General features: G+C 53.2%; 37 protein-coding genes, 1 pseudogene and 1 other annotated feature (1 of these 39 only partly in view). Of the genes and pseudogenes, 14 read left to right on the forward strand and 24 right to left on the reverse strand.

Features of this window, described 5'->3' with window-relative positions:
• Window positions 1-308 carry the 3' portion of a toprim domain-containing protein gene (locus V4U84_RS19815; RefSeq protein ID WP_334077804.1) on the forward strand. 40 nt of this gene lie to the left of the window's left edge, so the window shows 308 of its 348 coding nt (coding positions 41-348); its start codon lies beyond the left edge, outside the window; its stop codon occupies window positions 306-308.
• 19 nt (window positions 309-327) lie between these two features.
• Here the strand turns inward: V4U84_RS19815 and V4U84_RS19820 are convergent, their stop codons facing one another.
• The 3 genes from V4U84_RS19820 to trpS all read right to left on the reverse strand — a co-directional run bounded on the left by V4U84_RS19820 (window position 328) and on the right by trpS (window position 3086).
• A complete protein-coding gene (locus tag V4U84_RS19820; RefSeq protein WP_334075353.1) occupies window positions 328-927 on the reverse strand; it encodes an SCO family protein in 600 nt (199 codons plus the stop codon).
• A gap of 13 nt (window positions 928-940) precedes the next feature.
• On the reverse strand, window positions 941-1888 hold the full coding sequence (gene cyoE, locus V4U84_RS19825; RefSeq protein ID WP_334077805.1) for a heme o synthase: 948 nt from the start codon (window positions 1886-1888) through the stop codon (window positions 941-943).
• A gap of 211 nt (window positions 1889-2099) precedes the next feature.
• Window positions 2100-3086 (reverse strand): tryptophan--tRNA ligase, encoded by a 987-nt coding sequence (gene trpS / locus V4U84_RS19830; RefSeq protein ID WP_334077806.1) that lies wholly within the window; start codon window positions 3084-3086, stop codon window positions 2100-2102.
• An 86-nt stretch (window positions 3087-3172) separates the two neighbouring features.
• Window positions 3173-3407 (reverse strand) — a binding site (T-box leader).
• Window positions 3408-3546: 139 nt separating this feature from the next.
• Between trpS and V4U84_RS19835 the strand changes: the two genes are divergently transcribed.
• Both V4U84_RS19835 and V4U84_RS19840 read left to right on the forward strand, forming a co-directional pair.
• Window positions 3547-4524, forward strand: coding sequence for an aldose 1-epimerase (locus V4U84_RS19835; protein WP_334077807.1), 978 nt, complete (start codon window positions 3547-3549; stop codon window positions 4522-4524).
• 159 nt (window positions 4525-4683) lie between these two features.
• Window positions 4684-4911, forward strand: coding sequence for an alpha/beta-type small acid-soluble spore protein (locus V4U84_RS19840; protein ID WP_334075349.1), 228 nt, complete (start codon window positions 4684-4686; stop codon window positions 4909-4911).
• Window positions 4912-4981: 70 nt separating this feature from the next.
• Here V4U84_RS19840 and V4U84_RS19845 read toward each other — a convergent pair whose 3' ends face one another.
• From V4U84_RS19845 to V4U84_RS19860, 4 genes are all read right to left on the reverse strand, one after another.
• Window positions 4982-5407 (reverse strand): O-methyltransferase, encoded by a 426-nt coding sequence (locus tag V4U84_RS19845; RefSeq protein WP_334077808.1) that lies wholly within the window; start codon window positions 5405-5407, stop codon window positions 4982-4984.
• A gap of 116 nt (window positions 5408-5523) precedes the next feature.
• On the reverse strand, window positions 5524-6606 hold the full coding sequence (locus V4U84_RS19850; RefSeq protein ID WP_334077809.1) for an NAD(P)/FAD-dependent oxidoreductase: 1083 nt from the start codon (window positions 6604-6606) through the stop codon (window positions 5524-5526).
• Window positions 6607-6738: 132 nt separating this feature from the next.
• Window positions 6739-7737: a copper amine oxidase N-terminal domain-containing protein gene (locus V4U84_RS19855; RefSeq protein WP_334077810.1), complete on the reverse strand. Its 999-nt coding sequence runs from the start codon at window positions 7735-7737 to the stop codon at window positions 6739-6741.
• Between the two features lie 376 nt (window positions 7738-8113).
• On the reverse strand, window positions 8114-9916 hold the full coding sequence (locus V4U84_RS19860) for a M3 family oligoendopeptidase (RefSeq protein WP_334077811.1): 1803 nt from the start codon (window positions 9914-9916) through the stop codon (window positions 8114-8116).
• A 129-nt stretch (window positions 9917-10045) separates the two neighbouring features.
• Between V4U84_RS19860 and V4U84_RS19865 the strand changes: the two genes are divergently transcribed.
• Both V4U84_RS19865 and V4U84_RS19870 read left to right on the forward strand, forming a co-directional pair.
• Window positions 10046-10219, forward strand: coding sequence for a YycC family protein (locus V4U84_RS19865; protein ID WP_334075344.1), 174 nt, complete (start codon window positions 10046-10048; stop codon window positions 10217-10219).
• Window positions 10216-10452, forward strand: coding sequence for a hypothetical protein (locus V4U84_RS19870; protein ID WP_334075343.1), 237 nt, complete (start codon window positions 10216-10218; stop codon window positions 10450-10452). The genes V4U84_RS19865 and V4U84_RS19870 overlap by 4 nt, the downstream gene beginning before the upstream one ends.
• A gap of 31 nt (window positions 10453-10483) precedes the next feature.
• On the opposite strand, the gene V4U84_RS19875 is transcribed toward V4U84_RS19870, so the two are convergent.
• Both V4U84_RS19875 and V4U84_RS19880 read right to left on the reverse strand, forming a co-directional pair.
• Window positions 10484-11182 carry a DUF2225 domain-containing protein gene (locus V4U84_RS19875; protein ID WP_334077824.1) on the reverse strand — a complete coding sequence of 233 codons (699 nt, stop codon included), beginning with the start codon at window positions 11180-11182 and terminating at the stop codon, window positions 10484-10486.
• A 45-nt stretch (window positions 11183-11227) separates the two neighbouring features.
• Window positions 11228-11611 (reverse strand): globin domain-containing protein, encoded by a 384-nt coding sequence (locus V4U84_RS19880; protein ID WP_334075342.1) that lies wholly within the window; start codon window positions 11609-11611, stop codon window positions 11228-11230.
• A gap of 374 nt (window positions 11612-11985) precedes the next feature.
• On the opposite strand from V4U84_RS19880, the gene ylbJ reads away from it, so the two are divergent.
• The 3 genes from ylbJ (at window position 11986) to V4U84_RS19895 (ending at window position 15593) form a co-directional block, all read left to right on the forward strand.
• Window positions 11986-13227: a sporulation integral membrane protein YlbJ gene (ylbJ, locus tag V4U84_RS19885; RefSeq protein ID WP_334075341.1), complete on the forward strand. Its 1242-nt coding sequence runs from the start codon at window positions 11986-11988 to the stop codon at window positions 13225-13227.
• A gap of 67 nt (window positions 13228-13294) precedes the next feature.
• Window positions 13295-14098 (forward strand): NAD kinase, encoded by an 804-nt coding sequence (locus V4U84_RS19890; RefSeq protein ID WP_334075340.1) that lies wholly within the window; start codon window positions 13295-13297, stop codon window positions 14096-14098.
• Between the two features lie 25 nt (window positions 14099-14123).
• On the forward strand, window positions 14124-15593 hold the full coding sequence (locus tag V4U84_RS19895) for a S41 family peptidase (protein WP_334075339.1): 1470 nt from the start codon (window positions 14124-14126) through the stop codon (window positions 15591-15593).
• A 68-nt stretch (window positions 15594-15661) separates the two neighbouring features.
• On the opposite strand, the gene V4U84_RS19900 is transcribed toward V4U84_RS19895, so the two are convergent.
• A complete protein-coding gene (locus V4U84_RS19900) occupies window positions 15662-16000 on the reverse strand; it encodes a YutD family protein (protein ID WP_334075338.1) in 339 nt (112 codons plus the stop codon).
• A 21-nt stretch (window positions 16001-16021) separates the two neighbouring features.
• Window positions 16022-16921 carry a lipoyl synthase gene (gene lipA / locus V4U84_RS19905; protein WP_334075337.1) on the reverse strand — a complete coding sequence of 300 codons (900 nt, stop codon included), beginning with the start codon at window positions 16919-16921 and terminating at the stop codon, window positions 16022-16024.
• 162 nt (window positions 16922-17083) lie between these two features.
• Here lipA and V4U84_RS19910 point away from each other — a divergent pair, with 162 nt between their 5' ends.
• On the forward strand, window positions 17084-18133 hold the full coding sequence (locus V4U84_RS19910) for a M23 family metallopeptidase (protein WP_334075336.1): 1050 nt from the start codon (window positions 17084-17086) through the stop codon (window positions 18131-18133).
• A 74-nt stretch (window positions 18134-18207) separates the two neighbouring features.
• On the opposite strand, the gene yunB is transcribed toward V4U84_RS19910, so the two are convergent.
• Both yunB and V4U84_RS19920 read right to left on the reverse strand, forming a co-directional pair.
• The gene (yunB, locus tag V4U84_RS19915; protein ID WP_334075335.1) at window positions 18208-19176 is read right to left on the reverse strand and encodes a sporulation protein YunB; all 969 of its coding nucleotides are present in this window, start codon (window positions 19174-19176) and stop codon (window positions 18208-18210) included.
• Window positions 19177-19597: 421 nt separating this feature from the next.
• A complete protein-coding gene (locus tag V4U84_RS19920; protein ID WP_334075334.1) occupies window positions 19598-21754 on the reverse strand; it encodes an alpha-galactosidase in 2157 nt (718 codons plus the stop codon).
• 195 nt (window positions 21755-21949) lie between these two features.
• Between V4U84_RS19920 and V4U84_RS19925 the strand changes: the two genes are divergently transcribed.
• Window positions 21950-22783, forward strand: coding sequence for an AraC family transcriptional regulator (locus tag V4U84_RS19925; protein ID WP_334077812.1), 834 nt, complete (start codon window positions 21950-21952; stop codon window positions 22781-22783).
• Window positions 22784-22804: 21 nt separating this feature from the next.
• On the opposite strand, the gene V4U84_RS19930 is transcribed toward V4U84_RS19925, so the two are convergent.
• Genes V4U84_RS19930 through V4U84_RS19945 form a run of 4 tightly spaced genes read right to left on the reverse strand, consistent with a single transcriptional unit; the run spans window position 22805 to window position 27888 of the window.
• Window positions 22805-24862 carry a beta-galactosidase gene (locus V4U84_RS19930; RefSeq protein WP_334077813.1) on the reverse strand — a complete coding sequence of 686 codons (2058 nt, stop codon included), beginning with the start codon at window positions 24860-24862 and terminating at the stop codon, window positions 22805-22807.
• Between the two features lie 15 nt (window positions 24863-24877).
• Window positions 24878-25684 carry a carbohydrate ABC transporter permease gene (locus V4U84_RS19935; protein WP_334075331.1) on the reverse strand — a complete coding sequence of 269 codons (807 nt, stop codon included), beginning with the start codon at window positions 25682-25684 and terminating at the stop codon, window positions 24878-24880.
• Window positions 25681-26556, reverse strand: coding sequence for a carbohydrate ABC transporter permease (locus tag V4U84_RS19940; RefSeq protein ID WP_334077814.1), 876 nt, complete (start codon window positions 26554-26556; stop codon window positions 25681-25683). Before V4U84_RS19940 ends, V4U84_RS19935 begins: the two co-directional genes overlap by 4 nt.
• A gap of 24 nt (window positions 26557-26580) precedes the next feature.
• On the reverse strand, window positions 26581-27888 hold the full coding sequence (locus tag V4U84_RS19945; protein ID WP_334077815.1) for an ABC transporter substrate-binding protein: 1308 nt from the start codon (window positions 27886-27888) through the stop codon (window positions 26581-26583).
• A gap of 270 nt (window positions 27889-28158) precedes the next feature.
• Between V4U84_RS19945 and V4U84_RS19950 the strand changes: the two genes are divergently transcribed.
• Together V4U84_RS19950 and V4U84_RS19955 are read left to right on the forward strand one after the other, a co-directional pair.
• Window positions 28159-29724, forward strand: coding sequence for a response regulator transcription factor (locus V4U84_RS19950; RefSeq protein ID WP_334077816.1), 1566 nt, complete (start codon window positions 28159-28161; stop codon window positions 29722-29724).
• A gap of 14 nt (window positions 29725-29738) precedes the next feature.
• A complete protein-coding gene (locus V4U84_RS19955; protein ID WP_334077817.1) occupies window positions 29739-31526 on the forward strand; it encodes a sensor histidine kinase in 1788 nt (595 codons plus the stop codon).
• 58 nt (window positions 31527-31584) lie between these two features.
• Here the strand turns inward: V4U84_RS19955 and nadE are convergent, their stop codons facing one another.
• The 5 genes from nadE to V4U84_RS19980 are packed head-to-tail and all read right to left on the reverse strand — an operon-like array spanning window position 31585 to window position 35894.
• Window positions 31585-32403, reverse strand: coding sequence for an ammonia-dependent NAD(+) synthetase (gene nadE / locus V4U84_RS19960; RefSeq protein WP_334077818.1), 819 nt, complete (start codon window positions 32401-32403; stop codon window positions 31585-31587).
• Window positions 32404-32418: 15 nt separating this feature from the next.
• Complete coding sequence (gene nadD, locus V4U84_RS19965; protein ID WP_334077819.1) at window positions 32419-33033, reverse strand: nicotinate (nicotinamide) nucleotide adenylyltransferase; 615 nt, start codon at window positions 33031-33033, stop codon at window positions 32419-32421.
• 10 nt (window positions 33034-33043) lie between these two features.
• Window positions 33044-34504 (reverse strand): nicotinate phosphoribosyltransferase, encoded by a 1461-nt coding sequence (locus tag V4U84_RS19970; RefSeq protein ID WP_334077820.1) that lies wholly within the window; start codon window positions 34502-34504, stop codon window positions 33044-33046.
• A 46-nt stretch (window positions 34505-34550) separates the two neighbouring features.
• Complete coding sequence (locus V4U84_RS19975) at window positions 34551-35108, reverse strand: cysteine hydrolase family protein (protein WP_334077821.1); 558 nt, start codon at window positions 35106-35108, stop codon at window positions 34551-34553.
• Between the two features lie 3 nt (window positions 35109-35111).
• On the reverse strand, window positions 35112-35894 hold the full coding sequence (locus V4U84_RS19980) for an NUDIX hydrolase (protein WP_334077822.1): 783 nt from the start codon (window positions 35892-35894) through the stop codon (window positions 35112-35114).
• A 330-nt stretch (window positions 35895-36224) separates the two neighbouring features.
• Here V4U84_RS19980 and V4U84_RS19985 point away from each other — a divergent pair, with 330 nt between their 5' ends.
• Complete coding sequence (locus tag V4U84_RS19985; protein ID WP_334077823.1) at window positions 36225-39077, forward strand: S8 family serine peptidase; 2853 nt, start codon at window positions 36225-36227, stop codon at window positions 39075-39077.
• An 82-nt stretch (window positions 39078-39159) separates the two neighbouring features.
• Window positions 39160-39801 carry an S-layer homology domain-containing protein gene (locus V4U84_RS19990; protein WP_334075320.1) on the forward strand — a complete coding sequence of 214 codons (642 nt, stop codon included), beginning with the start codon at window positions 39160-39162 and terminating at the stop codon, window positions 39799-39801.
• Between the two features lie 346 nt (window positions 39802-40147).
• On the opposite strand, the gene V4U84_RS19995 is transcribed toward V4U84_RS19990, so the two are convergent.
• Together V4U84_RS19995 and V4U84_RS20000 are read right to left on the reverse strand one after the other, a co-directional pair.
• Window positions 40148-41050 carry an IS3 family transposase gene (locus V4U84_RS19995; RefSeq protein ID WP_334074351.1) on the reverse strand — a complete coding sequence of 301 codons (903 nt, stop codon included), beginning with the start codon at window positions 41048-41050 and terminating at the stop codon, window positions 40148-40150.
• Window positions 41051-41088: 38 nt separating this feature from the next.
• Window positions 41089-41294, reverse strand: a pseudogene (locus tag V4U84_RS20000) (transposase); the annotation flags it as partial.

Genomic DNA, 41294 nt, shown 5'->3' on the forward strand with positions numbered 1-41294 from the left:
GCAAGCTGCGGCGGCTTTTGAGCGAAGATGTGCGGATTTATTGCACATTCGGCACCCTGAACACCCTTAAGCTGGAGGCGCTGCGCAAAAAGATAAAGGATGACGAAGTTTATCTGTTCATGGATAACGACTCTTCCGGCAAAAAGATCCGCGGCGTTCTGAGGGATATCTTCCCGGACGCGGAGCAAATTTACACCCGCCGCGGTTATGCCGGAGTTGAGGGGACTCCCGACGAATATGTCATCGCCCAATTGGAAAAGGCCGGCCTGGAAGAATACATCCTGTATCCCCCGGCCAGCCCTTACTAGAAGCCGACATCCCGATCCTTTACTCTTTGGCCAGATCCGCCACGCCTTGAGCAATTTCGGCCGCGGTGGCTTCAGGACGGTAGATTTCCCGCAGGTTGCCGTCCCGGTCGACCAATCCGATCAGGTCCATATGGACAAAATTGCCGTCCTGGTCTTTATTGATTAGAATCTTAAATGAATTCATGGCGAGATCGATCGTCTTCTGCTGGTCTCCCCGCAGGAAGTACCAACCGGAGTAATCCGCTTTGAATTTGTCCCCGAAAGCTTTGATATTCTCCAGCGAATCTCTCTCAGGGTCAAAGGTGATGGAGACGATGGAGGCGTCCTTGCCGAACAGCCCCTTCTCCTTCAACTCATCCTGCACCTGACTGAGCCGGAAAGTGGTTATAGGGCACACGTCGGGGCAATTGGCGAAGAAAAAGTAGAACAGTCTTACCTTGCCATTGGTGTCTTCCAGCGTGACGGTCTTCCCGTCGACATTTTCCATGCTGAAGTTTTCCACCGGCCGGATGACCGGAAGCTTTGGCTTGGCGAATGCTTCCCAAAGGAGATATCCCGCCAGAACGATGCAAATCGCCAATAGAATCCAGGTCCATTTGTACTTCTTCAACAGGGTCATATCCGATCCTCCATTATAGCCGCACCGTATCCAAAATCATCACAATCAAGGCGATGGTCAGGTAATTTACCGAGAAAAGAAACACTTTCTTGGCCCAAATTTCATTGGCGCCTTCCTCTTTGGAGGAAATGCCCTTCAGCGCCATCAGCAGCCAAGCGGCGGACAAAGCTACCCCGATCACCAAAAACCATAATCCGGTGTAATCGAATACATACATCAAGATCGGGATCGGAATCAGCAATACCAAGTAAGGAATCATCTGCAGCTTCGTTCTCGGAATCCCTTTGACGACGGGAAGAAGCGGGAATCCCGCAGCCCGGTACTCCTCGACCCGGCGAATGCCCAATGCCCAAAAATGCGGCGGCTGCCACAAAAAAAGCAAGGCGAAGATCAGCAACGCGCCCAAATTCACGGTTCCGGTAGCGGCCACATAGCCGATCAATGGCGGCATCGCCCCGGAGATCGCGCCGATCGATGTGCTCCAGGTGGATGTACGTTTAAGCCATAAGGTATAAATAATAACGTAGACAAACATCCCCACGAGCCCGAAGGCCCCGGCCAAAAGACCGGAACAGGAGAATAATACCGCGGCTCCGATGACCCCTAAAATCACGGCGTACCAGAGAACGGTTCTCGGCGACAATTTTCCGATTGGGAGAGCGCGGTTTTTCGTCCGTGCCATTTTGGTATCCAAATCCCGGTCGAAATAGTTGTTAAACACGCAGGATGACGCCATGATCAAAACGGTTCCGACCAACGTCAAAACCAACTTTAAATAGTCCAATTGCCACTGCGATGCAAGCCAAAACCCGGCAAACACCGCGATCAGGTTGGAGCGCAGAATTCCCGGCTTGGTCAGCGCAACAAAATCTTTCCATGTTGCCGCTTCTCCGGGTGGCGTATTGCTCACAGACAGCGCCGCAGAATCCGCAGGTGCATGGTAACTGATTTGTTTATCCACTTGAAATTATGCCTCCTATAATTGAGATAGAGGTAAATATATATAAAAATTCATTAAAAATTCCGCAATTTCTTCCCTACGCTATAAACTTTATCATATCAAAATGCGAAAGTGTTTGACAATCGTTTGATCTTTGGGTGAATTTATGACAATTCGGTGACGCACAAAAAAATCCGGACAGATATCTGCCCGGATGATTTCCGTTACTTCATTATTCCGCCAAAAAACCCATTAGCTCCTGCACATCTCGCAGCGTCTTCTCCGCCATCTCCGCGGCCCGTTCGGCGCCTTGACGCAAAATGCTCCGTATCTCGCCGGATTCGCGAATGTCCCGATAGCGCTGCTGGATCGGTTCGAGCGTGCCGACGACCACCTCGGCCAAATCCTTTTTGAACGGTCCGTACATTTGCCCCTCGTAACGCAGCTCGACTTCCGGGATGCTCAAGCCGGAACATTGGCTGTAAATCGAAATGAGATTGCTGACCTCCGGCTTTTCCGCCGGATTGAATTTCACTTCCCGGCCGGAATCCGTCGTCGCCCGGCTGATCTTCTTGCGAATCACGTCCGGCTCATCCAGCATTCCAATATAGCTGCCCGCGTTCGGATTGCTCTTGCTCATTTTTTTCGACGCGTCGTCCAGCGACATGATCCGGGCCCCCACCTTGGGAATGTATGGTTCCGGAATCGTAAAGTAGTCGCCGTACCGGTGATTGAATCGGCCGGCCAAATCCCGGGTCAACTCCAGATGCTGCTTCTGATCCTCGCCTACGGGAATCAGATCCGCATTATATATGAGGATATCCGCGGCCATCAAAGACGGGTAGACGAACAAGCCAGCCCCTACGGAATCCTTCCCTTCCGATTTATCTTTAAACTGGGTCATTCGCTCCAGTTCCCCCATATAGGTGAGCGTCGTCAGCAACCATCCCAACTGGGCGTGTTGGCGCACGTGGGATTGCATGTACACGTTCGCTTTATTCGGATCAATCCCCGCCGCCAAATATAAAGCGGCTACCGATTCGGATTGCTCCCGCAAATCGGCCGGGTCTTGCGGAACAGTGATGGCATGGAGATCCACCACCATAAAGTTGCAGTCATATTCATCCTGCAAGGTGACAAAATTTTTCAACGCTCCGATATAATTGCCCAATGTCAATTTGCCGCTGGGCTGAATGCCGGAAAGCACTCTTTTCTTCATAATCAACCAACCTCCGTTATACATTGAAATAAAAACCTTCTCATCGTCGGCTTGCGTGGGTACGGACGCAAAAAAGCCCCACATCCGCAAGGGACGTGAGACCGTGGTGCCACCCTAATTCGCCGAAAATGTCACAAAACATTTCGCGGCCTTTCGATTCCGTAACGTGGAACAAACGGCCGGCATACTGGGAAAGTCCATTCAACGTTCTGCACGGCACTCAAGGGGCCATTCGGTACGGCATTTCCTCCGGTTCGCATCAACCACCGGCTTTCTGAAGGAAGCAAAACCTTACCTACTTGTCCCTGTCATCGCATTTACAATATTCACGCTTTGATATAAGATCATCATAATGCCCGGCAAAGTGCCATGTCAAATCCATTTTTCGTCCCAAAGAAAAAGTGTTATGATTAGTCTAGGCTTAGGGATACGATTATTATGTGGGAAAAGGAGCAACGATATGAAAAAAGTGACCAAAGGGCAATGGAACGGTTACGATACGTATATCTTACATAGCCGTGAACTTGAAGTCACACTGCTACCCCGACTCGGCAATAATGTCATTCGCATCTGGGACCACATCCAGCAGCGCGATGTGCTGCGTGGTCCGGAAGAAAGCGATCTTGATTTCTATTTGCAAAAACCATATCACTTCGGAATTCCGCTGCTGATTCCGCCCGGCCGTATCCGCCGTGGGCGGTTTACGTATGCCGGCGAGGAATTCCAATTTGACCGTAACACCGCAAACGACAACCATATCCACGGATTGCACCGTACGCAGGCTTGGCGTGTGAGCGATATCGACGAGGACGATGAAGGCTGCGCAATTACTACCGAATTCATCACCAGCGATGATGCGAACTGGATGAGACAGTTCCCCGTCCCGCTCAAGCTGGAAATGACGCTCCGGCTTCAGGGCTCCTCTTTAAAACAAACGTTTAAAGTAAGCCATCTGGGCGATCGGCCCGCCCCTTTCGGTTTGGGGCTGCACACCTGGTTTCTGCTGGACGGCGAGCCGGAACGGTGGAAGCTCACGCTCCCGGTATCGGGACTTTATACTTCGGATCAGGAATTAATTCCAACCGGAGAGACCGTTCAACTCGGCGAGCTCGAAGCGCTGAATGAAGGGTTGAATCTGAAAGGGACTAATTTCGACACTATGCTGCGCATTGGCGGCAAGCCGGTGGAAGCCGATTTAATCCGCAGTGACGGATACGGCCTCCGTTATTCCGCCGATCCTGAATATTTCAAGCATTGGGTTCTTTATACCAAAGGTGAAGCGGACCAATTTCTTTGCATTGAACCCTACACCTGGCTGCCGGATGCTCCGAATTCCGGTCTTTCCCCTTCCGAAACCGGATTGATCGATCTCCAACCGGGGGGACATCTTGAGTTAAACGTTCAACTGGATATGATCTATCCTACCGAAGAAGCTTAATATTGGGCTTTGAGCCGCCTCGTGATCTTCATGAGCGGCTCTTTTTGTTGTTTAAAGGAGAAATGCAATAATTTCCACTGCTCTAGTTTAGAGGTTTGCCGCATATTTTACGCTCCGAAAACCATACTAACATCACAAAGCCCGAAGGAGGTGACAAACATGGCACAAGGACGCGGCGGCAGCCGTAACAACCTTATCGTTCCTCAAGCAACTGCTGCTTTGCAACAATTGAAATTTGAGGCAGCTCAAGAATTGGGCGTGACGATCCCGCAAGACGGTTACTATGGAAACTACACTTCCCGTGAAACCGGTTCCCTTGGGGGTTACATCACCAAACGTCTGGTACAATTGGCAGAGCAGCAATTGTCGGGTCGTTCGAACCTGTAATCCGTAAATTTCCCTAGTGACCTATAGGGAGACAGGCGATCTGCCATAAGCAGGTCGCCTGTAGTGTTTTTTATGAAGACAAATCAGAGCGCTTATCTTGATATGTACCCGTGGCATTCTTGCGCGGATAACGCTGAATCATAAGATTAGCCATGTTGTAATTGGATTCCAGAACGGCGTCCACAACCACGGTATCCTGCTTAAGCGCAAAATCGTAGCTGATTTCGCCATGAGTCCAGTACTTTTTGTACTTCAAAGCTTCGATCGCCATCGTCCGGAAAGCTTGCCATTGGCTGGCCGAGAGTCCCTTGTCCTCCTCGGTCAATTTGCCGTTCCGACCCGCAATCGGATTATGCCGGATCCCGAATTTGCCGATGACGTTATTGCGAATTTGGATGAATACGGTCCCCGATGTCATTCCCCCCAACTCGGTCTCCAGTTCTTTAAAAACAAGATCCATCTGTCTAGCGAGTGAAAGCTGATCGGTGTTCAGCATATTCACCCTCCCTTCCTATAAAATTGCCTATTTAGTAATAGGACTTATGTCTCATTATATGTCATTCTTATGTATCGTTCAACAATAAACAACATATTTGGTTAAATATTGCTTGTTTATTGAATTCCGGTCCATCTCAATAAACGGGACGCTATCTTCAATACATCAAAGCGTGTGGTCAGCAACTTTTCGCCCATTTTACCATTGAGCATTTTAACAAGCCTGTCTTTTTGCCCGGTATCCAGCCTCTCGTATAACTTTCGTATAACCATTGAATTGTCATAAGACGCATGAATCGCCCGGGTCGCTTCTATGTAAGGGGTGCCGCCGCATAGATCTTCAGCCGCATAAATGCCCGACAAAATGGCGGGAAATTGTCCAAAACCAAACAACGGCATCACGCTGTCCAGGCAATTCCCGGTAAAAAAGGTGTTTCCGACTCTGGCTCTGCGGCACTGTCCCACCTTGTAGCCGTTGACTTCAAATTGATCCGTAACCTGCAGGTCCTGACCCAGATCCGTACAAACCCGGTCGAAAAACAACGCCCACTTCTCTTTCAATTCCAAACCATCATCATTAACCCCCTCGCGAAACGCAATGACAATATTGGCCAGTTTTTCGGTAAAAGGGAGTAGATAGCCGTATCCTTTAGGCGCAAAGCGGTCATCCAGCCAACTTATGACCCGATACCGCGAAAATTCTCCTTCTACGGTAGCGCCTTTTAAGGTAGCGGTAAAATCCGTCCTGAAATTGTGAACGGCCGCTGTGTAGGAAGGATCCCCGGTGGCTACCACCACATGGGTAAACTCCTTTAAGAGGTGCTCGTATGACTGCTCCGCATGAAAATGAATCTTCGACTTCACTTGCCGCGCCAACTGGTTTTCCCACGCGTCCTCCTGTCTGCCCCGATGATTGCAGAAGCCCAAGTTCCCCGTAAGCACGGCTTTTTCGTTGGCCGACCGAATCACAAATTCACTGATGTTCGAGGAGGGTTGGAGATAAATTTGATACCGGTCCGCCAAAAAAGCGATTTCGTCACGTATCGGCCGTGAAAAAACCGAAATCAGCGCTTCCATATTCGCAAAGCGATCTCCCGGGCAACTGCGCTTTTCAAACACCGTCGGAGATACGCCCATTTGCTCCAGCCGGATGGCGCAAGCCAGCCCGGACAACCCCGCCCCCATAACCGCCACCTTCATTGTATCGGCTCCGCTCCTTTGTTATGTTTAATGCCCAGTTCCTAGAATTCCCCTTGTCCAGCCGGTCTACACCTAAGCAAAGAGGACCGGCGTCATAGCACCGGTCCTCTTTGTGAATTGCAATGTTGTCACTCATTCCTTCGTTGCTTTATCCTCGTATACCACAACGGATTGGGATTCCGCCTCCCATTTCACTACAGCCCCGAGCGCCTCGCTTACAAAACGCGCAGGCACCAGCGTGCTGCCCGAGACAACTTGGGCAGGAACGTCAAGGGTTTGCTTTTTACCATTCACTGTAGCATTTTTCGAACCAACGACGAGCTTAACCGTAACCCCGTCCTTCGTTACCGTAATCGTTTGATCTTTCGGGCTCCAGATCACATCCGCCTTGAGCGACTCGGCGATCACTCTGAACGGCACGAGCGTGTTTCCGCTGCTCACAACCGGATTCACGCTGGATGCCGGCTCTTCACCGTTTACATAAAGCTTGACGCCCCGTTTACCCAACTTCTTATAAAATTTGCCGAGCTTTTTGTAGGAATCCAGGTTCGTCAAATCGGCCAAAATCGCTTCCTTCTGGACATAAACCGCATCGGTCACGCTGCCTTGACGATCCAGAAGGTCCGCCGCTTCGGACAAGGCGTCTTCCGCTTTAACGATTTTTTCCAACTTGGCTTTCATTTCATCGTTGAGCTGCGCTTCATACTTCGTCAGCAAAAGATCGGCGAGTACCGCCCCCGCGGGCTTGTCCTTGACGTTTTCTATCGCGCGAAGAAGTCCTTTGTAACCTTGGGGACCTTTGTTTTTGTATGTATCATCCGTAACCGAGGTCTTTTCGCCGGCTTTTTCCTTATCTTTACCCTTGTCTTCTTTATCTTTTCCTTGTTCCTTATCTTTCCCTTTGGATTTCTCTTCGGACGGAGTTACTGCTTCTTTCTTAGCTTTGCCCTCGGCACCCATTTCCGGCTTCTCCGGCTTGCCATCCTGTTTCGATTCCGCCTTGCTTGGCTCCGCGGCCGTCGTCTCCTTGTCCGGCCCCTTGCCGTTTCCCGACTTGGCTGAAGCGGCCCCGGCACTAACCAGACTGATTGCCAAAACACAGGAGAGTGCAACTAACCATTTTCTTGTCATACTGTCTGCCTCCTTATATGGGATATTCATCATCCTATATATCGGAAGACAGGAATCGGAACTTCAGAGCCAATTCCTTACAGTACAGTGAACCGGCGGACCTTATTACCCTGTTGCGGGACGAGAAATCGGGGATTGGCCCCGCTTTTATTCAAAATAAGACCCTAAAACGCCGCTATTTCACACCACTCAGCCAAATGCGACAAAATAGCGCCGCAAAATACCCCTATTCATCCGCACGGCAAAGGAAGTGGCCGCTGAGGCCGAATGAACGGGGGGAGACGAGAACACCGTTCATTCGACAGAAAGGACAAAGGCCGCCCCCGTCATCTCTTAAAAATGACATGGGGACGGCCTTTTTAAATAAACCGCAGACCTATTCGGTCAGCTTCAGGAACAGCTTGACGTCTTCAACCACAACATTGACGGCTTCCCGCCAGAAGTCCGGCTGCGTCAAATCAACGTTCAAATGTTTGGCCGCCAGTTCCTCCACCGTCATCCGTCCGGTATCCATCAGCAGCGCGTCATATTTATCGGCAAAGCCTTCCCCTTCGCGCGAAGCCAGGGCGTAAATGCCCGTGCTGAACAAATAACCGAACGTGTACGGATAATTATAGAATGGGACGTCCGTGATATAGAAATGCAGTTTGGACGCCCAGAAATGCGGGTGGTACTTGCCTAAAGCGTCCATATACGCTTCACGCTGCGCCTCTTCCATCAATTTACACAGCTGCTCCGGCTCCAGCAGCCCTTGCTTCCGTTTCTCATAGAAACGCGTTTCGAACAGGAAGCGGGCATGAATATTCATAAAGAAGGTAACGCCGTTGTTGATTTTGTCCGCCAGCAAAGCGATTTTTTCTTTTTCGCCCGCCGCATTCTTCACCAACGCATCGCCAACGATCATTTCCGCGAACGTCGAGGCGGTTTCGGCCACATTCATCGCGTACTCCTGGTTGAATTGCGGAAGCTCATCCATCAAATACTGATGGTAGGCATGCCCGAGTTCATGAGCCAATGTCGCCATATTCGATACGGTACCTCCGAAGGTCATAAAGATGCGCGTCTCCTGGCTAACCGGCAAAGAGGTGCAGAACCCGCCGGGCCGCTTTCCAGGACGATCCTCCGCTTCCACCCACCGCCGGTTAAACGCCTCGACCGAGAAATCCGCCAGCTTCGGACTGAATTTCCGGAATTGCTTCACGATTTCCGCCGCCGCTTCATCGTAAGTGATTTTGCCGGTCACCTCGCCCAGAGGCGCCTCCACATCGGTCCAGTTCAAGCGTTCCACGCCGAGCAGCTTCGCTTTCCGTTCCAGATAAGAGACGAGAACCGGCTTCGCCTCCTGAATAACCCGCCACATCGTATCCAGCGTCTCCCGGGACATGCGGTTGATATCCAGCGGTTCCTTCAGAATATCGTCCCAGCCGCGTTTCTCATACATCTTCAGACGGAAGCCCGCCAACCGGTTCAACGTATCCGCGCAGTAATCGGCAACCTGGCTCCAGGCCTCTTCCCACTTGTCAAATGTGGTCTCGCGGACATCGCGGTCCGGATCATCCAGCTTGTTGGCAGCCTGGCCCACGGACAGGAGCGCGCTTTCCCCGTGATCGTCCGTAAACGGTACGCCGACTTTGGCGACGATCGTATCGTAGTGTTGCCCCCAGCCGTGATAGCCGTCAACCGCCAATTCGGCCGCCAGGCTTTCCAGCTCCGGAGCAAGCTTCTCCCGGGCCGCTTGCCGCTTCTCGGAAAGAACGAACGAGATCGGAGAGATTTCCGTCCGCTCCATCCAAACGTTCCATACCGGATCTTCCGTCATCCGCAGCACGCTTTGAAACTGGGTCATCGCGTTTTCATACGCCGCCCGCAGGCCGGTGACTTTGGCGGCCAGTTGAACGGCTTTCTTGTCATGCTGATCCTGCGCGGCCAAACAGCCGACAAAGCTGTCCGCTTCCGTAATACGCGCGCTGGCGCTCTGCAGCCCCTCGATCACCTCGTCAAAAGTCCGGGTTTCCTCTACATTAGCCGGTGGGATCATGCTTATCAGCCGGTCATGCAAAGTCTTCAAGTCCTCGCCCAATTGATGGAGAAAACGCTGAAACTCCGCGGAAGACGATCCTCCCGGAAAAATGGAGTCAAGCTCCCATGTCGGATTAACCGGATTCTTCAATGGTTCCATAAATCTCGCCCTTTCCTCCCGCCTTATTGATGCGGGGTGGATTAAAAGTGTATAACTATAAGTACAAGTTCGCCCTGATCCAAGTTATTTATTAATGCAATAGGGTAAAAATCTCAAGGAGGTATTTCCATGAAGCCGCTGCAAATTTCACCGGAGACCGCGGTCAAACTGGCCGCCGAGCTCAAGGTCCCGATCGAGCATCTGATGCACATGCCCCAACATATACTACTGCAAAAAATCGCGGAGCTGGCGAAGCGGGACGCCGAAACGAATAAAAACAACGACCCGGGTCAACCGACATGATCCCTTTCGAAAAAACGCTGCCATACGACATTGTGATGGGGGATGTCTATGTACATGAGTGTCCATACTGCAGCAGCAGTAATGTCCTGCTTCCCATCAAGCCCAAGGATATTCTTCATGTCCGCGAGGGCAAGAAAAAACTGCTCGTATTTCCCTGCTGCGGCAACAAGGTCACCATCCTGGACAGCGATGCCGACTATTTGCTCACGGATACCGTGCTCCGCCGGTCCTGAGCCCGCCCGTCAAGCGGAACCGCGGGGCCGCTCAACCCCGCATTTCCTCGGGCAGATCCTGGCCTTTATTTAGCATTTCCTCGCGAAGCAGGGCCCACTGTTCTCTGCTGGCCCGAATCATCGCCGCATCCATAATCCGCTTATCGTTAATAACGCGGGAGAACCATTTGACCGCATCATTGTCATTCCCCGTCCGGCGGTGAAGCTCGCCGATGAGATACATCAGACGGGCGTCGCTTCCCTGCGTATCTTCATTTTCAAAAACGCGAATATAAGAGTCCAAGGAATACTTTAAAAATCGCTGCTCTTGTTCCTCATTTCCCTTATAACGGTATAACCAGGCGATATGATGCAATAGGCTCGCAATGATCCGATCCTTCTCCCCGATCGTCTGAGCACACAACAACCCCAGCTTGTATGCTTCAAGAGCCGCATCCCAGTCCCGGGCCCCGCCGTAGTCCCGGTGATTCATGCGCCGGCCGATCTGCTCTTTAAACTTGGTGCGCTGCTGTTCCGTGAGCTTCGGATTGAAGTTTTCCGTCGACGCAAACCCGCAGGACGGGCAGATGCGCACGACATAGTAATCCGGGTTCTCGTTGCGGTAATACCCGCAAAAGTCGGTATCGGTACGGACCGCCCGTTTAAAGCTAGGGCGCACACGCGAGGTAGAAAAACTGGCTTCACAATTGATACATTCCACCTTGATCTGGTAAAGCGGTTCTAACTCCACTGATTCCACAGGACTAACATCCTTTCATTTCCGACTAAAATAAACTTACTCCTCCGTCGTGTTGACAAAGTGAAATGCGGGGCCGGATAAGCGTTGAAGCACAAGGTCCCGCAGCGGTTTCTCCGCGCCGATTTCCTCCAGGGCGGCGGACATGCAGGCCAGCCAGGCTTCGGCCCGTTCCGGAGTCACGGGAAACGGAAGATGGCGCGCCCGCATCATCGGATGGCCAAAGGCATCCGAATACAGGGAAGGGCCGCCGAAAAACTGGCTCAAGAACATGTACTGTTTCTCCATCACAGGCCTAATGTCTTCGGGAAACAGCGGCCCCAGCAGGGGATCGGCTTGAACTTTCGGGTAAAAAGCCTCAACCAGCTTACGGATCGTTTCGGCCCCACCCAAATTGTCGTAGATGCTTAAACTTGGATTCACAGGCGATCTCCATCTTTCAATAATTTTAAACTGCACTCTAATTATACCAAATTCAGGTCAAAAAAAAATAAAAGCTCCCGAAAGGAGCTTCTACGTATTAGGTGACCTCTTCATTGAGGATGCTCAATAGCTGCGCCAATCCTCTTCACCGGAATGGACGAGAGAGGCGCGAATGACGTATACGAAGGCGCATACGAGAACACCGGCGACAAAACTCATATTCAACACTCCATCCATTATCGATTTATAGTCACATTTTATCATAAAGATGCAAAAAATACAGCCCCATTTGTAATCGCTTTCTTCGTTTTTTTGTGCTGTTTGTCCCGCTGGACTCATACAATTCACTATGATCTCAATGGGGGCGTTATTTTATGAATCCAAAGCGGTGGAGCGCTCCGCTCCTGCTATTTATGGCTGTTATTCTGGCAATAATGATGGTGGCTTATCCGCATGCCTCCTGGAAAGCGGGAGTCCGCGGGCTGGCAATTTGGTGGGACGTGCTGTTTCCGTCCCTGTTCCCCTTTTTCGTTATCTCCGAATTGATGCTGGGCTTTGGCATCGTCCACTTTCTCGGGAAACTATTGGACCCGCTGATGAAGCCACTGTTCCGCATTCCCGGCAGCGGGGGTTTCGTCGCGGCGATGGGATTCGCCTCCGGGTATCCGGTAAGCGCCAAGCTGGCGACCAAGCTGCGGGAGCAGCGGTTGGTGAGCCGCGTGGAAGGAGAACGTCTCGTTTCCTTCACCACCTCGTCCGATCCGATTTTTTTGATCGGCGCCGTCTCGATCGGTTTTTTCGGCGATCCCAAGCTCGCCGGCCTCCTCGCCGCGGCCCACTACGGCAGCGCCCTGCTGGTCGGATTGTTGATGCGCTTTTATGGGACCAAAGAAGGTCCTGAAGCGGCGGAAACCGCGACGAAACAGGCCCCCTCGTCCCGCTTCAGTCTGCGTGCCGCAGTGCGGGCGATGCATGAGGCCCGCCTGCAAGACGGGCGCAGCCTTGGCGAACTGCTGCGCCAGGCCGTGACCTCCTCGCTTCAGTTGATGACTGTTGTGGGGGGGCTGGTCGTATTTTTTTCCGTCATTTTGGAGGTGCTGACCGTCTCCGATATGATGAGCGCCTTTTATTCCGGTGTCCGGGCATTGCTGCCGGTAACCGGCCTGCCCTCGGAACTGGCGGAACCTTTGGTCGGCGGGATTTTTGAAGTGACGCTCGGAGCCAAAGCAGCCGCTTCCCCCGAAGGAGTTCCCTTGATGTACAAAGCCGCCGCCGCGGCCTTTATCCTTTCCTGGGGCGGTCTGTCGGTGCACGCCCAGGTTGCCAGTATTCTCAACGGAGCCGACCTTCGCTACCTCCCATTTCTGGTCGCCCGGTTAATCCACGCCGTTTTGTCCGCCATATTGGCCATCCTGCTCTGGAAGCCGCTTATGAGCTCGGCTCCGGTCCTTTTTCCCCTGGCTGTCACCGGAGGTTCAAGTCTTTCCGGTTGGAGCTCGCTGCCGGACAACATGCTGATATCCGCGGTGGTCCTCATCTCGTTGGTCATCCTATCGCTGCTGACCGCATGGCTTCGCCGGATGACCTCGGGAACGGGCGGCAAGCAAGGAAAATGAAAGATTGTGTTCTGTTTCGGAATTGATTATGATCGTTACAAAAGGAAAAATAAAGGAGCCTTTCATCTTGAGATATTACGTTCTGGACCGAGGAGATCAACTGTCCGTTGACTTAAGCGAATCCTTCCATAAGCTAGCGGCGGCGCAAGGCTTGCAACTGGATGCCGAATCTCCGGATATCGTCGTATCGATCGGCGGAGACGGCACCATGCTTCACGCTTTTCATACCTTCATCGACCGGATTCCATCCATCGCATTCGTAGGCGTACATACCGGCCATCTCGGCTTCTATGCCGATTGGAAAGCGGACGAGATTCCGGAACTGGTCCGGATGATGAGCAGCCATCAGGAGGAAGGGAAACTCACCCCGCGCATCGTGCGTTATCCTCTGGTGGACCTGGAAATCCGCAAAAAATCGGGAACGACCTCCTATGTCTGCCTCAATGAGTTCACGCTAAAAAGCGTCGACGGCACCGTCGTTGCCCAGGTCGATATCAATGACCACATGTTTGAAATGTTTCGCGGTGACGGGATCTGCGTATCGACTCCCTCGGGGAGCACGGCTTATAACAAGAGCCTTGGCGGAGCCATGATTCACCCTTCCATCGAAGCGCTGCAAATCTCGGAGATCGCTTCGATCAACAACCGGGTATTCCGAACGATGGGCTCGTCCCTCGTGCTGCCCAAGCATCATCATTGCGATATCTACTCGCGGAAGGAGCAAAATCTGGTGCTTACCGTCGATCATATCACCCTTCCCATGGATGATCTGATTTCCGTCCGCTGCCAAGTGGCGGCTCACAAGATCAGCTTCGTGCGTTATCGTCCCTTCCCTTTTTGGGAACGGGTCCGCAACGCTTTCCTGGGATGAATCCACAGCAAAGGACACTTTAACTATGAAATTGAACAAGCCCCACAAACTATGGCAAAAAGCGCTGGTCTCCCTGCTGGCCTTTCCGCTCCTGGCTCTGCCGCAAACGGCCGGGGCCGCCGCGGATCAGGCGGAGGCGGAGGCTGGCGCACAGGCTTCGGAACTGCAAGTGATCCAGGAGGTTTTGGACTACCTGGATACGTATAACATCGAGGGAGTAAAGAGGGAAGAACTGCTGGACAACGCCATTCGGGGGATGGTTTATTCCCTGGACGACCCCTACAGCGATTATTTCACGGCCGAGGAGCTGAAGGAATTTGAGAACAGCGTCAATCAGGAGTTTGTCGGGATTGGCGCAACGCTTCGTTTCTCCGGACACAAACTGTATGTCACCGACGTTCTTCCGGGTTCTCCGGCCGTAGCGTCCGGCCTTCAAAAAGGCGACGTCATCGCCAAAATCGACGGTGAGCCCGTAAGCGGAAACGAGGATATTCTGCGGATTCAAGGCGAAGAGAACACCAAAGTGGTTCTCGGCGTTACCCGTGGCGGCCAAGCGCTGAGCATCACCGTCACCCGCAATCCGGTCTCGCTTCCGGCGGTGACTGGAAGCTATCTGCCCTCGGGGCGGATCGGGTATATCGCCATCTCTTCTTTTTCCGAGAAAGGGGATAAGGAGTTTTCGGCCGAACTGGACAAGCTCCGCGACAAAGGAATAAGGTCCCTCGTCCTCGATCTGCGGGATAATCTCGGCGGTTATGTGGAGACGGCGGCGAATATCGCCAAGTATTTTATGAAGAGCGGAACGCTGATGTATACCTCCGGTCAGAACAATGAACTGGAAGCCGTTACGATCTCGGGCGGGCAGGACATCGGGATCCCGGTCGTCATTTTGACGAATGAGCTTACGGCGAGCGCATCCGAAATCTTGACCGGCGCTCTCCGGGACAACGGGATCGCGACGGTGGTCGGGACGAAAACGTACGGCAAAGCCCGGATCCAGAATGTGTTCAGCTTATCCAACGGCAGTTCCCTGAAGCTTACGGTCCAGCGGTATCTCACGCCAAACCGTGAAGACTTCAACCACGTCGGCCTCAACCCGGATATCGAAGTGAAGAATAACGCCGTCGCCCAGTTGATCACCGGCTTGTACAAAGGGGGAGCAAGAAGCCTCGAAATTAGCGGAAGCCCGGCCACTTTGAGTGTGAACGGCGTTTCTTTCCGCGGTTATATCGATTCCTTTAAAGACGGAAACAAGGTCTATGTACCCTCACGCATCATAGGCGCGCTGATGAAGGGAAATGTATCTTGGACTACAAGCGGCAGGAAACTGACCGTGGCGGACGGTAACGGAAAAGCGGCCGGATTTACGGTCGGAGCAGGGGACGTCAAGTTGATGAACGGCGAAACCTATGTGGAAATGCATAAGCTGGCGGGCAAGTTTCCGCGCTTAACGTGGTCCTATCAACAAGGCGGCATACAGTTATCTTACAACTAGAACGTTTGGCAACCCGAACTTATTTAGTTTATATGCCCAAACTATATTCAGTAAAAAAAACGGTTCCCCTATGACTCGGGAACCGTTTTTTCTTCGCTCGGCGCAGATTTGCCGTGAGCCTGTTCTTTCTGCGGATCCTTCACTTTGTGCAGCACAAAGTATTTGCATCCGAAGTTACAGTATTCGTTGATATAATCCGTAATCCCGGAAAAAGCCGTGTCCTTGTTCGCCTTCGGATGGTTGTCCCGCAGGAACCCTTTCAACCTCAGCTTCTCGTAGCCCCAATCGCCGATAATGTAATCATACCGGTCCAGCACTTCGCTGTATCTTTGCTTAAACGCTTCGGGGTCCCAGGCATCCTTGTAGTTCTGAATTAATTCGTATGTTCTGCCGCCGATTTGAATCAATGGCTTTCCCTCCTTCACCGCTTAACTGGATGCGGGCACACCTTCTTTATGATTCTTCGCCGATTTCACCTGTTCATGGGCATGATAGGAACTGCGGACCAGAGGCCCCGACTCCACATGGCTGAAGCCGCGCTTTAAGCCTTCCTCTTTCAGCTCCGCAAACTGCTCGGGCGTATAGTACTTCTCCACATGCAAATGCTGCGGGGACGGCTGCAGATACTGACCTATTGTCAGAATATCGCAGTCCACGGCCCGAAGATCGTCCATCGCCTGCAAGATCTCGTCCCAATTCTCCCCTACACCGAGCATAATGCTGGATTTGGTAGGGATGTCGGGCTTCATGGATTTGGCGCGCCGCAAAAGTTCAAGGGAGCGGCGATATTTCGCCTTTGCCCGAACCCGATCGGACAACCGTTCAACCGTCTCAATATTATGATTCAGGATGTCGGGCTTCGCCTCCATTACGGTGCGCAGCGCTTCCTCGTTCCCGAGAAAATCGGGAATCAACACCTCCACCGAGCAAAGCGGGAGACGCTCGCGAATGGCCGAGATCGTCTGTGCAAAGATCATGGCGCCTCCGTCATTGAGATCGTCCCTCGCCACGCTCGTTACGACACAGTGACGGAGGTTCATCTTCTCCGCGGCTTCCGCCACGCGTCCCGGCTCCTCCAAGTCCAGCTCGGTAGGCATCCCCGTATTGACGGCGCAAAACCGGCAAGCCCGGGTGCAAATGTCGCCCAGGATCATAAAGGTCGCGGTACGGTTGGCCCAGCATTCATAAATATTCGGACAACGCGCTTCCTCACAAACGGTATGTAAGGTTTTGGAGCGCATCATATTTTTAATATCCTGATAGTTATCGCCGGTGGTCAGCTTAATTCGAATCCAATCCGGTTTAGGTTCAATCACACGTTTAGACAAATCCGGAAACCTTCCTTCTTGTGGAATCAGCTATAGCGCCATTTATTATACCATGAATGGGCTGGAAATACCTACAGTAATACTGGAATAGTAATGGAATAAAAACACAGCGTTAGCCTCATCCTAAAGGACAGCCACTTTCATCGAAGGAGGAGATCTTCCTTGAAATCTGATAATTTGTCACGCAGCCGGACGATTCGCAGCGTCATTTGCGTACTGGTGCTGGCTCTGTTGTCCACGGCGCCCGGTTTCGGCGCCGCCGCGGCCGAGGCCCCGGGAACACCGGCCCCCCAAGGCGAGAAAAATGTGGATAAGCTGAGGCACAGCTTGTATCGGGAGATCGGCATGCTGACGCATATCCCCTGGTATTGGCTCGCGGCGATCGATCAATATGAACGGACGATTACGCCACGTAAAAAAGGGCAGCCGGAACCGTTAAAAAAACTGGTCGGGATCCGTTTCAAGGAGGCGTTCTGGGCAGGAGCGTTAAATCCCGACCTGGCCGACACGAATCCGGCTACGATCGAGCTGTTCGGTGGAATCGGCAAAGACGCGACGGCCGACGGAGAGGCAACGCCCGAAAATGACCGGGATGCCCTGTTCACGATGGCTACCTATTTGAACGGTTTCGGGTACGAAGAAGATGACTTTCGGATCGCCCTATGGCGTTACTACCAAAACGATTCCTCCGTGACACGCATCCGCCAGTTCGCCAAAATCTACCGTACGTTCGGTCGGGTCAACCTCTCGGACACCGCTTTCCCTCTGCCGGTAAAAGCCACTTACACTTACCGCGACACTTATGGGGACCGGCGCGGATGGGGCGGCCTGCGGATCCATGAAGGGACCGATCTGTTCGCCCCTTACGGCGTCCCGGTCCGCAGCGTCTGCTACGGGATTGTGGAAACCAAAGGCTGGAATCCCTATGGAGGTTGGCGCATCGGCATTCGGGACCTGAGCAACCGGTATCATTACTACGCACACCTCCAGGGCTATGAGAAAAATATCGAAGTTGGCGACCCGATCGAACCCGGAAAAACGGTCGGATGGGTGGGCAGCAGCGGCTACGGCCCTCCCGGCACCCAAGGCCGCTTCCCGCCGCATCTTCACTATGGCATTTACCGGGACACCGGGACGGCCGAATGGGCGTTCAATCCTTACCCGCTTCTTAGACAGTGGGAGCAGGCGGATCGCAAGCGGAAGCAGCGATAAGATCCGGATCAAACAGAAAATGGCGCCGCAGGAGTGGAAACCTGTGGCGCCATTTTATTTGGGTTTGCCGGTTCTTAACGGGAACCGTTTGGGTGTTCCGGGGATGACTCTCCGTTTATCTCCTCCCCCTTCGGAGAGGCATCGGACGGCGGATCCCCGGTTTGCGGGTCGGCCTCCTGGCGCCCATTCCCGGCGCCTTCTCCCTCGCCATGGCCCTCGGTCCCGTCGACGCCTCCTCCACCGGTTCCCGGAGCACCGCTGTCCGCTTCCGGGTCCGTTCCGTGCGCACCCGACTTTCCGGGCTGGGACGGCAACGCGATGCTCGGGGCTCCCCCCTGATCGCCTACCGGATTTCCCTTGCTGTCGTAGTAATACATCGGAACTTCTCCCACCACAAGCAGATAGGAGACCGGAATTTCCGTCTCCACAGCCTGCGGCTCCATGTCAAACGGAACGACAACGGCCAGCTCCGTGCGTACCCGCAAATAAACCTCTACCAGAATATTGTTAATTCCCGCGTCCTGCCGGCGGGTGTTCAAATCGACTTTCACATCGCCTTTGGGCTCGATCTTGATCGGGATACTTGGCCCGAACGAAGCCAGGATCGGACTGCCCAACGCCTGGCCGAGCGGAATGTGTTCCGAAAGACGGGCCACCTCGTCCAGCGTGTTCCGGACGGTATGAATCGTGTCCGACGTGATCCGCATATGGGCCGAATAGTTCAGCATGAAGCCCGAGACTTTTCCCGCTCCGTCCGTCTTCCAGTCGATCAGGTTGCCGACATGCTCCTCATTCGCAACCTGCGCCGTAATCGCCTCATTGATCGATTCCGTGGCGAGCTGCTTGACCCGGATTTTAGCCAAATGCATGATCGGCTCCCGCATATGACGCTCGACATAACTAAAAAACTGAAAAAAGACGAAGATCACGACAACGCCCGCGAGGAGCCACAGTTTTCGCCGGCTGATCGGCCTTCGGCTGCGCCCGCTGCTCCACCTTCTTACCCTCCGGTAACGCCATCCCCTTCTGAACCGCACCTTCATCCCCCCTGCCCTGTCCATGGGTGCCTTCAATACAGGGTATGCGCCTATCCGGAAAAAAAGAAGACCGGGCCTTTAAGCCTGTTCGGGGATTCCAGCACCCGCCGGATCATCATTAACGGACTAACAGACTCAGTAGCCGCTATTTTGGCAAAAAGCCTCTTTCCGGATTCTAACGGAACTCATAGCGCCTATCTCCCTCCATCGCCGTCCAAAGTGCGGTGCTACAAACAAATAACGGCTATGATTTCCGTTAGAGTTCGAAATCGGCCTTTTCGAGAGATATTGCGGCTATTGCTTCCGTTAGAAATTCTTCAGCCGCGGAAAAGTCTGTCAAACAGAAAAAGCCTGCGAATTCGCAGGCTTTTTCGTATGGAGCAGGTATCCGCTCTTTTCCGCTTCCTTCAGCTCTCCTCAGTTCTCCTCAGCCCTCCACGGCTTTCAGCTTGAACATCACGCTGGCATAATCGCCTTTCATTTCGGGAAGGGTCAGGCCAATTCCCATAAGCCGGTCGCCGGGCAGTACACCATCCGTGCCTTCGATCCGGTAATCGTAGTCAGGATGGAGACCTCGGAGGGCGAGCCGCCGGTCCGGAGTGTTAGGCTCGGCCAGCACCCGGAAATAGAAGGCCAGCGCTTCCTTCCGGTCGGCGGACACGAACATCCACGCGGATTCGCCGCCTTCAAACGGGCTCAGCAGCCGGTAGAGATCGCCCTGTTGAACCAATGAGCGAATCTCCTTGTAGGCCCGGACCTGTTCCTTCACGATGTCCTTCTCCTCATCCGTAAACTTCGTCAAATCCAACTCATAGCCGAAGTTGCCGGACATCGCCACATCACCGCGCATTTTCAGCGAGGTCATCCGCCCGACCTGATGGTTCGGCACCGCGGAAACATGGGCCCCGATCGAGCTGATCGGATAGACCAGGCTGGTGCCGTACTGGATCTTGAGCCGCTCGACCGCATCGGTGTTATCGCTGGTCCAGGTTTGCGGCATGTAATACATCATGCCCGGATCAAACCGGCCGCCGCCGCTCGAGCAGTTCTCGAACAAAATGTGCGGGAACTCGGACGTCAGCCGCTCAAGCAGTTCGTACAGCCCCAGCACATAGCGGTGGGCGATCTCGGCCTGATGCTCCGGCGGGCTCTGTACGGAACCGATTTCCGTCAAATAACGGTTCATATCCCATTTGATGTAGGAGACCGGTACCGTGCTGAATATGCCGCTCAGCGTGTTGTAGATATATTCCCGCACATCCGCGCGCGAAAAATCAAGCACAAGCTGCCACCGCGCCTCCGAACGGCGCCGGCCTTCGACGTGAAGGCACCAGTCCGGATGCTGGCGGTACAGGTCGCTGTCCGGCGAGATCATCTCCGGCTCCACCCATAATCCGAACTGCATATCCAGCGCCTTGACCTGATTTGCAAGATCGGTCAGGCCGCCGGGAAGCTTGCGGAGGTCGGGCGTCCAGTCGCCGAGGGAAGATCTGTCGTTGTCCCGCTTGCCGAACCAACCGTCGTCGAGCACGAAGAGCTCGATGCCCAATTCGGCGCCCGCCCGTGCAATCGCAACGATCTTGTCCGTGTTGAAATCGAAGTAGGTCCCTTCCCAGTTGTTGACCAGGATCGGCCGTTCCCGGTCACGATGCGCGCCGCGGCTCAACCGGGTCCGGTACAAACGGTGATACGTTCTCGACATGGCTCCGAGCCCGGCCTGCGAATAGACCATCACGGCCTCCGGAGTTTGGAAGGATTGTCCCGGTTTCAAAATCCAGTTGAAATCAAACGGATTCAGCCCGATGGACAACCGCGTGCTCTTGAAGGGGTCCACTTCGGCCTGGGCCGCGAAGTTGCCGCTGTATACCAGGCTCAGGCTGTACACCTTGCCGTGCTCTTCCCCTGCGCCCGGCTCCGCCAGCGCGACAAACGGGTTCAACTGATGCCCGCTGACCCCCCGTCTGCTCTCGATGACCGTTCCTCCGGGTCCGAGCGGACGACGCTCCATGTGCGCTTCCCGGGCCCAAGTGCCGGCCAGGTAGATCATGTCGAAGTCGGAGCGAGGCAAATCGACACTGGCGCTCAGCGCCCGCATCAATTGAAGAGTGTCCAACCCGGAATTGATGATCCGCGCCGACCGGGTTACCGCGTCGGAATGTTTAAATACGGTATAGCTCAAGAACACCGTGAGGCCGCTGTATTCGTCTTTCAACTCCAACTCCAGCGTTTCGGCCTCCTCCTCGCTTTCGGCATAAACCGCTGGCAGCCCTTCAAGCTGTGGCTTACCGCCGAGAATCCGGTGTCCCTGATACTTCAGCTCCGTAATCCGGGAACCGTCCTCGAGCCGGACCTGATACGCCGGGTGGCGGAAATCCCCCGACCCGTACTGCGGGTACTCCTGTGGAAGCCGGTCCAGCGCAAGATTGCCGTCCAAATTAATGAAGCTTTGCGGGCGGTCCGTTATGCGCAGTTTTTGCCCCCAATACGCATGTGCGGGATAGCCGTTCACAATTTGCAAGATATAGCTCATATTCTCCGATTGGAGATGAAAGATTTGTTCCTCTTCATGATAATGAATCGCCATAATAATCCCCTTTTCGACAAAATTCATAACCTTATCGTACTATCCCCATCATAAGTCCGACCGTCTAAAGGCGTAAATGGAACATCGCTATACAAATATGGCATAATCATAGATTATTGTGAAAATGCACTGAAAATCGACTATTATATATGGTATCGTACTAGAATTGAACCAAGCAATAAGGAGGCGTCCCCTTTGATCGAATACCTGACGTTCAACCCGTCCTTTACCGATCTGCATCTGACCCAGTACGGAATCGAGAAATGCTGTCCGTTTCATGACTTCGGGCCCGCGATCCGGGATTATTATCTTTTGCATTTCGTTCTGGGAGGAAAGGGCCGGTTTGAAACCCGCGAACGCAGCTATGCATTGGAGCGGGGCCAAGCCTTCCTCATCTTCCCCGGGGAAGTGACTTACTATCTGGCCGACGGGGAACATCCGTGGAAATACGTCTGGGTCGGATTCCATGGAACCCAGGCGGAGGCCTATTTGCACGAAGCGGGTCTTACCGTGGAATCTCCGATTCTAAACCGATTTGATCCGGAACTGGTCGAAAAGCAAATCCTTCAGATGCACGAATCCAAAGGGATGGAACGCGGACGCGATTTGCGGCGGACCGCGCTTCTGTACTCGCTGTTCTCCCATATGGCCGAAGCCAATCCCGAACCTTCTTCCGTTCCGGGAAGAAAAAACCGGCAGGATCAGTATGTGCAAAAGGTGACCGATTTTATCGAGACAAACTACGCCAACAAAATCAGTATCTCGCAAATCGCCGATTACGTCGGCCTGGACAGGAGCTACCTGTGCGCCGTGTTTAAAGCGCGGATGGGCGCCAGCGTCCAGGAACACCTGATCCGCTATAGAATCAACAAAGCCTGCAGCCTAATGAGCAACCGATTGTTGACGATCGGCGACATTGCCAGGTCCGTCGGTTATGAGGATCCGCTGCTGTTCTCCAAAATGTTCAAAAAGGAAAAAGGGCTCTCCCCCAAGCAATACCGCAGTTCCAATACGGATGCTTCAAGGTAGACCCCTTCGCTTTAATTCCATTTAGGCTTGAATACTTCTTCCGGCCACCAGCACCTCATAAGGGCCGAGCGCCCATGGTTGGCTCAGGTCGGCTTCACGGCTGACGGCCTGCCAGTCCGCACCGAGCAGCAAAACGGCCGAGGAAGCGGCGTTATAGTTCTGGATGAAAATATACTCCACCTTGTCATTGGACCGGGCGGCCGCATATACTCCCTCGGGCAGCGCAACCTTGACCGGCCTGTACAGCCCGAGCGATTCGGAGAGATCCGAGTAAAAATCGTCGTAAAACCGGTCCTCGAAATGGCTGGCGATATAATACGCAAGGCCGCTGCCGAAATGATTCCGCGTCACCGCCGCTCTGCCGGCATAGAAATCCGCGTCAAAAACCATCAGCGTCTCGGCCCCTTCCAGATGGAGCAGGTCGCAAAGCTTGCCGCAGGAATAGGTTCCCCGCAAAGCTCCGCCGGTTTCTTTGCTGTACGGATGGACCACGCTGCCGTTGTTTAGTTCGTGATCATACAGTCCGTCGGTCTCTTCGCTGACAACCCCGACCACATCGGTCAACCGGTAAGGAGCTTTCCCTTGGAAAACCAAGTCGTTCTCGTTTACGATCCCGCTCCAATAGGTCATGACGAGTACGCCGCCCTGCTCAACGAAAGAGCGGAGCTTCAGTTCAAAGTCCGCACGTAGCATATAAATCATAGGCGCGATCAGCAGTTTATACCCACCGATGTCGCTCTCCATATCCACAAAATCCGTCGTAATGCCCCGCTTGAGGAGCGCCCGGTAATGAGCCTGCACTTCCTCAATATAACCCATACCTACATTCCGTGGGCCTTGCGAGTCTTCGATCGCCCATTTGTTTTCCCAATCGTACACGATAGCCGCTTCCGCCTTCGGCACCGTTCCGGCTACTTCGGACAGGCTGCCGAGCAATCGGCCCAAATCCGCGACCTCTTCAAAAACTCTCGTGTCCGCGCTGCCGTCATGAGACACGACCGCCCCGTGAAATTTCTCGCTGGAGCCACGGCTTTTGCGCCATTGAAAATACTGAACGGAATTCGATCCATGGGCCACCGCTTGCAGGGAGGAGAGCTTATGCATCCCCGGCTTCTTCAGTTTCGATACGCTCTGCCAATTGGTCATGCTGGGTGAGCTTTCCATCAGCAGGAAAGGCGCTTTTTTGATCGATCGCATCAGGTCGTGATTCATGGCCGTGTCCACGGCAATCTCGATATCCGGTTTCTTGTGCCAGGTCGGATAGTTGTCCCAGGACACGATATCTACCGCATCCTTGAACTTGAAATAGTTCAGCCCGTTGTAATAGTACATAAAATTGGTCGTCGCCGGGAGTTCCGGACGGAACGCCTTCACCGCGGCGATTTCATGCTGCATGAAATCCAGCGTCTGATCCGTGACAAACCTCCGCCAATCCAGGTTCATGCCATGGACCGCATTCTCCCCGTGAGGAGCGGGCGACTCGATTTGCGACCAGTCGGTATAAGTGTGGCTCCAGAACGTGGTCCACCACTGTTCGTTCAGGTTTTCAAGAGTGCCGTACTTACGCTGCAGCCACTGCCTGAAAGCCTCCTGGCATAAATCGCAGTGGCAGTCTCCGCCGTATTCATTAGAGATATGCCACAGCTTAACCGCCGGATGATGGCCGTAACGCTTGGCAAGCTCTCCATTGATCCGCTTGATCTTCTCCCGGTAAACGGGCGATGTAAAGCAGTGGTTATGCCGCGCTCCGAACAAGTTGCGACGGCGGTCCGCCGAGACCCTGAGGACCTCGGGGTACTTCTGCGCCAGCCAAGCGGGCCTTGCGCCGGAAGGCGTGGCCAGAAACACGGAGATTCCGTTTCCGTGCAGGGAATCGAGAATCCCGTCCAGCCAATCCCACCGGTAGCTGCCTTCCTCGGGCTCCAAGGCGGCCCAGGAGAAGATCCCCACGGACATCACATTGCAGCCCGCTTTTTTCATATATTCGATGTCCTGCTTCAGCACTTCCGGATATTTCAGCCATTGCTCCGGATTATAATCGGCCCCATGCAAAAGCCGCTCGTTAAAATATGCGCTCATCTTAAACCTCCGTTCTTATTTGACCGAACCGAGCATTCCTTGCACGAATTGCTTCTGCAGCAGGAAGAAGATCGCGACCGTCGGAAGCGTCGTCACCACAATGGCCACCATGATGATCCCGTAGTCCGGATTATAAGAGGAGGCCAGCGAGGAAACGATCAGCGGCAGCGTCTTTTTCTCCTGGGTTTGCAGCGCAATGAGCGGCCAGAGGAAATTGTTCCAGTTATTCATAAAGGTGATGATGGCCGCCGCCGCATAGGTCGGTTTCATCGTCGGCATGTAGACGCGCGTAAACAGACGCCACTCGTTTAGGCCGTCGACCCGTCCCGCTTGCAGCAGTTCGCGCGGAAACGACTTCGTATTTTGCATAAAGAAGAAGATCATAAACGCCGTTGTAATCGTCGGCAGAATGACGGCCGTCGGCGAGTTCAGCAGCCCCATCCGGCTGAACATCCGGAACAGCGGAATCATTATGGCCGCAAACGGCATCATCATGGAGAGCATCAGCAGACCGAACAACCGGTCCTTGCCCCGTGACCGATAAATTTCAAAGCCATATCCGGCCATGGAGCTAAGAATGAGCGTGAACAGCGTGCCGACGACAGCGATTAACGCCGAGTTCCAAAACGCCGTTCCCAGCGTGGTCATCTCCAGCAGCTTGGTGATATTGTCCGAAAGCATCGAACCGAAGCTGAATTTGCCTTTGACAATGTCGGAGGAACTGTTCGTCATGCCGATCAGCATCCAGAGAAACGGAAACAAAGAGATCGCGGACACGATCATTAGAAACAGGTGAATCCCCAGCGCGCTGGCTTTCTTCATTTCTTCTCCCCTCCTACCTTGAGCTGGAAGAACGCAAGCACGGCGACCATGATGACGATCGCGTAAGACACCGTAGCCGCATAGCCGAAGTTCGGCGTATAGACAAACGACAGATTGTAAATGTATTGGGAGATGGTCATCGTCGCATTCCCGGGACCCCCGTTGGTGATATTGACGACCTCATCAAACAGCTGCAGCGTCCCGTTCGTGGAAATAATCGCCGTAAACAAAATGATCGGCTTGAGCATCGGAACCGTGATGGCAAAGAACTGTCTGGTCTTGGAAGCCCCGTCGATCGAAGCGGCTTCGTAAACACTCGGATCGATATTTTGCATCGCGGATAAATAAAAGATCATATTATAGCCGGTCCACCGCCAGGTAATCGCAGCAATAATGACGACGCGCGCCCATACGGGATCCATGAGCCAGGCGATCGGCTCATTAATGAGATGGACCGACATCAGCATCTTGTTCAGAATCCCGTCCACGGCAAAGATGCTTTTGAACAAAACCGCATAGGAAACCAGCGACGTTACGCAGGGAAGAAAGATCGCCGTACGATAAAACCCTTTAAGACGAAGCTTCGGCATATTCAGAAAATACGCGATCACCAATCCCAAAAACAACATGATCGGCACCTGGACGACCAGGTAGAGCAGCGTGTTTAAGAGCGCCTGCTTGAACATCGGATCCGAGAACAGTCTCGCGTAATTGCTCAGTCCGATAAAACTGGTGACATTTCCTTTTCCCGATTGAAACGAAAGGATTAGAGACTGGATCATCGGATAAAAGCTGAACAAGACAATGATAGCGGAGGGCAGCAGCACAAACTGCCACCCCATGAAAGTTGATTTCGTCGATTTACTGCCCATAAGTCACCTGCACCTCGATTGGATTTATTGCACCTGCTGCTCAAACAATCTTTGGATGTTGAACAGGCTGTCCTTCAGGTCTGCTCCGTTCAATATATTGGGCAGTTCGTTCTTCAGGGCATCCTTGGCCTCTTGCGTATAGGTTCCCAAGCTGATTCCCGGCACTTGTTTCGACCACTCGGTGAAATCTTTATAGATCGCTTGCCCGCCGAAAAACTCCGATTGCTGGCCGTACGCTGCGCTGGAGAATGCGGGAATGTAAGAACCTACGCCGCCGTTCTCTTTCAGGAAGCGCTCGTAGAATTCACTGCTTCCGCCAATCGTTTTGGCCAGGAAGTCGATCGCCAAATCCTTGTTGGCCGAACCTTCAAGGACAAACCAGCTCGATCCGCCTTCATTGGACGCGTTAACCGCACCTTCGACATTCAGTCTAGGAATCGGAGCCACGCCCCACTTACCGCTTTGATCCTTGGCATCCATAATCGAAGCCACCTGCCATACCCCGGAAACGACCGTGGCGACGTCGCCCGAGTTAAAGCTGCCGACAAATTCGCTCCATCCGGTGACCGGCTTGGCGATCCCGGAATCGGAAATCGCTTTATATACCCGAAGCGTTTCCGCCATAACCGGGTTGTCTACGAAATTCCCCTTGTTATCCGGGGTAATGTACCAGGAGCCGCCGGACTGCAGCAAAATGGAGGTCAGCGCTTCATCGTTCGGGTTGATCGTGGACATGTATTTTCCCGTTTTTTCCTTAACCACTTTCCCGATTTCGATATAGCGGTCCCAGGTGATGTTCTCCAGGTCCTCCGCTTTGAAGCTGGCCTGTTCCAAATAATCGGTGCGGTAGAACATGCCGGTCACGCCGATATCGAACGGGACGCCATAAATTTTGTCATCGATGCGCAGCGCGTCCACTTTGTAGGGAGAAAACTGGCTGTAGTCCACTTTGTCCGTGAAATCGGCAAACGTATTCGGATAAGCGGTTACATATTTTTGAATGTTCGGATCGTTAACCAAAATAATATCCGGAAGCCCGTCCTTTACGCCTGCCGCCAAATTCGTATTCAGCTTCTGCTCCAGATCGGTTTTGGCCATATCCACCACTTCAAGCTGGAAATCCGGGTGTTCTTTCTTGTACAGTTCCTCGGCGATTTTCAACGCCGCGCCGTTAAAGGAAGGATCCCAGGCCCAGGCAACCACCTTTTTGGAGGCGGATTTTCCTTCGCTTCCCTCCGCGCCTTCGGCGGATTCCGACTTGGCGGACCCGCACGCCGCGAGCAGCGAAGCCGTCAGAGAGACGAGCATAAGAACGGAAAGCCATTTTTTCAATGTGTACAACCCCTTTTGTGTTATTTGTGAAAGCGCTTCATGGATTTCGATATTCATTTTAGATAATCCGGACTCCGAAGTATAATAATAATTAGTTTAATATTAGCAGGAATTTTGGTTGTCTCCCGGCCCGCTCCGCCGCCGCTAGTAAAAATTATGGAGGATAGCAAATATTTTTGCAGATATTTTACTAGTCGCCCCTTCCATACCTTTATGCATTAATATTGAGATAGGATGGGGTTAAAGAAACCCGCAGCGAGGTGTGAAAATATGGAACAGCGCTCCAAAAACTTCAGAGTGATGATTGTCGATGATGAAGCGATCCTGCGAACGGGACTGCTGCATCTGTGCCATTGGAGCGATCACGGAATTGATATTGTCGCCCAGGCCTCAAACGGCCAGGAAGCGCTTCAACTGATCGAAGCGGCTCGTCCGCATGTGGTCATTACGGATATCGTCATGCCGCTGATGGACGGCGTAGAATTTACGAAAGCGATGAAATCGCGGTATCCCGGGATTAAACTCATCGTATTGAGCAGTTACAGCGAATTCAGTTATGTCCGCGAGGTCTTCAAATACGGGGTGACCGACTATTTGCTGAAGCCAAAGGTTTCCGCGCCCGAGCTCATTTCCCTGATTCAGGGCCTGTGCAGCGAATTGGAGTGGAAGGATAAAGCCCCTGCTGCCGAAACCCAGGACATTGCGCTGGCTCTCGGTCAATGGCTGGATCATGATCTCCCCCAGGAAGAGATGGACGAGGAACTGCGGGGTCAACTCTCCCGGCACTTCCCATCGCGATTCTATCGCTTGGCCTTGGCGGATATCGGCCTGCTGCTGAACAGAACGAAATGGACTCAGAGCCAAGTGGAGCAGGTCATCCTCCAAAATGCGGCGGACCAATTGTCCGGTCTTGCTTATACGGTCGTGTTCCTGAAAAACGAAGTGCTGCTTCTTATCAACTACGACGTACAGGACGCCGGGGAGGCGCTCGCTTCGTTTGCCGGCTTTACGCGGCATGTTAAAGCCTCGTTGAACTTTGTCTCCTTCCTTCAATCGGAAGCCTTCGAAGACATCCGGCAAACCGCAAAGGAACGCGAACGGCTGCTTCCCCGCCTGGGCAAACTGATTTATTTTCCCGACACCACCCTCGTTTCGGAAACTCGGGTTATAGAGCATAACGACGACAGCGCGTCCTTCGACCAGACCGCGTTTCTAACCGCGCTGCGCATGCTTGCGTTGGACGAAGCCATCCGTCAATTGAAAGCGCTCTTAGCCGGGATTTCGTCGGCTCAGTCCTATAACGAATACAGCTTAAAGCTGCTGTGTCAGAACCTCGTTTATAACGCGCTGACCTCGCTCGAGCAGATGAACCAGCCCGTCATGGAACTGGGAGCTTCCAAACTGAAGCTGTTTAAGCGGATCGATTTGGCTTTTGACATTCGTGAACTGGAGGAGGTCCTGCTTCAATTCCTGCAAGCGCTTAAAGGCGTAATCCGGTCCGCGGATCCGTCGCAAACCGCGATCCTGCAAAAGATTTACGATTACGTGAACGAGAATTTCGAGAAGGACATTTCCCTGGCGGAAATGGCGAACGCGCTCCATTTGAATTACAGTTACTTGTCCTCGTACTTCAAGCAGCGCACCGGGGAGAACCTGACCTCGTACATCAACCGGGTACGCACCGGGAAGGCCAAGGAACTTCTGTTTAACCATGAGTTGTCGATCTCCGAGGTGAGCCGGTTAACCGGTTTTTCGGAGCATAATTACTTCTCTAAAGTGTTTAAAAAAATGACGGGAATGACTCCGGCGGAGTATCGGAACCATATTTTCCAGTAAAGACAGGTGGCCCCATGCTGAAAAAGAACAGCATATTCATCAAAATGTTGATTCTGATGCTCTCCGGCATTTTGGTCATTTCTCTGCTGCTGATGATCGCCTCTTCCACGATCGCGGAACGCATTTTATTAAAGCAGGTTGTAAGGAGCGCTTCAGCCAATATGAACCTGGTCAAAGAGGATTTGCTGAGCTATAACGAACAAGTCGTAGGCGCCATGCTACAGATCAACAGCAGCAGCGAATTCAAAAACTACATCACCAAGCCGGCCGATACGCCTTTGCAGCAAATTAATCTGGTCCTTTCGCTCGGCAAGTATATCGATCTTTACAAAGACTATTTAAGTCCGGAAAAATCGCATATCATCGTCTCCGGGCTGCCGGGCGAAGGGGGGCGTCATTACTCCAGCAATGCGCTCAAATGGGACAAGATTCCCCAGGATATCGTCTCCAAATATATGACGGTCGACGGGGCGATTCCGAACCGCATTCTGTATCACAGCAGCCCGGATTTGTTCGTGGAATCCGTTCCTTACGACAATTTTATTTTTGCCACCAAGCCTCTCGTTGACAGCGGTACAGGCTGGATGTACGGATATGCGGCAGTGGTGATGGATGAATTGAATATTTTTCGAAAATACAGCCCTTATGTATCCGAAGGCATTCATATTTCCCTCATTTCGGCGGACGGCACCATTCTCTCCAGCAGCGAAAGGAGCATGATCAGCAAAAAGGACGACTCGCTGCTCGCTGTAGCGCTGGAGACCGTCAAGCACAAGGACGGGGTGCGGGCGCAATCCCGGCAGAAGCAAACCTATATTTCCTATTATCTGCCGGAATTCAACGCTTATTTGCTGGAGGAAATCAACCAGCTCAAGGCCTTCGCGCCGCTATACAGCATCTCGTCCGAAATTTTGAAAGCCGTCAGCGCCGTGCTGGTCCTCACCCTGATTTTTGTTTATTTCATGAGCCGGCGGATTACCCGTCCGCTGAACAAGCTGGTCAAAACGATGCAGACGAACAAGGGGGACAATCTTAAGCTGCACCCCCTCCAGGAGGACGGGAGCTATGAAACCAACGTGCTGACCAAAGCGTATAACCGGATGATCAAAGAGATCGACCGCTACACCGAAAAACTGCTCTACGAGCAGCAGGAACGACGAAAGGCCGATTTGAACGCGCTGCAAATGCAGATCAATCCTCATTTTTTGTACAACACGTTAAGCTCCATCAAGTACTTGGCAAAAATGCAGCGCTCCGACCAGGTGGATCTAACGATCGACAGCCTGATCTCCATGCTGCAAAGCACGCTGGGCTCCACGGAGGATAGGGTTACCGTCGAAACCGAAATCGAGACACTGAAGCACTATGTGTTTATTAATCAGATCAGGTACGGCGATCAAATCCGGGTTCATTATGAAATTGCCGCGGACTGCCGCCGGCTTCTCGTTCCGAAGCTGGTGATTCAGCCGTTCGTGGAAAATGCCTTTTTCCACGCCTTCCCCGGCTCCTCCAGCGGAAATATTCATATCTATATCCGCAGGCAGGAAGAGGATCTGAAGATTGAAATCATGGATAACGGAGTCGGGATGTCGGCGGTCCCCGCGCAGATCCGCGACCGTAAAAAACACAGGTTGTCGGGAATCGGAGTTTCGAACGTCCACAGCCGGATTCAGCTGTTATTCGGTCCCCGTTACGGGGTCCGCATTCAAAGTGAGGAAGGGTATGGAACGGCCGTGATGATCACGGTTCCGGCGATAGATCAAATGGAGGGCGCGGAGGAACGGGCGGCGGAAACCGGGTAAAAAGAACAAAGGCTGCCCTGCGGGCAGCCTTGTTTGAGCTTTCTTATTGGCTTTCGCCTTACTTCCACCACGTATCGAACGGCGTTACCGGAAGCTCGCGCTTATGCTGGGTTACACGGTAACGCTTCTCGATGTTCTCCTTCGCCTTCGGATCAACCTCGTTCCCCGTCAGGTACTTGTCGAGAATCTCGTAGGTCATGCCGAGCTCGGTTTCATCGGCTTGCTGCGGTTTGTTGTCCAGCAGATCGGCGGTCGGCGTTTTCAGATACAAGCGTTCCGGAGCGCCTAACTCCTTCAGAAGCTCGCGCCCCTGGCTTTTCGTCAAGCCCGAAAGCGGCAAAATATCGGCACCGCCATCCCCGAATTTGGTAAAGAAGCCGGTGACCGCCTCCGCCGCGTGATCCGTACCGATGACCAGGCAGCCCTTGGCCCCGGCAATGGCGTACTGGGCAATCATTCGCATGCGAGCTTTTGCGTTGCCCTTGTTGAAATCCGACAGGTTTTCGCCCACGGATTGCTCAAACTGTTCGGCAACGGCCTCCACCGGCTCCAGAATGTTATACACCAGGGAATGGTCCGGGCGGATGAATTCCAACGCCGCTTGAGCGTCGGATTCATCCTTCTGCACCCCGTACGGCAGCCGAACGGCGTAGAAAGCGGCGTCCCGTCCTTCGGCGCGCAGCTCCTCGGCCGCCAGCTGGGCCAGCCGTCCCGCCAGCGTGGAATCCTGCCCGCCGCTGATCCCCAGGACAAAGCCTTTGGCGCCGGCATTAATGCAATAGGCCTTTAAAAAGTCGATGCGAATGCGGATCTCCTCCCGCGGATCGACCCCCGGCTTTACTTTTAACGTTTCAATGATTTGCTGCTGCGTATTCATCTGGTTTGCCCCTTCCTATTGGTATAATCGATGCTCTATTATATAATTGTAACAGCTCTCGGGAACGAGGTAGCGCGGCTCCCCGCCCCGCCGCAGCTCATCCCGGATATAACTGGAACTGATCTCCATCGCCAGGCCCTTGTCGATCAAATGAAAGGTCTGTCCATCGTCGGCATTGCGGAGAATGGGCGACCGGCTGATGGCCGACAGCATGTTGATGCCGTCCCTGGCCATGACGATGAACTTGTTCTCGGCAATCAGTTCCTCGGACTTCTTCCATTTCCCTTCTCCGATGTCCAACAGCAGGTCGGCTCCCATGATAAAGTACACCTCATCCTCCGGATACGCGGCCTTGAAATGCTGGAGCGTCATGTAGGTCGCGATTTCCCAACCGGCCTGCTTCATTTCGTAGTCATCGGCCACGAACTTTCCGTTTCCGGCGATCGCCAGCAAAATCATGTTCCACCGGTGCTCATCGCTGATGTGCATCGTCTTGTCGGGCCGCTTGTTCGAACAGGGCAGGAAAATCACTTTATCCAGCCTGCAGCGGTGGGCGACGGTGCTTGCGGTCCAAAGATGGACGTTCGTGATCGGATCGAAGGAAGACCCGTAAATTCCGATTTTCCCCATGGCCGCCTCCTCAGGATTCGATCCGATCGTTGATTTTTTGACGGATTTCCTCAATCAGCCTCATCTTATTGTCCCAGCATGCCTGGCTCAAATCGACCGGATACTCCGCCGGATTGAGCAGCCGCTTGTATTCATCCCACAACACATGCAAATTGTCCGCATGAAACTCCCGGATTTCCCGGAGCGTAGGGACCTCGTAGACCAATTCCCCGTCCCGGAAAATCAAATGATGCAGCTCCCTCGCTTCAAAATTGGTCACGAATTTGGCGATATGCGTGTGTATCGGATGGAACATCTTGATTCGTTCTTCCCCGGCCGGATTTTCATGCTCCAGGACGATATAGTCGCCTTCCGATTTCCCGTTGTCCTTGTTGATGATGCGGAACACTTTTTTCCGCCCGGGCGTGGTGATCTTCTCCGGATTGGAGCTGATTTTGATCGTATCGGCCATTTGCCCGTGCTCATCCTCAATCGCAATCAGTTTATAAACGGCGCCCAAGGCCGGCTGATCATAGGCGGTGATCAGCTTGGTCCCGATCCCCCACACATCGATTCTGGCCCCTTGAGCCTTCAAGTTCATGATCGTCAGCTCATCCAGATCGTTTGAAGCGTAAATCTTCGCCTCGGTGAACCCCGCCTCATCCAACATTTTGCGCGCTTCCTTGGACAGATAAGCCAAGTCGCCGCTGTCCAGCCGGATGCCCAGGAAATTAATGCGGTCGCCGAACTCCTTGGCAACCCGGATCGCCGTAGGGACGCCCGACTTCAGCGTATCATAAGTATCGACAAGGAAAACGCAATTCCGGTGGGTTTCGGCATACTTGCTAAACGCCGTGTACTCGTCGCGGTAAGCCTGTACCATCGCATGGGCGTGCGTACCCGCCGTAGGAATGCCGAACAGCTTGCCCGCCCTGACGTTCGAGGTCGCGTCGAACCCGGCCAGGTATGCCGCCCGCGTTCCCCAAATGGCGGCATCCATCTCCTGCGCCCGCCGGGTCCCGAATTCCATGCTGACCTCATCCCCGATCAATTGCTTGATCCGGGAAGCCTTCGTCGCGATCAGCGTCTGAAAATTCACGATGTTCAGCAGGGCGGTTTCGATCAGTTGCGCCTCCGCCAAAGGGGCTTCAATCCGCAGAATCGGCTCGTTGGCGAACACCAACTCGCCCTCTTTCATCGAACGGACCGTCCCCGTAAACGTCAATTCCGCCAAATAGGCCAGGTAATCCTCGCTGTAGCCTTCTTCTCTTAAATAAGCCAAATCACTGTCCGTGAAGCGGAAATCGCTAAGATAGCGGATCACCCGCTCCAATCCCGCGAATACGGCATAGCCGTTCTGGAAGGGGGTTTTGCGGAAGTACACTTCAAACACCGCTTTGCGCTTGTGCATATTATCCTTCCAATAGACATGCGCCATATTGATTTGATATTTATCCGTATGTAGCGCGAGGCCGTCGTCCGAGTAGCTCATTGATGCGTTCCTCCTAGGTAAGTAGAGTGGTTGTTGTTTGAACAAGTTAAATGACCGACGCGCCGAGCGAGCCTTTAAAATGTCTTAAGGCCCAGGCGTGGCCTTCCTGGTCAAAGCTGGCCACCGCCTTTTCATGGACAACAATCGAGAATCCTCTATTGTAGGCATCCACCGCCGTATGCAAGACGCATATATCTGTGCAGACGCCCACCAAATGGAGCTCCGTAATCCCTCTGGCGCGAAGCTTCATTTCAAGGTCGGTCCCCGCAAAGGCGCTGTATCTCGTTTTATCCATCCAGTACACCTGGCCCTCATCGCGGTGCGCCAGATATACCGATTCCAGCGCCCCGTACAGCCGGCGCCCCTCCGTCCCCTCGATATTATGAGGCGGAAACAGCTTCGTCTCCGGATGGAACGCGTCCCCCTGTTTATGAAGATCGATCGCAAACACGACGAACTCGCCCTTTTGCAAAAACTCGCGGGTAATTTCCACGATCGCCCCCTCAATCGCCTGGCCAGGCGCACCGCAGGTCAAAGCGCCGTCCTCCGCCACAAAATCGTTCGTATAATCGATGTTGATCAAGGCCCGTTTGGGTTCGTTCATCCTTCATCCCTGCTTTCTTGTATGGTAAAGTGAATGATTGACTTTCACGTCCACGAAGCGGTAGAGCTGGGTTGGCTTTTTGGAGGTGCGGGTCGTCTTTTTCCCCGGGATTTCCTCAATAAAAGGAAGCGTCTTGATCTTTCTCGCAAACGCGGCATCGAGCGCAATGGCCGAATCGTCCGTGACCGTCAGCAGCACGGCCTGAAGCTCGGAATAGGTGAATTCCTCGCGCAGAAACGCTTTGGCGGCCGTCGTCTCCAGCAGCTTCTGGCGGATCACCGCGATCGCGTCTTTAATGATCCGGGCATGATCGAAGGCAAGATCCAGATTCAGCACCTCTTTGACGGAAAAGAGTTCCACCTCACTGGCGTCATCATTCGCCTGGCGGTTGGCCAACTGATGCTCCGGCACAATGGCGTAGTGGGTATTGGAAATAATCCACCCCCGCGGATCCCGCCCCGGCGTATCGTACACGCCGAAATGCTCGAGATGGATGTCCTCCACCCCCGTCTCCTCCTTCAACTCCCGCGCCGCCGACTGGAAGGCGGTTTCCGTGTGGGCTACAAAGCCCCCGGGAAGCGCCCATTTCCCCGCCTCGATGTTCGGGCGTCCCTCGCTGTCGGTCATACTGCGCTTGATCAGCATGATGTGCAGGTCCATGACCGGCGGCTTAAACATGTCCGCTTTTGTCGACAGGATGGTAAACACGGCGATATCCGCCGTATAACCGTCGGGGGTCACGTATTTTTTCACGTCATACTGCTTCATCGCCTGTTCGTTTGACATGGTTAAAGCTCACTCCTTTCGTTAGCTTTTAACAATTAACGTTTTGTTAATTGTATTATATGCACTTTCCCTTCCTTTGTCAACCACCATTTGGAAAAATAGACGGTCTCCCGGAAATACAGCTTTCTGGGCGATAAAAAAAATATGCCAAATCGGCCCTTTAGTCCGTTTCCCCTCTAAAGTTATACCGTAATCCCTTCCGATATATGGAGTAATCCTGATTTATTTTCTATTAATGACGGGTCCCTAATTCACCATGAAAAGAGGTGTTCCCCACTACATCGACTTCCAGGAATCGACACCATCTTAAAAGGGAGAGAGCATCATCTTATGAGCAGAAGCGCTAAAAAGATCATTACATCCGTTCTCGCTACGTCCCTCCTGTTTTATGCAGGAGCGACAGGTCAGGCCTATGCCGGTGACCCGCAGTCAGGAACAGAGCAGGAAGTTATCGTCGTCTACAAAAATGACGAAGGCAAGGAAGCCGTTTACGAGGAGAGCGTCGAAGTCGATCACGAGTTCGATACGATCCCGGCCGTATCGGCAACGGTAACGCCTGCCGAACTAAAAGAACTTGTCAACGATCCTAATATAGCCCTCATTGAGCGGAATATTACGTTTCGGACGACGGATGCGGATTTTAAAATCGCATCCGATACGGTCCCCCTCGAACAATCGGAATGGAGTTTTCAAGCGGTACAGCCTACAACGATGTGGAATCAGGGTTATACCGGCGCAGGGGTGAAGGTGGCGGTGATCGATTCCGGTATCCTCACCACTCATCCGGAGCTCACGGTCGCCGGCGGCATTTCCACTGTCGATTACACCAATAATTATACCGACGATAACGGCCACGGCACGCATGTCGCCGGCATCATCGCAGCGAAAAGCAACGGAAACGCCCGGGTCGGGATCGCGCCGAACGTCCAGTTGTACGCGGTAAAAGCGATGGATCAAGCCGGGAACGGAACCTTGCAGGATGTTTTGGAGGGCATGGAGTGGGCCATTCAAAACGACATGGATATCGTCAATGTTTCGCTTGGAACCGATACGGACTCCACCATTTTGCACAATATGATGGATCAAGCCTATAACGCCGGCATTCTTGTCGTCGGCTCGGCAGGAAACAGCCAGGTCGACGATAACGGGGTACCGGTCCCTCTTTCGACATACACCGTGAACTACCCGGCCAAATACAGTTCCGTCATCGCCGTTGCGGCGATAGACAAAAACAACCGGAGAGGCGACTTCTCTTCCGTCGGGGACGAGGTTGAAGTGGCGGCCCCCGGCGTTGCGGTCCTTTCCACTTATGTGAAAGACGACGGCACGCCCGGCTATGCCTTATCGGACGGGACTTCCCAGGCCGCCCCGCACGTATCGGGAATGCTCGCTTTGCTGAAGCAGGCCCTTCCGGCCATGTCCAACGTACAGCTTCGCGAGGAGTTAAAGAAATATGCCGTCGATCTGGGCTCCCCCGGTCGGGATATCGAATTCGGCTTCGGCGCCTTAACCTTTGCCGAGGACAGCACGCCTCCGGCCAATGTGACGAACTTGCAAGTCACGGACAAAACCGCCGACAGCCTGTCTTTTTCGTGGACAAACCCGGTCGATAGCGATTTTCTGACCAACCGCTTTTATATCAATAACGTTAAAGTCGCCGAGGTTCCCGGCACTTCTTATCAGGCCACCGGCTTGACGCCGGAAACAAGCTATCAAATCAGCATTAATTCCGTCGATCGCAGAGGCAACGAGGCCGCCGGTCAAACCCTGACCGAGTCGACCCTGCCGCTGCCGGACGCCACGCCGCCCGCCGAAGTTACGGGCTTGACGGTCGATGAAGTGACGGACACTTCCGTTCAGTTGAGCTGGACGAATCCGCTAGACCTTGATTTCGCCAAACTCGGCTTGTACGTGAATGGCCAAAGCGTTAATGAAACGGCAATTCCAGCCTATCGATTTGAAGGACTTGCGCCGGATACCGATTATCAATTCACGGTCAAAACGATAGACAGCAGCAACAACCGCTCGCAAGGGGTAACCATACCGGTAAGAACGCTGCCGGCTGTCGTTCCGCCAACCGATCCGGTGAACCCGGGCGACCCATCTACCGATCCGGGGAACCCAAGCGATCCGCCTACCGGTCCTGCGGTTCCGGCCGATCCGGGAACGGACCCGACCGGGCCTGTTGTAACTCCGGACCCAACACCGACAGGCGACTCCACCGCACCGGGGGAAGTGATGTGGGGAGCCATCGAGATCATGCCGAACGCTATTCGCATTCATTGGACAAACCCTGCGGACAGCGATTTTGCCAAGGCGAAAATCTATATCAATGGCCTGTTTGCCGGAGAAACTTCCGGTTCCGGTTATGAGCTGACGGGGCTGCTTGCCGATACCGAATATACTATTGTCGTTAAAACCGAGGATCTCACAGGCAATCTGTCTCAAGGCGCAAGTCAGACGGCACGTACCGGGCCGGCCTCCGTTCCGGCACCGCCGATTACGCCGCCGGCGCCAAGCACGCCTTCCCAGCCGGATGTTATCGTGATTCCGGCCAACCCGACGCCGGCTCCTTCCGGTGGCAGCGCCCAAATCGGCGGTGGTGGCGGTGGTGGTGGCGGTGGTGGCGGCGCTGCTCCGAGCAGCCCGGCAGTTCCGTCCAAACCGGCGGAGAAGGCGGAAACTCCGGTAGAGAGAGCCGCAGCCACCCTGGAAAAGGCCAAAGCGTCTTTGACTCTGGTAGATTTTATTGATACCAAGCTGGCGGTCGAAGCGCTGACGGATACCGAGAAACGCCGGGAATTCCGGGAGAAATTGGATGAGCTTAAGCAGGAACTGCAAATTCGCGATCTCCCGGCCAGGAAGGGAATCAAGCCTACCGTTCCGATCAGCATCAGTCTGCAGGTCGCCATGAAAAATACCAACTTCAAGTACATCGACCTCTCTTCGATCAAACCGGGGGAAAATGTCTTCGTCATCAACAGTAAGGGCGAAATCGTCAAGGATGCCGAGATTTACATCCTGTGGAACCGGATTTTCGTGAAACCGGGCAGCGGAAATTTTGCCGCCAATGAGACGTACAGCGTTCTGATCGACAAGACGGTCAAGGGGAAAGCGAGCCTGCAGGCGACCGGCGGAAGCCCGCTGGAGCAGCCTTTGATTTTGGAATTTACGACCCGCTAATCGGACTAAAGGGGCCGGCTTGCCGGCTCCGCTATTTTCATCCTAATGGACATTCATGAATCAACAGATAGGGGATTATACGATGAAAATGAAAACCAACAAGCTTATAAATACGTTAACCGCCTCAGCCCTCCTCCTCGGCTTGCTGGGAGCTTCGCTTTCGTCCGGCGTCAAAGCGGCCGGCACGTCTTTTACCGATGTCCGCCAAGGTTCGTGGTATGAAGCCACCGTACAGTGGGGCCTGTCCCATAACATGGTCAAAGGCTTTCAGGACGGAACCTTTCAGCCGAACAAGCTTGTGACGGAAGAAGAGTTTTTGGCGATGCTGTTCCGGGCTTTTGAAAAGGACGCGGTCACCGGTCCAACGGGCCACTGGGCGGATATCTACTACAACCGGGCGCGCGAACTGAACTATCCCGTAAAGAGTTATACCGAGCTGCCGTCCCGAAAGCTTCCGATCCCGCGCAAACAGGTGGCCGAGCTGCTGACGTCGGCCGAGGGCGTCAGCTTTAACGGAGATGACGCCATCTCTTACCTGCTGGCCTTCGGTCTGGCTCAAGGTAAAAACCCGGACGACCTCAGCGTAAAAGGCTTCGACGGAGCCGGGAAACTCACCCGGGCCGAAGCGCTGCAGTTTATCAAGAATCTGAGCGAGTACGGTGTCGGCGGTTTGCTGGAAAGACCGGAAGAAGCAAGCGATCCGCGGGACATCCCGCAATTCTGACGCGCAATGCGGCTCGTACGGAAAGGACAGACCAAGTCATCTTGGGCCTGTCCTTTTTTGTTCAGCTGCACTATCAAGGTTCATTAGCAGTACATTCTCTCTTCCAACTACACTAGTACCCCATCAGACAACCTTGATAACAGAGAATTCCTGCATATCCGCATGTTTTTTTCTTGTTAGGAACAAAAATTTCAAAATTCCTGCAATTCTGCATGAATTTTCTACGAAACAGGCTCGTTTCTCTAAAATCGCTAGAAATGCCTGCAGATTCGGCTAGGCCCCCTTAATCCGGAGTCCTACCCTACAATGTTTATGAATTCACAGGATTGCTCCTTATTCTGCCGTATTACACCGCTCTATGAAAGGCAGAGGTGTCTTCCAGTGTCCTCACCCATATCGAGAACTTCGCTGGAGACATTTTTCTTAAGTTACCGTGAATTTTTCGGTTGTTGTAAAAGTCCATGTATTGGTCCAGCGCCTCATAAGCTTCATCGAGGGTCATAAAGTCCCTTTGGCTAAACAGATGGCGCTCCAGGACGCTGTGAAATGACTCAATGTAGGCGTTCATATTGGGGGACCGAGGTGGTATACGCTCATGAATAAGATCCAAGCTTTCACAGGTATCTCCAAATAGCTTGCTGACGAACTGCGGACCATTGTCTGTACGAACCACCGGCATGGGCTCGCCGGGCTCTATACGGTCTTGCAAGGCATACCATAAGGTTTGGACGACTTGTTTAGCTTCGCATACTGGGCCTCTATACTGCCCTACTACCATTCGGTCAAACACATCTATAATGCTGAGTACAAAAAAGAACCGTTCCTGCCCGATCGCGTATCCATATTTAATGTCCATTTGCCAAAGTTGGTTTGACCCCGTTATAACTCGATTTCTCGGTAATCGGCGAGGGTGGGAACGTACGCGCTTTCTAGGTTTCTGCAATATGTCTAACTCTTGGCAAAGTCGATAAGACTTCTTTTTGTTGAAGATGAGATCATACTTATCTCGAAGGGATTGGGCCAAAAACTTATAACCATAGACAAACTCTTCTCCTTCAAGGAGTTCGAGCAGCCATTCTTTGATTTGTGCGTCGCTAACTTTCTCACCTGTAGCCGTGTAAGAGTATCCAGGCACGGGACGACCTGCACGGCTTTCGGTTGGACGTTCTTCGCCTTTTTCTGCTGACTGGGCCAGTCGCTTTTTACGGTCGTAATACGTTGATTCTGACAACCCAAGAATGCGCAGCACAACAGCTGCCGGTTCCCCCCGCTTAATGAATGGGTCGGCTATTTCAAATTTTTCAGATAAGCGGGGTTTTGCTTTTTTAGCAACTCTCGCAAAATTTCGATTTCGAGTTCTTTTTCACCAAGGACCTTAACGGCCTTTTGGTAGCGTTGCTCTACCTCCTGCAGGCGTTGCAACTCTTGAACATGTTCGTCTGCCGCAGGAATTTCTTCAGGCGAAATAGAGTCCCGATGATCTCTAATCCAAC

The organism is Paenibacillus sanfengchensis, assembly GCF_036864765.1.
GTDB lineage: Bacteria > Bacillota > Bacilli > Paenibacillales > Paenibacillaceae > Fontibacillus > Fontibacillus sanfengchensis.

What these genes read in the sequence shown, in the direction of transcription:
- V4U84_RS19820 (WP_334075353.1), bottom strand. Translation starts at nt 927, where the DNA reads ATGACCCTGTTGAAGAAGTACAAATGGACCTGGATTCTATTGGCGATT.
- trpS (WP_334077806.1), bottom strand. Translation starts at nt 3,086, where the DNA reads ATGAAGAAAAGAGTGCTTTCCGGCATTCAGCCCAGCGGCAAATTGACA.
- V4U84_RS19835 (WP_334077807.1), top strand. Translation starts at nt 3,547, where the DNA reads ATGAAAAAAGTGACCAAAGGGCAATGGAACGGTTACGATACGTATATC.
- V4U84_RS19840 (WP_334075349.1), top strand. Translation starts at nt 4,684, where the DNA reads ATGGCACAAGGACGCGGCGGCAGCCGTAACAACCTTATCGTTCCTCAA.
- V4U84_RS19845 (WP_334077808.1), bottom strand. Translation starts at nt 5,407, where the DNA reads ATGCTGAACACCGATCAGCTTTCACTCGCTAGACAGATGGATCTTGTT.
- V4U84_RS19850 (WP_334077809.1), bottom strand. Translation starts at nt 6,606, where the DNA reads ATGAAGGTGGCGGTTATGGGGGCGGGGTTGTCCGGGCTGGCTTGCGCC.
- V4U84_RS19855 (WP_334077810.1), bottom strand. Translation starts at nt 7,737, where the DNA reads ATGACAAGAAAATGGTTAGTTGCACTCTCCTGTGTTTTGGCAATCAGT.
- V4U84_RS19860 (WP_334077811.1), bottom strand. Translation starts at nt 9,916, where the DNA reads ATGGAACCATTGAAGAATCCGGTTAATCCGACATGGGAGCTTGACTCC.
- V4U84_RS19865 (WP_334075344.1), top strand. Translation starts at nt 10,046, where the DNA reads ATGAAGCCGCTGCAAATTTCACCGGAGACCGCGGTCAAACTGGCCGCC.
- V4U84_RS19870 (WP_334075343.1), top strand. Translation starts at nt 10,216, where the DNA reads ATGATCCCTTTCGAAAAAACGCTGCCATACGACATTGTGATGGGGGAT.
- ylbJ (WP_334075341.1), top strand. Translation starts at nt 11,986, where the DNA reads ATGAATCCAAAGCGGTGGAGCGCTCCGCTCCTGCTATTTATGGCTGTT.
- V4U84_RS19895 (WP_334075339.1), top strand. Translation starts at nt 14,124, where the DNA reads ATGAAATTGAACAAGCCCCACAAACTATGGCAAAAAGCGCTGGTCTCC.
- yunB (WP_334075335.1), bottom strand. Translation starts at nt 19,176, where the DNA reads ATGAAGGTGCGGTTCAGAAGGGGATGGCGTTACCGGAGGGTAAGAAGG.
- V4U84_RS19920 (WP_334075334.1), bottom strand. Translation starts at nt 21,754, where the DNA reads ATGGCGATTCATTATCATGAAGAGGAACAAATCTTTCATCTCCAATCG.
- V4U84_RS19930 (WP_334077813.1), bottom strand. Translation starts at nt 24,862, where the DNA reads ATGAGCGCATATTTTAACGAGCGGCTTTTGCATGGGGCCGATTATAAT.
- V4U84_RS19935 (WP_334075331.1), bottom strand. Translation starts at nt 25,684, where the DNA reads ATGAAGAAAGCCAGCGCGCTGGGGATTCACCTGTTTCTAATGATCGTG.
- V4U84_RS19940 (WP_334077814.1), bottom strand. Translation starts at nt 26,556, where the DNA reads ATGGGCAGTAAATCGACGAAATCAACTTTCATGGGGTGGCAGTTTGTG.
- V4U84_RS19950 (WP_334077816.1), top strand. Translation starts at nt 28,159, where the DNA reads ATGGAACAGCGCTCCAAAAACTTCAGAGTGATGATTGTCGATGATGAA.
- V4U84_RS19955 (WP_334077817.1), top strand. Translation starts at nt 29,739, where the DNA reads ATGCTGAAAAAGAACAGCATATTCATCAAAATGTTGATTCTGATGCTC.
- nadE (WP_334077818.1), bottom strand. Translation starts at nt 32,403, where the DNA reads ATGAATACGCAGCAGCAAATCATTGAAACGTTAAAAGTAAAGCCGGGG.
- nadD (WP_334077819.1), bottom strand. Translation starts at nt 33,033, where the DNA reads ATGGGGAAAATCGGAATTTACGGGTCTTCCTTCGATCCGATCACGAAC.
- V4U84_RS19970 (WP_334077820.1), bottom strand. Translation starts at nt 34,504, where the DNA reads ATGAGCTACTCGGACGACGGCCTCGCGCTACATACGGATAAATATCAA.
- V4U84_RS19975 (WP_334077821.1), bottom strand. Translation starts at nt 35,108, where the DNA reads ATGAACGAACCCAAACGGGCCTTGATCAACATCGATTATACGAACGAT.
- V4U84_RS19980 (WP_334077822.1), bottom strand. Translation starts at nt 35,894, where the DNA reads ATGTCAAACGAACAGGCGATGAAGCAGTATGACGTGAAAAAATACGTG.
- V4U84_RS19985 (WP_334077823.1), top strand. Translation starts at nt 36,225, where the DNA reads ATGAGCAGAAGCGCTAAAAAGATCATTACATCCGTTCTCGCTACGTCC.
- V4U84_RS19990 (WP_334075320.1), top strand. Translation starts at nt 39,160, where the DNA reads ATGAAAATGAAAACCAACAAGCTTATAAATACGTTAACCGCCTCAGCC.